We start from the raw sequence: 54,122 nt of genomic DNA, 5'->3' as shown, positions 1-54,122 counted from the left end.
TCGCGCGCGCCCTCCTGACCAAACGCTACGGCTCGGTCCCCATCGAGGAAGCCGACGTCATCGTGGCCCTGGGCGGGGACGGCTTCATGCTGGAGACCCTGCACAGCGACCTGACCCGGCGCACGCCCGTCTACGGCATGAATCGCGGCTCGGTCGGCTTCCTGATGAACGACTATGAGGAGGACGACCTTCCGGCCCGCATCGCCGCCGCCGGCCGCGCCGTCATCCACCCGCTGCAGATGGACGCCTGGAACGAGGCCGGAGAGGTCTCCAGCGGCCTGGCCATCAACGAGGTCTCCCTGCTGCGCCAGACGCGCCAGAGCGCCAAACTACGCATCACCATCGACGGCAAGGTGCGGCTGGACGAGCTGACCTGCGACGGCTGTATGGTCGCGACCCCGGCAGGCTCGACCGCCTACAACCTCTCGGCCCACGGCCCGATCATCCCCCTGGACGCCCGGATGCTGGCCCTGACCCCGATCAGCGCCTTTCGCCCCCGCCGATGGCGTGGCGCCCTGCTCTCGCACGAGGCCAGGGTCACCTTCGAGGTGCTGGAGCATGACAAACGCCCCGTCAGCGCCGTCGCCGACAATCTGGAGATCCGCCGCGTCGCCCGGGTCGAGGTCCGCGAGCGCCGCGACATCAGCCTGACCATGCTGTTCGAGGCCGGCCGCTCGTTCGAGGAGCGGGTCCTGCTGGAACAATTCACCGGATAGGCCGAAAGGTCACCGTTCCTTAAGGCAGATCGTTCAGTCTGGCGCTGCACGTCCCGAGGAGTCACCGTGAGCAACCCGGCCCAGGTCATTCGCCCGCCCAACACCCTGCGCCTCAAGGTCGGCGGCGGGTTCGGCGGAATCGACGCCAACGCCATCGCCAAGGCCGAAGAGGCCCTGAAGGCGATGTCGGCCCAATTCGGCCAGTGGCTGCAGGACGAAATCAACAAGCTGGACGCCGCCCAGGCCGCCATCCGCGCCGAGGGTCTGAACGCCCAGACCGCCGAGGGCCTGTATTTCCGCGCCCACGATCTCAAGGGTCTCGGCACCACCTATCAATATCCGCTGGTCACCCGCCTGGCCGGTTCGCTGTGCAAGCTGCTGGACGACCCGACCAAGCGCGCCAGCGCCCCGGTCCGCCTGCTGGACGCCCACATCGACGCCATCAAGGCCGTGGTTCGCGACCAGATCCAGACCGACGACCATCCGGTCGGCCGCGCCCTGGCCGAGACCCTCGAAGCCGAGGTCACCGCCTACCGGGCGTAAGCGTCACCGCACTCCACAATACAAAACGCCCGCTCGGATCGAGCGGGCGTTTTGCGTTTCAGAAGTAGCCTCAGGCCGCCGAGGCGTTGCGGCCCGTGGCGGGCACAGGCGGCTGGTCCAGCCGCTCCATCAGATAGGCCAGGTCGTCGCGCGGCGTGTTCGGGCGCTGGGTCAGGAACCGCTCCAGCATGCGCTGACGGAACTCCTCGCCCGAGGTGTCGGCGCCCTCGGCCTGAAGCGTGCGCCAGGTGTCGACACCGGCGCGGAAGGCCTGGAACAGCCGCGGCGGCAGGCCGGCCCGGTCATAGATGGCCTTGAGCCCCAGCGGACCCGCGTCATGCACCATCAGCCAGGCGCGCGAATGCGGCGTCGAGGCCAGTTCGGCGACGGCATGCTCGAACAGGATCATCTGGCCGCGCGCGAGGGCGCGCAGCAGCAGGGATGCGGTCAGGGCCTTGCGGGCGTTCAGCTGGGCCACGAAGCGCGGCAGGTCGGCGCTGGCGGCCGCCTGGTCGACCAGATCGATGGTCGAGCGCTCGCGGGCGAAGGTGGCCAGGCGGATGGCGGTCTCGGGGGCCACGGCGTGGCGGCTGATCAGGTGCTCGCGCACGGCGTCGCTGGCCAGGGCGATCAGCTTCTCGGTCACGCCCAGCGGCAGGACCTGGCGATAGGACAGGGCCGCGACGACTTCCGCGGTGTCGCCGAAGCGGTCGATGGAGCGCAGCATCGCCGTCTCGGACAGGTCGGCGTTGTCGTTGGAGGCCAGGGTGCGCACGGCCATCTCGCAGCCGTCGACGCTCAGGGCGTCGGCGACGTCGCGCGACACCTTCGGCCGCCCGGCGATGGCCACCTGACGCACGGCCGATCCGGCGCGGACGATCTCGATCAGGTCGTCATCGGTGAAGACGGGCGAGGACCCGATGATGGGCAGGGCCACGCTGTCGACGTCCGCCGCCAGCCGACGCGCCACGTCGTGCGGCAACAGGTCCGAGGATTTCAGCGTCACCGCCAGCGACCGGCGCACCAGTTCGGCGGCGTCATTGGCCAGGACGCGCAGGATCTTCTGGGCCGCCTCGCGGTCGGCGTCATCCAGCTCGGCCCGGTCGATGCTGCGGCACAGTTTGTGGGCCGCCGAGGCGCGCTCGTCCTCGTCGGACGCCTTGATCAGGCGGCGGATGTCGAACTCGGTCAGGCGGGCGCGAAAGGCGGTCATGCGGCGGCTCTTGGGAAGGGCGGACAGAGAATCGGCCCCCGGTTCATCCTCACCTTGCCATGCTTAACGTCTGGTTTACCAACACTGCGTTCCGGCGCCGCGAGCTCGCATTCCACTTGCCGCTTGGGCCTTGAAATCCCGCCGCCTTTCGCCCCGGACGGCCGTTCGGCTTAGCATGCCCCGGCCAGGGTGTAGGATGGCGTAGGGTCTTTGACATATCAGGCGACCGACGACGCCCGACGGCTCCGGCATTGCACCCGAGTGCAGGGGCGAGTGCAATCAGGTGTCTCAACAGCGCAGACGTCAAATCAATGACTTGCTTGCCGCCTCTTCATCCATTGCCTTCAGGATTGCACCTTTTGCACTCGCTTTTTTCGAGTGCAAACCCGGGCCTCAGCTCGCGTCGGGCTCCGGGCCGTAGGCGCCGCCGAAGCCGCTGCCGGAGCCCTGGCCGTCCTGCCCCAGCAGCAGGGCCAGCAGGCTCTCGTTCTGCTTCAGCCGGTCCAGGCGCGCGGCCATCATGATGTCCCGCTCCTGATCGGTCGGCGGCGTCGACAGCGACCGGCTGGAGCCGGCGGCCGGGGCCCCCTCGCCCGCGGTCTTCTGCAGATTGGCGTGAACCTCGGCCACCGTCGCCGAACGGCCGTCGCGGTAGAAGATCGAGCGGTTGGCCTGGGCCGCATCCGGGAACATCGAGGCCGCGCTGGCGCCGGGGTTGGACTTCATCGCCTCCATCAGCCGGGCCGCCCCGGCCGGGCCCAGGAAGTGGGCGGCGTACAGGTCTCCGGCGCCGGGCTCCTGCCCCGTCCGACCGCGCAGATAGGCGGCGTTCGACGCCGTCAGCTCCGCCGCCATGCTGGACGCCGCCTGCGGGTCGAACCTCAGGTCCATGACTACGTTCCGGGCCGAGCCCTCGACGCGCCAGCGCCCGTCGCGTCCCTGATGGATCAGGTCGGCGTACTGGCCGTATCCGTGCTTGGCCCCAGACTGTTTGACCGTGGACAGCCAGGTCTGTTCGATGAACTGGAACAGGCCCGCCGCAGACGAGGTCCGCGCCTGGGCCGAGGGGTTGAAGGCGCTCTCCCGACGGGCGGTCTTCATCAGGAAGTCGAAGTCCACGCCGGTCGCCGTCGAGGCGCGCCGGATGGCCGCCTCCACGCCGCCAGATGAGGGAATCGATCCAACCGTCATAATGTTTCGGACGCTCGTCGAACGTGGTTAACGAAAGATGAATCCGCCACCTTCGCGCGTGTCGCACCCAGGTGAGCATTGATAAGCTTGGCCTTGCCCAAAAGCCGACACAAGCTTGGCGCGAACTTCATCCGTGGGCGGCTGGGGAGCGGCCACAGGAGTGACTGCCATGATGATGAAGACAGCCGGCGGACCGGGTCTGGTCAGCCCTCTGGACTACGGCGAACGCAAGAAGCCTCTGCCGCGCGCCACCGTGATCGCGGTCGCGGTCGTGGTCCTGGCCCACGTCGGGGTGGGGGCGGCCCTCTACTATCAGAAGTTCGAACTGACGCCGACTGAGACGACGACAGAACCGCCCTCCATCACCATCTCGATGGAACGACCGATCATCCCGCCCGAGCCGCAGAAGCCTCAGCCACAGGAGCCACAGCCGGCGACCAACAACATCCATGAGACCCCGGCGCCGACCCTGCCGACGCCGACGATCTTCGCGGACACCTCGTCGCCCCCGTCGACGAACCCCGGCCCGGTCATCGCGTTCGAGGACCCGGCTCCGGTGGCGCCGGCGGTCGTCGCCGAGCCGCCGCGGACCCCGCCGGTCATCACCCGGCCGCAGTGGGCCAGCCAGCCCTCCGCGGCGCAGATGAGCCGGGCCTATCCGGAACGGGCGCTGACTGACGGGATCTCGGGCGCGGCCTCCCTGACATGCACCGTCAGCGCGGCCGGGACCCTGATCGGGGCGATCTGGCGCACTAGCCCCGCGACGCTCTCCGGCAGGCCCGTCAGGGGTTCCGCAGCGCCCGTGGCCAGCACCACCGTCGTCGCCACGATCCGACCCGCGTCGGTCTCGACGGCCCAGCCGGTCTCTATCCGCGAGATGCTCCGGGCCGCGCCCTCGACCACCGGCGCCTCCAACAGGGCGCGGAGTTGCGCCAGGGCGGCGACGGGATCGACCTGCACATCATCGGCCGCATGGACCTGCCCCTGCCCGTCCAGCGACGCCTCGAAGCCCAAGGCCCGCAGGGTCGCCACCGTCCGCTCGCCGTCCGCGCCGCGCCAGATGGCCGGCGCCGGCTTCAGCCTGATCCCGGCATAGTCCGCCCACAGGCGCCCCGCCTCGCGCAACAGCCGGGCGTGGTCAGGGCTCGCCCCATCGACGAAAGACTCGATCGCCGGCGCGATCATCCCCGCCGCCACGGACGAGGCGTTGCCGCCGCCGGGATCGAGCACGACCACCTGTCGCCCGCGCCGGGTCAGTTCTACAGCCGTGCACAGGCCCAGCACGCCGGCGCCGAGGACGAGAATGTCGGTACTCAGGGGAGAAGACGAAGAAGGCACGGACCGTCCTTCGACCGCCCGCGCCTTCATTTCAAGCCTTCTCCTCCCCGTCGCGCAGCGATGGGGAGGTGGCTCCGAGCCCTTCGCGAGGAGACGGCGGGGGCTCTTAAGCCGAGACGGCCAGCCCGCCCTCGGCGTTCAGACGCTCGACCAGCGCCTCGTGCTGGGCCCACAGGGCCTTGGGCAGTCGGTCGCCGAACTTGTCGTAGAAGGCCGGGATCAGCGAGGCCTCCTCGCTCCAGACCTGGGTGTCGACGTCCAGCAGCAGCTGCAGGTCGGCGTCCGACAGGTCGAGGCCTTCGAGGTCCAGCGCCGCGGCCGAGGGCACGCGGCCGACCGCGGTCTCGGTCGCCGTCGCCTTGCCGTCCAGCCGCTCGGAGATCCACTTCAGGACCCGGGCGTTCTCGCCAAAGCCCGGCCAGACGAACTGGCCGTCCTCGTTCTTGCGGAACCAGTTGACGAAGTAGATGCGCGGCAGCTTGGAGGCGTCGGCCGCCTTCTCGCCCAGGCCCAGCCAGTGCCTGAAGTAGTCGCCCATGTTGTAGCCGCAGAAGGGCAGCATGGCGAAGGGATCGCGGCGCAGCTCGCCGATGGCGTTCTCGGCGGCGGCGGTGCCTTCCGAGGCGACGGTCGAGCCCAGGAACACGCCATGCTCCCAGTCGAAGGCCTCGGTCACCAGCGGCACGGCCGAGGCGCGGCGGCCGCCGAACAGGATGGCCGAGATCGGCACGCCCTTCGGGTCTTCCCACTCGGGCGCGATGGTCGGGCACTGCGAGGCCGGCGAGGCGAAGCGGGCGTTCGGGTGGGCGGCGGGCTCGCCCGAGGCGGCGTCATAGGCTGCGCCCTTCCAGGTCGTCATCCCTTCCGGCGCGTCCTTGGACATCCCCTCCCACCAGACGTCGCCGTCGGCGGTCAGGGCGGTGTTGGTGAAGACGGTGTTGGTCGCCAGAGTGGCCATGGCGTTGGTGTTGGACGCATGGCTGGTGCCCGGCGCGACGCCGAAGAAGCCGGCCTCGGGGTTCACGGCGTACAGGCGGCCGTCGTCGCCGAAGCGCATCCAGGCGATGTCGTCGCCGATGGTCTCGGCCTTCCAGCCCGGCAGGGTCGGCTGCAGCATGGCCAGGTTGGTCTTGCCGCAGGCGCTCGGGAAGGCGGCGGCGACGTACTTGGCCTCACCCTCGGGATTGGTCAGCTTGAGGATCAGCATATGCTCGGCCAGCCAGCCCTCGTCGCGGGCCATGACCGAGGCGATGCGCAGGGCGTAGCACTTCTTGCCCAGCAGGGCGTTACCGCCGTAGCCCGAGCCGTAGGACCATATCTCGCGGGTCTCGGGGAAGTGGACGATCCACTTGTCGGCGTTGCAGGGCCACGGAACATCGCTCTGGCCGGGGGCCAGGGGCGCGCCCAGCGTATGGACCGCCGGCACGAAGATGCCGTCGTCGCCCAGCACGTCCAGCGCCGGCTTGCCCATCCGGGTCATGATGCCCATCGACACGGCGACATAGCCGCTGTCGGTGATCTCGACGCCCAGGGCCGAGATCTTCGAGCCCAGCGGCCCCATCGAGAACGGCACGACGTACATGGTCCGACCGACCATGCAGCCGTCGAACAGCCCGTCCAGCCGCTCGCGCATCTCGATCGGGTCGGACCAGTTGTTTGTCGGACCGGCGTCGGCCTCGTCTTCCGAGCAGATGAAGGTCCGGCTCTCCACCCGGGCCACGTCGCGCGGGTCCGAGGCGGCGTAGTAGCTGCCGGGCCGTTTGACCGGGTCCAGCGCCTTCAGCGTGCCCTTGTCGATCAGGTCGGCGACGATGGCGGCCTTCTCGGCCTCCGACCCGTCGCACCAGTGCACCCGATCCGGCCGCGTCAGCGCCGCGATCTGCTCAACCCAGGCGACCAGCCGGGCGTGACGTGTTGGCGCAGGGTGAAGGCCCGGTACGGATACCGGTTCGATCTCGAGGGCAGACATGGGATAGCTCCTGAACCACCGGCCGCAGCGCTCATTTCGAAGCGGCGCTGCTGAACCCTTGAAGTAACATGACGTGATGTTTCAGTTACAAAGACAGCCTGCGGACCCTGCGTCAACTGTGGCAAGTTTTCACCACGGCTGTCCGCTATGTCGTTCATCATAAAGTGATTTTTGACCTCGGAGATGACACCGGTATCATTCGAATGAAGACGATGGATACGCTTGAAAACCTCCCGTCGGGCGCAATTTCCTCGCCGGCGGCAAGACGCAATATCGAACCTGTCCGACAGGTCCTTGTTGCGCACTTTCCGACCCGTGGACGAGTGCTGGAGGTCGCCGCGGGGTCCGGAGAGCACGCCGTGGCCTTCGCCGAGTCGTTCCCGGGCCTCGACTGGACGCCCGCCGACCCAAGCGAGGAGGCGCGGATCAGCATCGGGGCCTGGACCGGCCTGCACGGCTCGCCGAACCTGCGCCCGCCGCTGGATCTGGACGCCGCCGACCCGGAGAGCTGGCCCGAGGGGCCGTTCGACGCCGTCCTCTGCATCAACATGGTCCACATCAGCCCCTGGGCCGCGACCGAGGGTCTGATGGCCGGCGCCGGGCGGGTTCTGGCCAACCCCGGCGGGCTGCTGGCCCTCTACGGGCCTTACCACGAGGCCGACACGCCGCTGGCCCCGTCCAACGCCGCCTTCGACGACAGCCTGAAGACCCGCAACCCCGACTGGGGCCTGCGCGACCGCGACGCCGTCGCCGCCGAGGCGAGGAAGCATGGCCTGCACCTGACGCTCAGGGTCGCCATGCCCGCCAACAACCTGATGCTCCTGTTCCGCCGCGCCTGACCCCTCCAACGACAACCAAGGAAACGACGCCCATGAAGACCGCCCTCGCCGCCCTCGCCTTCGCCGCCGCGACCTGTCCGCGCCCGCCTGGGCCCAGACGGCCGCGCCCGCCCCCGCCCCCTCCCCTCAGGCGCCTGCCTATGGCGCGCCGATCGGCATGGAGGCCGCACAGGCCCTGATCGCCCGCGCCGTGGCCGCCGCCGAGGCGCGTCACTTCCGCATGGCGGTGGCCATCGTCGAGCCCTCGGGCGAGCTGGTCGCCTTCGTGCGCATGGACGACACCCAGTACGGCTCGATCTATGTGGCCCAGAAGAAGGCCTCGACCGCCGCCCGCTACCGGCTGGCGACCTCGACGATGGAAGAGCGCACCCTGGCCGGCCGCACCGTCACCCTGGCCAACGAGGACACCCTGCCCATCGCCGGGGGCATCCCCATCGTCGTGGACGGCAAGATCGTCGGGGCCATCGGGGTCTCGGGCGCCGCCGCGTCGGAGGACAATGAGATCGCGAAGGCGGCGCTGGTTCAGTAAGCGCTTGCCCGAAGGGAGCCATGGCCTCTAGGACCGGCCATGGCTTTCACCCGCACCTATGACGGCGACGAACCGATCCGGCTGAACAAGTGGATGGGCCAGACCGGCGTCTGTTCCCGGCGCGAGGCCGACGCCCTGATCTCGCAAGGTCTGGTCTCCATCGACGGGACCGTGGTCACCGACGCGGGCCGCAAGATCGAGGCTGGCCAGACCCTGACCCTGGCGGATCAGGCGACCCAGGCCCTGGCCGCCGGCGTGACGATCCTGATCCACAAGCCCATCGGCTATGTCTCGGGCCAGCCCGAGCCCGACAAGATCCCCGCCGTACGCCTGCTGACCGAGGCCAACCGCGTCGGCGACGGCGAGGTCCCGGCGGCCGACGCCTCCCTGCCCCCGATCGGGAGGCTGGACGAGGACTCGCGCGGCCTGCTGCTGCTGTCCTCCGACGGGGTTGTGGCCAAGGCGGTGATCGGGCCCGACAGCGACCTCGACAAGGAGTACCTGGTCCGGGTCGTCGGCGACGTGACCGAGAAGAAGCTCAAGATCCTGCGGCACGGCCTGATGCTGGACGGGCGGCAGTTGCGGCCCGCCTATGTCAGCCGGATGGAGACCTTCCGGCTGAAGTTCATCCTGCGCGAAGGCCGCAATCGCCAGATCCGCCGGATGTGCGAGATGGTCGATCTGGAGGTCATCGACCTGATCCGGGTCCGCATCGGCCCGATCCGGCTGGACAACCTGCCCGAGGGCAAGTGGCGGATGGCCACCGCCGAGGAACGGGCCGCCCTGCTGGGTCAATCTGCCTAAGGCCGCCTGGGGCCGCCTAGCGCCTGAACACCCCAACCAGTTCGACGTGGGCCGACCAGAGGAACTGGTCGACGGGGGTCACCGTCTCCAGCCGGAAGCCGGCGTCGATCAGGACCCTGGCGTCGCGGGCGAAGGTGGTCGGGTTGCAGGACACGCCGACCACGACCGAAGCCTTGGTCCCGGCGATCTGCTGTGTCTGGTCGATGGCTCCGGCGCGAGGCGGGTCGAAGACGATGGCGTCGCAGCCCTTGAGGTCGAACGGCGACAGGGGGCGGCGGAACAGGTCGCGGGCCTCGGCCGTGATCTGGCGCAGGCCGGAGGTCGAGCTGACCCCCGCCTTCAGGGCCGCGATCCCGGCCGCCGAGGCGTCGGCCGCCAGCACCGGAGCGACGGTCGCCAGGGGGAAGGTGAAGCTGCCCGAGCCGCAGAACAGGTCGGCGACCTTCTTTGAGCCCTTCACGGCGGCGACGGCGCGGCTGGTCATGGCCAGTTCGGCCTCGGGCACGGCCTGAAGGAAGCCGCCCGGCGGCAGGGGCACGCTGGCCGGGCCGAACGTGATGCGGGGCTGGCGGGCCATGACCAACGTCTCGCCGGCCATGCTCAAGCGGGCCAGATCGGCCTCCCCGGCGGCGCGGATGGCCTGCATCTGGCGGTCGCGCGACAGGCCGCCCGACTTGCGCTCCACCCCGGTCACATCGACGTCGAGGCCGGCGTCGGTCCAGGTCACGTGGAGCGTCGGGGCCGACTTGGGATGTTCGAGGAAGGCCCCCGCGACCCTGGCCAGCGAGGGGAAGGCGCGGACCAGACGCGGGTCGGCGACCGGGCATTCGGCGATCTCGACCAGCCGCCAGCTCTTGCGGGCCTTGAAGCCGAGGATGACCTTGCCCTCGGGCGAGCGCCGGGCGTGCAGGGCCACCCGACGGCGCGAGGCCATGGGCACGGCGACCGTGGCCTCGATCTCGGTCTCGATGGCTTCGCGGGCCAGGGCCAGCCGAACCTGTTCGCGCTTCCACTCCAGATAGGGGCCGGTCGCCCAGTGCTGCAGGGAGCAGCCGCCGCAGTCGCCATACTGGGGCGAGACCGGCGCGATACGGTCGGGGCTCGGGGTCAGGATCTCCACGCCCTCGGCGCGGCCCTCCTTGATCGTCTCGGCGCGGATGATCTCGCCCGGCAGGGTCAGGGGCGCGAACACTAGCCCCTGCGGCGTCTGGGCGATCCCGTCGCCCTGTCCGCCGACGCGGGCGATCGTCAATGTTTCCATCAGCGGGCTTCTAGCCTCCAATACAGTCCGCGCTCAAGCACGGAGCCAAACCATGCCCTTGGCGCTCAAGCAGCGAGCCGCCGCGCGGCGAGCGATAGCGCCCCCAAAACATGAACGAAGATGAACGGCGCGCTCAAAGGCCGTTCAGCTTCGGAGTCGTAAACCTTGATGCAACAGACGCGGTGCTGATCCGTTCAGCGGCCACTTCTGCAACAGGGACCAGGGATTCACGATGTTCGCCTCCTTCTCAAAACCCGTTCTGGCCGCCGTAGCCGTCGCGACCGCCGCCGCCTCTCTGCCCGCCGCGGCCAGCGCCCAGACGTACGTCCAGGGCTATGGCGGCGCCACCTACGGTCAGCCGCAGTACGACTACGGCCAGCAACGCTACTACGACCCGTGCGACCGGGAGCGTCAGGGCCGCACCGGAGCCGGCGCCGTGATCGGCGCGGGCGCGGGCGCGGTCGTCGGCTCCCAGCTGGCCGCCCGTGGCCGCCGGACCGAGGGCTCGATCCTCGGCGGCGTCCTGGGCGCCGTCATCGGCGGCAGCGTCGGCCGCGGCTCGAGCGACCGCTGCTACGAAAACCAAGGCTATGGCCAGCCGGCGTATAGCTCGGGCTATGGCCAGCCCGTCTACCAGGGCTACGACCAGCGCGGTTATGACAACCGCAGCTACTCGCAGTCGTCGTCGGTCTATTACGACGAGAACGGCTATGGCCCCTACTCCACCGCCCCGTCTTACTCGGGCCCGTCCAGCAGCTATGGCTCCTACAACCAGGGCTATACGGACGGCCGTCAGGACGCCCGTCGGGACCGCCGGGACAGCTATGACCGTCGCGACGCCTACAGCGGCCGGGTCCAGTACAGCGCCGACGGCCTGTACTGGTACGACCCCCAATACGGCTGGCGCCCGCGCTAAGCCGAACAGAGATCGCGGCGTCGATTAGTTTCAGCCCCCCTGTCGGTCGACGACGTGACGGGAGCCCCCGGTGGAGCGATCCACCGGGGGTTTCTCATGTTTGAGGGTCGCTAACGCTCGCGACGCGGTCGCTCGCTGCTTGAGCGACGTTGCCCCTCCCCGCTCATCCCGGCGAATGCCGGGATCCAGATCCAGACACTTTGGCCGCCGCAGAGTCCGGGCCGCGCGAAACTCCGGACGCTCGACTTGAATCTGGATCCCGGCATTCGCCGGGATGAGCGGTAGGGGGGGTGAGCGCCTTCCCCCTACCGTTCCTTCTTCGCCCAGAGCAGGAACTCGACGTTGCCGTCACCGCCGGTGATGGGGCTTTTGGTGGTTTCGCGAACCGTCCAGCCTATGCCTTCCAGCCAGTCGCTGACGCCCGTGACGGCGGCGGCGTGGGCCTCGGGGTCCTTGACGACGCCCTTCTTGCCGGCGCTGGACGGCCCCGTGCCTTCGAACTGGGGTTTGACGAGGGCGATCAGGTCGGCGCCGGGCGCGGCCAGATCGAGGGCGGCGGGGAGGACCTTGGCCAGGCCGATGAAGCTGGCGTCGCAGACGACCAGTTGCGGCGCTTCGGGGATCAGGTCCGTGTCGAGGGTGCGGGCGTCGGTCTTCTCCAGATTGACCACGCGTGGGTCGTTGGCGATCCGCTCATGCATCTGACCCGAGCCGACATCGACGGCGAAGACCTTTACCGCGCCCCGCTCCAGACAGACCTCGGTGAAGCCGCCGGTCGAGGCGCCGACGTCCAGCGCCACCCTGCCCTCCACCGTGACGGGCCACAGGGTCAGGGCGTGATCCAGCTTGAGCGCGCCGCGCCCGACGAAACGGTGGGCATCCACGGCGGTGATCTCGACGTCACGATCGACCTTCTGGGAAGCGGACCTGGCAGGCTGGCCGTTGACGGTGACTCCGCCCGCTTCGATCGCCGCCCGCGCCCGCGACCGGCTCTCGGACAGGCCGCGATCGACGAGCAATTGGTCCAGTCGGTCTCTCATCATCGTCTCAACTCCAGGCCGGACGAGTCCGACGAAAAACACACTGACAGACTGCCAGAAACTGCCAAACCGGGCTCGGGAGTGGCCGGGTTCGAGGCCTGAAAAACACCGCCACACCGCCAAACACCGCCACTTCGGGCTGAGGCCGCGGACGGAATCCGCCGGGGATACATCCTAGCACGGGCGCGGGCGCGGCGGGTCGAAGGAAGTCGATGGGCAGTAGTTCAGCCGTGGCCGGATTTCCCTATGCTGATCCGAAATCCCAGTGCGCATTCGAGGGCGTGCCGGCGAGGGTGCGACAGCTTGTCCATTGCGGCGGTGCGTGGTCTTGTCCGGCGTCCAGCCCCCGAGGAGACCGTCCGCCATGTCCCGCAGCCGCCTGTCCGTCATCCTCGCCGCCCTGGCCGCGACCTTCGCCTCCGCCGCCGTGGCGCAAACGGTCCCGCCCGCGCAGGAAGACGCCCTGACCGCCTCGAAAAGCGAGATCCCGACCGCCTTCCAGCCGGGCGTCCCCGCCGACAACTATGTCCGGCGCGAGGTGATGATCCCGATGCGCGACGGAGTGAAGCTGCACACCGTCATCATCATCCCCAAGGGGCTGACCGATGCGCCGATGATCCTGGATCGCACCCCCTACAACGCCAACCGCCTGACCAACGGCACGGGCAGCACCCATGCCGAGATGCTGGTGCGTCAGGGGTATGGGACCCTGCTCCAGAACGGCTATATCCTCGTCGCCCAGGACGTACGCGGGAAATACGGCTCCGAGGGCGACTACGTCATGAACCGGCCGGTCGTCGGGCCGCTGAACGCGACCGGCGTCGACCATGCGACCGACGCCTATGACACCATCGACTGGCTGTCCAAGAATGTGCCCGAGTCCAACGGCCGGGTCGGGACCATGGGCAACTCCTACGACGGCTTCACGGTCACCCAGAGCCTGATCAACCCGCACCCGGCGCTCAAGGCCGCCGTGCCGATGATGGCCATGGTCGACGGCTGGATGGGCGACGACTGGTTCCACAACGGCGCCTTCCGCTGGCTCGGAGCCATCGACTACGCCCTGGGGCAGGAGGGCGCGCGCTCGGGCGGTCCGGCCTGGCCCGCCGCCTGTTTCGACGACTATGAGTGCGCCCTGGCGGCGGGCTCGGCGGCCCGGCTGGGCGAGGCCAAGGGCGTCCAGCAGACCGGCTTCTGGAACCAGCTGCTGCGGCACCCGTCGTACGACGCCTGGTGGCAGGCCCAGGCCGTGGACAAGATCCTGGCCGCCCAGCCGCTGAAGGTGCCGACCCTTTGGGTCAACGGCCTGTGGGATCAGGAGGATATCTACGGGACGATGGCCGCCTATCGCGCCGTCGAGCCCAAGGACGTCGGCAACGACATGAACTTCCTGGTCGCCGGCCCTTGGATGCACGGCGGCGCCTATCGCGACAGCGGCTCCAGCATCGGCCAGGTCCAGTTCGACAGCGCCACCGCCTTCTACTTCCAGCGCCATATCCTGCTGCCCTTCCTCGACGCCCATCTGAAGACCCATGGCGCCCCGGCGGACATCGCCCCCGTGACCCTGTTCGAGTCGGGCCGCAACGAATGGCGGCATCTGCAGTCCTGGCCGACCGACGTGCCGTCGCGACGCCTCTACCTGCAGGCCGGCAACGGGCTGGGCTTCAACGCCCCGGCGGAGAGCACTCAGGCCTTTGACGAATACATCTCCGACCCGGCCCATCCGGTGCCCTATATCCAGCGGCCGGTGCGCGGCGACGCCTGGCGGACCTGGCTGGCGACGGACCAGCGGCCCTACAGCGACCGCGCCGATGTGGTGACCTATGTCTCGGAGCCCCTGACCGAGCCGGTGCGCATCTCGGGCAATCCGCAGGTGCATCTGTTCGCGGCGACGAGCGGCACGGACTCCGACTGGGTGGTCAAGCTGATCGACGTCTATCCGTCGGAGTACTGGCTGCAGCCCGAGATGGGCGGCTATCAGCTCGCGGTGTCGATGGACATCTTCCGTGGCCGCTACCGCGAGAGCCTCAGCGATCCGAAGGCGATCGCGCCCAACCGGCCGCTGGAGTACAAATGGGCCCTGCCCGCGGCCAGCCACACCTTCCTGCCGGGTCACCGGATCATGGTGCAGGTCCAGTCCAGCTGGTTCCCGCTCTACGATCGAAACCCCCAGACCTTCGTGCCGAACATCATGTTCGCCAAGCCCGAGGATTATCGCCGCGCGACCCAGCGGGTCTATCACGCCGGGGCCAACGCCACCTTCATCGACCTGCCGATGGCGGTGGATCAGGCGGGCGAAGCGCACTGAGTCCCGGAGACCGGACGCCGACGGGCATCCGGTCTCCGGCCAAGACCCTCAGCCCATCGCGCCGATGCGGTCGAGGGCGGCGACCAGTTTGGCGTGGGCTTCCTCGGCCTCGGCCAGTTTGGCGCGCTGTTCGTCGATGACGGCGGGGGCCGCCTTGGCGACGAAGTTGGGGTTGCCGAGCTTCTTGTTGATGTGTTCGACGTCGGAGACCGCGGTCTTGATGGCCTTTTCCAGACGCGCCTGCTCGGCGGCCACGTCGATGGTCCCGGCCAGCGAGAGCGCCGCTGTGACGCCGCCGATGACGAAGCTGACGGCGCCCGCCGGAGCGGCCTCGGCCGTCGCGACCTCGGACACCCGGGCGAGCGTCAGGATCAACGGCTGGTGTAGCGCAATCCGGCCCGCGGTCACGCCGTCGGGGGCGACGAAGGCCAGCGGCGGCTTGGCGCCCGGCGGGACGTTCATCTCGGCGCGCAGCTGACGCACCTCGGTGACCAGATCGACCAGCCAGCCGATCTCGGCTTCGGCCTCGGCGTCAACGAAGGCGTCGGGCAGGACCGGCCATTGCGAGCCGATCAGCATCGGTTCGTCGCGGACGGGGCCTTCCTTGCCGAGTTCGTCCCACAGCTCTTCGGTGATGAAGGGCATGACGGGGTGGAGCAGCTTCAGGGTCTGGTCGAGGGTCCAGGCGGTCATGGCGCGGGTCTCGGCCTTCGCCGCCTCATCCGAGCCTTGCAGGACGGGCTTGGAAAGTTCGACGTACCAGTCGCAGAAGACGTTCCAGACGAAGCGGTACAGGGCCGAGGCGGCGTCGTCGAACCGGCCGCCCTCGATGGCCTCGGAGACCTGACGCTCGGCCTTGGTCAGCTCGCCCCGGATCCAGCGGTTGATGGTCTGGGTCACGGTCGCGGGGTCGAAGCCCTCGACACGGACGGCCTCGTTCATCTGGCTGAAGCGGGCGGCGTTCCACAGCTTGGTGCCGAAATTGCGATAGCCTTCAATGCGCTCCTTGGACAACTTGATGTCGCGCGTGCCCGACAGAATGGCCATGGTGAAGCGCAGCGGGTCGGCGCCGAGTTCGTCGATGATGACCAGGGGGTCGATGACGTTCCCCTTGGACTTCGACATCTTCTGCCCCTTCTCGTCGCGAACGAGGCCGTTGATGATGACGCGTTTGAACGGGACCTCGTCCATGAAATGCAGGCCCATCATCATCATCCGGGCGACCCAGAAGAAGATGATGTCGGCGGCCGTGACCAGGTCCGAGGTCGGGTAGAATTTCTCCAGATCCGCCGTCTTCTCCGGCCACCCCATGGTCGAGAAGGGCCACAGGGCCGAGGAGAACCAGGTGTCGAGAACGTCCTCGTCCTGGGTGATGGGCTTGTTGCCCGCCAGTTCGCGCGCCTCGGCCTCGGTCTCGGCGACATAGATCTGGCCGTCGGCGTCATACCAGGCCGGGATGCGGTGCCCCCACCAGAGCTGGCGCGAGATGCACCAGGGCTCGATGTTGCGCAGCCATTCGAAATAGATCTTGGAGTAGCTGGCGGGCTCGAAGACGGTGGCGCCGGTCTCGACGGCCTTGATGGCGGGTTGCGCGAGCGTGTGGGCGTCGACGTACCACTGGTCCGTCAGCCAGGGCTCGATGACCACGCCCGAACGGTCGCCGTGCGGGACCATGTGCTTCGTCTTCTCGATCTCCTTCAGCCAGCCCTCTTCCTCGGCGCGGGCGACGATGGCCTTGCGCGCGGCGAAGCGGTCCTGACCGGCGTATTCGGCCGGGACGTCGGGCGTGTCGACGTCGGTGATGCGGGCGAAGGCGTCGAGGATGTTGAGCGACGGCAGGCCCGCGCGCTTGCCGACCTGGAAATCGTTGAAGTCGTGGGCCGGGGTGATCTTGACCGCGCCCGAGCCCTTGGTCGGGTCGGCATACTCATCGGCGACGATGGGGATGCGGCGGCCGGTGATCGGCAGGATGACCGACTTGCCAACGATCGCGGCATAGCGTTCGTCGGTCGGGTGAACCGCGACGCCGGTGTCGCCCAGCATGGTCTCGGGCCGGGTCGTGGCGACGACGATATAGTCGCGCGTTTCGTATTCGGTCGCCTTGCCGTCCTCGTCGAAGGCGACCGGGTATTCGAAGGTCACGCCGTCAGCGAGCGGATAGGCGAAATGCCAGTAGGCGCCGTCGACCTCGCGCTGCTCGACCTCGAGGTCCGAGATGGCGGTCTGGAACTGCGGGTCCCAGTTGACCAGCCGCTTGTCGCGATAGATCAGGCCGTCCTTGTGCAGCTGGACGAAGACCTTGCGGACGGCGGCGTTCAGCCCCTCGTCCAGGGTGAAGCGTTCGCGCGACCAGTCGCAGGAGGCGCCGAGGCGGCGCAGCTGCTGGACGATGGCCCCGCCGCTCTCGGCCTTCCATTCCCAGACCTTTTCGACGAAGGCGTCGCGGCCCATGTCGCGGCGGCCGACATTGCCGGCGGCGGCGAGCTGGCGCTCGACGACCATCTGGGTGGCGATGCCGGCGTGGTCGGTGCCGGGCAGCCACAGGGCGGCCTTGCCCTTCATCCGGTGATAGCGAGTCAGGATGTCCTGCAGCGTATTGTTCAGCGCATGGCCGATGTGCAGCGACCCCGTCACGTTCGGCGGCGGGATGACGATCGAATAGGCTTCGGCGGCCCCCTCGGTGGGGGCGAAGGCGCCGGACTGTTCCCACTGGGCATAGAGGCGGGGTTCGGAGGCCTTGGGGTCGAAGGTCTTGTCGAGCATTGGTAATCCAAAAGGCGAAAGGGCGGCCCCTGCCGGAGCCGCCCCTGTGATCTAGTCGCGGGATGCGCGAAGGGCTAGCCGGCGGTGCGGGAGATTCGCTCTACCTCGGCCTTGACCGCGCGTTCGACAATGCCCGGCAGGTTGGCGTCGAGCCAGCCCTTGAGCATGGGCTTCAGCATCTCGGCGACCATGCCCTCGACGGTCGAGCCGCTGAGGAAGGTGAGGTCTCCGCTCGGGGCCGGAGCGGCGGCGCCCGGCTTCAGACTGGCGTGCAGGCCGGCGAAGGCCGAGGCGGCGCTGGCGGCAGCGCTTTCGCCGACCAGGCTGTCGTAGTCGGGCGTGGGCGCCGGGGCGGTCCAGGCGGTCGGGGCCTCGGGCTCGGGCGAGGAGACGTCCAGATCGCCGATGCTCTCGACGGCCGGGGCCTCATAGGTGTCGGTCAGTTCGAGGATGTCTTCCTCGACGGCCTCGGGCTCCTGCACCGACGGCGTCTCGTCCATCAGGGCGGCGCTCGGGAAGGGCTCGGGCTCGGGGGCCGGGGCGGGCTCGGGCGCGGCAGCCGCCGCCGTCTCGGCCGGAGCGTCGTCTTCGGAGATGATCCGGCGAATGGACGCCAGAATCTCTTCCATCGTCGGTTCCTGGGCGGTCGGGTCGGACATTCGTAAACCTCGGCGGCACTTGAAAGCGCACTTGACGGCGTGGATGGACGGCGCAGGACCTCAGGCGATCAGATCGCCCTGCCCCACGCTCCTGTCGTCGCATCAACGCCCGTTGGAATCAACGGGCGTTTTGCACCTGCACGGTAAACGCAGGCGGCCTCGCCGCCTCCGGTCACGATTGCGGCGCGGTCTTGACGATGTCGGACTGAAGCTGGGTGTCGATGGGAGCCTGGACGCCCTGCGGGGTCGGGGTGACCGGCGGGGCGGCGATGCGGTCGATCGTCTCCAGAACGCCGTCCCACGGCAGGGCGCCGCGACCGCGCACCGCGTCGGTGTTGGCGGCGGCGTCATAGGCTTCCAGCGACGGCACCAGGTTCGGGCCTTCGAGGCGGCCCATGGCGGCCAGCAGCGAGGACTGGGCGATGTAGGCGCTTGCCACGGCGCTGACCAGCTGGACCTGGGCCGAGCGCAGCTCCAGCTCCTGGTTCAGGACGTCCAGGGTGGTGCGCAGACCGACCTGGGCCTCCTGACGCACGCCCTCGGCGGCGACGGTGGCGGCTCGGACGGCTTCATTGCCGGCGGTGACGGTGGCCTTGGTCGAGACGACCCGGGCATAGGCGGAGGAGACGTCCTGCAGCACGCCGCGACGCTCGCCGTCGATGGCGATCTTGGCGGCGTTGGCGGTCTCGAGGGCCTGGGCGACGCGCGAGGCGTTCAGGCCGCCGGTGAACAGGGGCACCGAGATCTGGGCGCCGACGGTCAGGCTGGAGCGGTCGGCCAGATCGAAGTCGCTGAGGTCGCCGGAGCCGCCGTAGGAGGCGGTCAGGCCGGCCTGGGGCAGATAGGCCGAACGGGCGGCGGCGACGCGCGCCTCGGCGGCCTGCAGGGTGTAGTCGGCGGCGACGATGGACGGGTTCTCGACCAGACCGACGTCCAGCGCCTGTTCGAAGTCGGTCGGGACGCCCGGCAGCTCGGGCGGGGTCACCAGATTGGTCGGGGCCTGGCCGACGACGGCGGCATAGGCGGCGCGCGACACCGACAGCTGGGCCTGGGCGTTGGCCAGGTCGGCTTCCGAGGAGGCCAGACGCGACTCGGACTGGGCGACGTCGGTGCGGGTGATCTCGCCCACTTCGAAGCGGGCGTTGGATTCGTCGAGCTGGCGGCGCAGGACGGCCAGATTATCCTGACGGATCTGCAGGATCTGCATGTCGCGCTGGACGCCGACATAGGCCTCGATGACCGAGGCCAGGACCTGTTGCTCGACCGACCGCAGGTTCTCGCGGCCAGCCAGGACGTTGGCCTCGGCGGCGCTGACGGCGTGACCGATGCGGCCGCCGCTGTAGACGGTCTGCGACAGGCTGACTTCGAGGCTGGCGTTGTCGACGTCGGTGACGGGCGTGCCCTTGACGTCGGTGCGGGTGTAGCTGGCGCCGATGCCGACCTCGACGGTCGGGCGGTAGGAGGCGCGGGCCTGCGGAATGCTCTCGTCCAGGGCCCGCTGGTTGGCGCGCTGCGCCAGCAGGGTCGGGTTGGTCTGGTAGGCCAGGGCCAGCGCTTCCTGCAGCGTCTCGGCGGAGGCGGATCCGGCGGACACGGCCAGCCAGGACACAGAGGCGAGGGCGACCGCGATGACGGACGAACGTTTCAGCATGTCTAATTCCCGATAGGGCTCGCGGAGGAGCGCGTCCCTGGACACTTCTATTCACGCGTAGAGCGCATTCCGCCTACGCCACGCCAGTTAAGTTTTTTTCACGCGCCCGCCACCCCCGCCCGGCGGAAAAATGGACACTACAGTGCGAAAATCATCGGGGGCGACATTTCCGCCATAACCTGGGGGTTGGAATCGAACAGTTCGCGGCGCGACAGACCCTCGCGGCCACGGACATAGAGGACCGCCTTGCCGGCCGGGCCGGGGCGTTCGACGACGACCAGACGGCCGCCGACCTTGAGCGCCTTGATCCAGGCTTCCGGGCGAACCGGAGCGGCCATTTCCGAGACGATGATGTCGTATTCGCCGCCCGAGGGCTCGGTGACGGGCGCCACGACGGTGGTGACGCCGGCCTCGGCCAGGGCCTCGCCCGTGATCTCGAACACCGCCGCATCGGCTTCCTGGGCCGTGACCGTCAGGCCCAGATGGGCCAGCAGGGCCGCGGCATAGGGGCCGGCGATGGCCAGGGCCGTCTCGCCCGCGCGGGCGTCGGTCGCCTGCAGCAGCTTGGCCACGTCGCGGGCCATCATCAGCTTGCGGGTCGGGGTGATCTCGGTCTCGACCTCGGCATAGGCGGCGAAGGTCCGATCCGGGGCGCAGAAACGCTCGCGCGGCACGCTGTTCAGCGCGGCCTGCAGGCTGCGATCGGTGACGTCGTTCACCCGGACTTGCGAGTCCACCATGACCTTGCGCGCGGCGGCGTAATCCATCGGCGGCGAATCCTTGTGCGTTCAGAGAGGAAAAACTGGCGTGCTTATAGGTCCGTGCGTTGCAGCGGACAATCCGATCTGATAGCGAACGCCTCCCGATGACGACGGGGCCCCTTTTCGAGGGGCTCCCGACGGCCTGATGGCGGAGTGGTTACGCAGAGGACTGCAAATCCTTGCACCCCGGTTCGATTCCGGGTCAGGCCTCCATCGCGGGAATGAGGGGGGAGAGGCGCAAGCCCTCCCCCCTTTCTCTTTCTTACTTCAGAGCGCCGGAAGCGATCAGCGCAAACGGCGGACGAGTTTTCCGGCGAGGTGGAACACTACGGCCGCGCCGCCAAACACCAAGGCTCCGATCAGAAACGCGAACGGATTGCCGTCAAATTCCACGCCGGGAACAAAGCCCGCTGCAAAAGCGAGAAGGCAGATACAGGCCGCCAATCCGCCGACAACACTCCCCCACTTCGCCATCGCTCCAGAACCCGGCATCGGTTTGACGCGCAGTCTGAGCCTGGCGTCTGGGTCATTTGGGACAGGCGACGACATAGGTTTCCCGCTTCAAATAAGGGGGAGCGGCGCAAGCCCTCCCCCTTTCTCTTTCCTACTTCAGAGCGCTCGTATCCAGATTCAGGCTGGAGACCGGGATGACCTCGACGTTCGGGTGTTTGGCGCGCAGGGCGTCGATGAACTTTGAAGCGTCGCCGACGATGACCAGGCTGGCGTTCGAGACCGGCAGGGCGCGGGCGAAGGCGGCCTGGACCGAGGGACCGTCCACGGCGTCGACATTGCCGGTATAGGCGGCCAGATCGCTCATCGGCAGGTCGTAGAGAGCCAGATTGGCCACCAGCGAGCCCAGACCGTCCACCGTCTCCAGCTGGGAGCCGAAGGCGCCGGTCAGGATGGCGCGGCGGGTGGTCAGTTCGCTTTCGGTCGGCTGGGTCGCAGCCAGACGCTCGATCTCGGCCAGAATCAGATCCGACACCTCGACGGCCGTCTCGTTCTTGGTCTGGGCCGAGGCGGTGAACAGGCCGGGGCCCTCGCGCAGGCCCAGCGACGAGCGGGTGCCGTAGCTGAGGCCGCGCTTGATGCGGATTTCCTGATTGAGGCGCGAGGTGAAGCTGCCGCCCAGCAGGGTGTTGCCGAGCGTCAGGGGGAAGTAGTCGGCGTTGACGCGGGGCACGCCGCGCAGGGCCGCGACCACCGCCGCCTGACCGGCGCCGGGCTGGTCGATGACCACCACGCGCGGGGAAAGGGTCTGACCGGCCGGAGCGGCCGCCGCATTGACGGCCGAGGCGGTCGATGCGGCGCGCCAGTCGCCGAAGGCCGACTGGGCCAGGGCCCGCGCCGCTTCCGGGGTGATGTCGCCGCTGAACACCAGGGTGGCGTCCGACGGCTGGTAGCGGGCGGCGTGGAAGGCGACGACGTCGGCGCGGGTCAGGGCCGGAACGGTCGTGACCGTGCCGACGCCCGGCGCGCCATAGGGTGCGTCGCCATAGACTACCCGGCCCGAAACCATGGAGGCGACCTGACCCGGCGAGGCCAGCGACACCTTGAGACCATCGAGGGTCTGGGTCCGCTGCCGGTCCAGCTCCTCCTCGGCGAAGGTCGGGTTGCGGACCAGATCGGCCATCAGGGCCACGGCCTGCGGGAAGACGTCGGCCGGGGCGTTGGCGTAGACGCTGGTGAAATCGGCCCCGGCGCCGGCGCCGATCGAGGCGCCCAGCTGTTCGATCTGGGTAGCGATCTGGGGCGCGTCGCGGGTGGTGGTGCCCTGGGTCAGGAGGTTGGCGGTCATGGCCGCGACGCCCGACTTGCCGGCGCCGTCATCGGCCGAACCGGCGTCGAAGCTCAGACGAGCCGAGACCAGCGGCAGGCCCGGTTTGTTGACCACCAGAATGCGCATGCCGTTGTCCAGACGCGCCTCGGCGACCGCGGGGGTCGTGGGCGAGACGGCGGCGGTCGGCTCGGGCAGTTTCGCGCGCTCGGCCTCGGGCAGCAGGGTCAGGGCCTCACCGGCCGGGGCCAGATCGGCGATCTGGACCGGGGCGGTGACCTGGGTGTTCTGCTGCGTCACCGGATGCTGATCGTCGGCATTGAGGTAGCGGAGGGTGATGCTGCGCTCGGGCGTCAGATAGCGGCGGGCGACGCGCTGGATGTCGGCGGCGGTCACGGCCTGGATCGCCGCGATCTCCTTGTCCGCCACCGAGGCGTCATTGGTGTTGATCAGGGCGAAGCCGAGGACGTTGGCGCGGTCGTCGACCGTTTCGCGGTTCCTCAGGGCGTCGGCGACCAGTTCGTTCTTGGCCTCGGTCAGTTCGGCGGCGGTGACCGGGGCGTCGCGGAATTTCGCGACCTCGGCGTTCAGGGCGGCGATCCCCTCCTCCGGCGTATGGCCGCCGGCCATGATGGCATAGACCTGCAGATTGCCGGCCTGCTGCGAGGAATCCGGGCTGGAGCCGATCTGGGCGGCGATCTGCTGATCATAGACCAGCGAGCGGTAGAGCCTGGAGCTCTCGCCGGTCGACAGGATGCCGTCCAGCACGGTCAGGGGGATGCGGTCCTCGTCCCTGTAGGCCACGGTCGGATAAGCCACGACCACCGCCGGCAGGGGCACATTGGGGGCGTAGAAGGTGGCCTCGCGCGGGCCGGTCGGTTCGCGCTCCTTGACGTCATTGACCGGCAGGGGGCGGTCCGGATTGGTCAGGGGACCGAAATACTGGTCGATCCAGCCGTTCAGCTGGGCCTCATCGAAATTGCCCGCCACGATCAGGATGGCGTTGTCCGGACGGTAGTAGGTGGCGTGGAAGCGGCGCACATCGTCGATGGTCGCGGCGTCCAGATCCTCGATCGAGCCGATGGTCGAGCGGCGATAGGGGCTGTCCTGATAGATGGTCGCCGGGGCGAACAGGCCGAACAGGCGGCCATAGGGGCTCGAGAGGACGCTCTGGCGGTACTCTTCCTTGACGACGTCGCGCTCGGACTTGAACACATCCTCATTGACGACCAGCGAGCCCAGGCGGGTGGCCTCGGCGAAGATCAGCCGCTGCAGGTGATTGGCCGGGATGGTCTCGTGATAGGCGGTGACGTCATCGGAGGTGAAGGCGTTGTTGTTGCCGCCCACATCCTCGGTCAGGCGGTCGAAGGTCTCGTCCGGGAAGTCCTTGGTGGCCTTGAACATCAGGTGTTCGAACAGGTGGGCGAAGCCCGAGCGCTGCTGCGGATCGTCCTTCGACCCCACGCGGTACCAGACCTGGACCGTGACGTTCGACGTCGAGGTATCGCGCGCCGTATAGACGTCCAGGCCGTTGGCCAGGGTGCGTTTGGTGAAGCCCAGCGGCGGCACCTCGATCCCGGCGGTAGCGGCTGCCGGAGGCGCCGCGGGCGCGCCTTCGGCGAAGGCGGGGGCGGCGGCCAGCAGGGCGGCGGCGGACGCGGCGGCCAACAGACGGAACTTCATGCGATTTCACTTTCCGGACAGGTCTGGCTCCAGACCTAGGCCCGCGCGGGCGGCGGGGAAAGTGACCGATCTGTAATCTGGTGCGATCTCTAGCCGGGGCGTTTGCCGCCCGTGTCGCCGGGCCAGAGCGGTCCCGCGAAACGGCCGGCCAGATAGTCCATCAGGGCCGTGACCCGCGCCGGCCTCGGCCCGCCGCCGGGCGCCACCAGATGCAGGTCGATGCGCGGCAGCTCCCAGTCGGGCAGCAGGATCTCAAGCCTCCCATTCGCGATGTCGTCCCAGTGGAAGAAGTCGGGCTGTTCGGCGATGCCCAGCCCGGCCAGGAGCGAGGCGGTAAGAGCGTCGGCGTTGTTGGCGCGCAAGGGGCCGTGCGGCCGGACCATCACCTCGCGTCCGTCGGTTTTGTGGCGGAATTTCCAGGTGTTGGGCGTCGGCAGATAGGCATAGCCGAAGCACGAGTGGCGCGAGAGTTCCTCGGGATCCTGGGGTCGGCCGCGCTGCGCGATATATTCGGGCGAGGCGACCAGATGGCGCTTGATGGTGCGGAGCTTGCGCGCCGTCAGGGACGAGTCCGGCAGGGCCGCGATGCGCAGGGCGCAGTCGAAGCCGCCGCCGACCAGATCGACCACCTCGTCCGACAGATGCAGGTCGATGGAGACGTCGGGGTGGCGGGCCAGGAACTCCGGCAGGGCCGGCGCCACATAGGAGATGCCGAACGACATCGGCGCGGCCAGCCGCACCAGACCGCGCGGGTTCATCGACTGGTCCAGCGCCTGGGCCTCGGCGGCCTCGCCCTCGGCGACCATCTGGGCGGCGCGGGCGGCCAGCCCCCTGCCCTGTTCGGTCAGGGCGAAGCGACGCGAGGTCCGGTGCAGCAGGGTCGTGCCCAGACGCACCTCCAGCCGGCTGACGGCCTTGGACACCGTCGCCTTGGACAGGTTCAGCGCCTCGGCCGCGCCCGAGAAGGACTGGGTCTCGGCGACCTTGGCGAAGATGGCGAGAGCTTCGAGATCGGGCAGTTTCGACATGACGATCGGGCTTCTGGCGGAAACGATGTGTTTCAGTTGTTTCTATTTCTGATCGTTAGCGGATCGCTATCTTGCCCTCAAGCCAGAGCGGCGGCGCGCGCGGCGGGGATGTCCCCGCCCCCGCCGGACCGCGGAGACGAGACGATGATCGAGCGCAGACCTTTTGAATCCCTGGGCGGCGCCAACCACGGTTGGCTGAACGCCAAGCACCACTTCTCCTTCGCCAACTACTACGACCCCAAGCGGATGAGCTGGGGCAGCCTGCGGGTCTGGAACGACGACGAGATCGCCGCCGGCTCGGGCTTCCCGCCCCACCCGCACGCCGACATGGAGATCATCACCTATGTCCGCGACGGGGCCATCACCCATGAGGACAGCCTGGGCAACAAGGGCCGCACGGTCGCCGGCGACGTTCAGGTCATGAGCGCGGGCACCGGCATCCGCCACGCCGAATACAACGCCGAGCCGGAGCTGACCCGGATCTTCCAGATCTGGATCGAGCCGACCCGTCGTGGAGAAAAGCCCGCCTGGGGCGCGAAACCCTTCCCGAAGGGCGACCGCGCCGGTCAGTTCGTGGTCCTGGCCTCGGGCTTCGAGGATGACACGGATGCCCTGCCGATCCGCAGCGACGCCCGGGTCGTGGGCGCCACGCTGAAGGCGGGCGAGACGGCGACCTATCCGCTGGGCGCCGCCCGCCGCGGCTATCTCGTCCCCGCCATCGGCGAGGTCGAGGTCAATGGCGTCAAGCTGAACGCCCGTGACGGGGTGGCGATCACCGACGAGGACACCTTGACCGTGACAGCGCTCAAGGATGCTGAGATTGTCCTGGTTGACGCCGCCTGATAACTGGAACTAACACTGTTTCAATAAGACCCGGCGATCTCCGGCCGCCGGGCCTCTCTTCAGAGAAAGAAAGACAATGGCTTCCTTCAACACCGCACCCTGGGCGCCGCGCGCCCTCGCCGCCCTCCGCATCGTCGCGGGCCTGCTGTTCCTCGCCCACGGCGTGGTCAAGCTGTTCGGCTTCCCGGAAGGCGCCCAGCCTGGTCAGGTCGAACTGGCCAGCCTGTTCGGCGTCGGCGCCGTTCTGGAACTGGTCGGCGGCGCCCTGCTGATCCTGGGCCTGTTCACCCGCCCGGTCGCCTTCGTCCTGGCCGGCGAGATGGCCGTCGCCTACTGGATGTTCCACTTCCCCTCGAGCCCGTATCCGGCCGTGAACGGCGGCGACGCGGCCATCCTGTTCTGTTTCATCTTCCTGTACCTGGCCTGCGCCGGTGCGGGCGCCTGGAGCCTGGACGGCCGCCGCAAGTAAGCGCCTGAACGGCGTCAGACAGTCAAACGGCCCGGAGTTCGCTCCGGGCCGTTTTCGTGCGCGCTATTTCCGAGACGCCGCGCTGGCTTCGCGGACGCCCTCGAACTCATTGCCCGGCGTCCATTTCGGCCAGTCGGTCCCGATCGCCAGATCGCGGCCGACCTCATAGAGCAGCTGGACGTCGGCGGCGGCCCCGGTCATGTCCCAGCCCGGCTCCCAGGCGTCGGTCGGCTGGTGATAGCGGTCGCGGACATAGATGCGGCTGGCCTCGGACGCGCCGGTAAAGCCCGCCGCGGCGAACAGGGCCGGCACCCCCATCTTGGCCAGGGGGAAGTGGTCCGAGCGGTAGAAGGCCCCGACTTGCGGCGCCGGATCGGCGATCAGGGTCCGCCCCTCCTTCGCCGCGTCCCGCGCCAGCCGGTCCTGCAGATCGGTCTTGCCATAGCCGATGACCACGATCTCGGGCGACGGCCCGCCGGGCAGCAGCGAGTCCATATTGATGTTGGCGACCGTGGTCTCCAGCGGGACCAGCGGGTGGGCGGCATAGTAGTAGGCCCCCAGCAGACCCGCCTCCTCGGCCGCCCAGGAGACGAAGATCTGGGAGCGTTCGGTGCGCGGGGCGGCGGCGAACAGCCGGGCCAGCTCCAGCACGCCAGCGACGCCCGAGGCGTTGTCCACCGCGCCGTTATAGATGTCGTCGCCCTGGGCGTTGGGCGTGGCGTGACCGTAGGCGTCCCAGTGGGCGCCGAACATCACCGTCTCGTTGGGTCGGGTCGTGCCGGTCAGCTTGCCGGCGACGTTGCGGGTCGTCAGCCGCTCGTACTTGAGGCCGAAGTCCATCGACATCGTCACCCCGTTCAGGGCGACCGGATGGAAGTCCGCCGTCTGGGCCTGGGCCTTCAGCGTCGCATAGTCGAGACCGGCGGCGGCCATCAGCTTCGCGGCGATCGGCTGCTGGATCCAGCCCTGGGCCTGGACCCGCTCGGCCTCGACATTGTCGCGCACGATGTCGAAGCCGGCGGCGGTGGAGGAGTTCTGCAGGGTGGTCCAGGGATAGCCCGCGCCGGCGGTCTCATGGATGACCAGGACGCCCGCCGCCCCGCGCCGCGCCGCCTCCTCGAACTTGTAGACCCAGCGGCCGTAGTAGGTCATGCCCTTGCCGTCGAACTTGCCCGCCAAGGGGCTGTCGGCGGCGACCTCGAAGTCCGGGTCGTTGACCAGCATCAGCACGATCTTGCCGCGCACATCGACGCCCTTGAAGTCGTCCCAGCCGCGCTCGGGCGCCGTGACCCCATAGCCGACGAAGACCACCGGTACGTCCGTCAGGCTGATCCGCGAGACCGGGCGGTGGCTGCCGACGATGACGTCGGTCCCACGGTTGAAGGTCAGGGCCTCGCCGCCCGCGTTCGCCGAGAGGATCGCCGGGCCGTCCTGCAGGAAGCGGTTGATCGGCACGGTCTGGAACCAGGTCCCGTTGTCGCCCGCGGGCTCCAGCCCCATCGCCTTGAACTGGTCGGCGACATAGTTCACCGCAGCCTCTTCGCCGGGCGTCGTCGGGCCGCGCCCGCCCATGGCGTCGTCGGCGAGGGCCGCGATATGGGCGTTCAGCCGCGCCGGGTCGATGTGTTGGGCGTCTTGCGCGCTCGCCATGGAGGCGGCGGCCGCCAGCAGCAGGGCGAGGCCGGAAACGGCGGTCGATTTACGGAGGGGCATGGGGCGAACTCGCGACAGGTCGGGGACGGGCGAACCCTGCCCCCCGAGGGCCGTCGTGTCGACCTCTAACGCCCTGAAACGACTAGACCGGCGCCGTCATCCAGCCGATGGCGCCGGCGGTGCTGACCGCGAAGACCACCACGCCCAGAGCCGTCGCGATGCGGCCGTTGCGGGTGACGAAATCCAGAATGCTGCCCATGACAATCTCCCCGCGCGCATGGCGACACGGAAAGCGCGGTTCGGCAAGGTCAACAAAGCGTTAACGCCCTGATTTCGCGCGATTGTCACCGGATCGGCGCAATTGCTTCGCCCCCGATCCCGCGCGGGGAGAATTCGCCATCGGTTCGCAGTCCCGAGGCGCGTGTCAGCTGATGCAGGGCGATGGCCGAGGTCGCGGCCACGTTCAGGGAATCGAAGTCCCCGGCCATGGCGATCCCGACCGGGCGGCATCGGTCGATGATCCCCTGCGGCAGACCCGGCCCCTCCGACCCCAGCAGCAGGGCCCGCCGTCCGCCGGGTCGCAGCGCCGCCAGCGGCTCGGTCGCCGAGGGGGTTAGGGCGATGACCTCGAACCGCGCCGCCTTCAGGGTCTCGACCAGGTCCGCCAGCGGCAAGGGACGCGGGCAAGGCACGCGCAGCACCGCCCCGACCGAGACCCGGATCGACTTGCGATAGAAGGGATCGCCGCAGCGGTCGTCCAGCAGCACGGCCCCGGCCCCGAAGGCGGCGGCATTGCGGAAGATCCCGCCGATATTGTCGTGATTGCCGATCCCCTCGGCCGCGACCACCACCGCGTCCTCGCCCAGCCGGTCCAGCACGGCGGACGCCTCCTCCGGCTCGGGCTTCTCCCCGAGCGCCAGTATGCCCCGGTGCAGGGGAAAGCCCGCGACCGAATCGAGCACCGCCTGGCCGACCGAATAGACCGGCATGTCGGCGGGCGCGGCGGCGATAATGGGCTCCAGGGCCGCGATTCGCTTATCGGCGATCAGCATCGAGCGTGGCCGGCATAGGCCCGCGGACGAGACCAGATTCCTGAGCACCACCTCCCCTTCGGCGATGAACAGCCCTTCCCGCCCCGTCAGATCGCGCTCCCTGATGTCGCGATAGGCGGCGATCCGGGGATCGTCCGCGGCGTCGATGGAAATGATGCGCATGGCCCCACATTAGCCGTTGCAAGACGCGCGAAGCCACTGCTATACGCCCGCCTCCCGAGCAGATGTTCCGCAGTAGCTCAGTGGTAGAGCAGCCGACTGTTAATCGGCTGGTCGTAGGTTCGAATCCTACCTGCGGAGCCATCTCGGGCCTTCAGCGTCCCGCCCGGACGCCTTCCCTCGCAGAAGTATCCGATCTCAAGGTGCCCCTCCGACGCCCGCCCCTCCGACGTCAGGCCGGCTGGCGATTGCCGCCCGTGGCCGCGAAGATCTGGCCTGTCGAATAGCTGAGCGTCGGATCGGCGGCGGCGACATAAAGGCCGGCGATCTCTGCGGGCTGGCCGGGCCGTCCGAAGGGGCTCGACGCGCCGAAATTCCTGAGCTTCTCCGGCGTGGCGCCGCCGCTGACCTGCAGCGGTGTCCAGAACGGCCCGGGGGCCACGGCATTCACCCGGATGCCCCGCGGCGCCAACTGGGTCGCCAGCCCCTTGGTGAAGTTGAGCACCGCCGCCCGGGTCATGGCGTAGTCCATGATGTCCTCGGACGGGTCGCCCGCCTGTTCGGAAGCGGTGTTCACGATCACCGCCCCCTCCCCCATGATTTCCAGCGCGGCTTTCGACAGCCAGAAGGGCGCATAGACATTGGTCTTGAAGGTCGCGTCGAAATCCTCGGCGCTGATGTCGGCGATGGAGGGCCGCGTCTGCTGGCGCGCGGCGTTGTTGACCAGGATGTCGAGCCCGCCGAGCGCCCCGGCCGCTTCGGAGACCAGCCGGCGACAGAAGGCCTCGTCGCGCAGGTCGCCCGGGATCGACACGCCCTTGCGACCCTCGGCGGTGATCAGGTCGATGACCTCGCGCGCGTCTGGCTCTTCCTCGGGCAGATGGTTGATGACGACATCGGCGCCTTCGCGCGCGAAGGCGATGGCCGCGGCGCGTCCGATGCCGCTGTCGCCGCCGGTGATCAGGGCGCGCTTGCCCGCGAGACGGCCCGAGCCCCGGTAGCTGGTTTCGCCGTGGTCCGGCCGCGGCTCCATCTTCGAGGCCAGGCCGGGCCAGGGCTGTTTCTGGTCCGGGAACGGCGGGGTCGGATAACGGGGCGTGGGGTTGGACGCGTCGGCCATGGGATCACTCCGGTCTGGTCCGCTTCAACCGCCCCCCGCCGTGGGGGTTCCACCCATCGCCCAAACCGCCCCAGAACCGCCCCGGAGCCGCGCCTCAACCCGCCCCACGTCACTGCGCGAGACCAAGAAGTCAGGCCTTCAGCACCTTCCTCAGCGACGCCTCGATCTGGCCTCCGCTCCAGGTGTCGCCATAGTCCCGGCGCGCCTGTTCCGCGACCGCGACCAACGGCGGAAGGCCCGAAACCCGCTCGGCCAGGGCCGCCGTCCGGGGCGCGCTCTTTTTCAGAATCTCTCCGATCTGCGGAAAGCGATCGGCGATCGTGGTCCACAGGGTCGCGGTCACGATGTCGGCCAGGCCCGGCGCATCCCCGCCCAGAAGGAGACCGGACTCGGCCTTCAGGCCATGGCGACGGCCGATCTCCTCCCAGAACGACATCCACTTCGTCAGGCGCGGCTCGAACTCCGTCCAGCGATCGGGGGTCCACATCGATTTGCCGCCGTCGCGGGTGAGCTCGTCGATGACGTCGTTGGCGTCGCACACGACCTTCAGCGCCAGGGCGCGCCCGGCCGGATCTTCCGGCAGAAGAGCGAGGCTTTCGCCGAGGTAGAGCAGAATGGCCGGCATCTGGGAGACGGCGAAACCGCTCTGCTCATCGACGAGAACCGGCGGCCCCATGAAAGGGACCGGCATCGCCTTGACCGGGCCCTCCATCAACCTGCCGATCTGCTCGTCGCCCGCTTCCGCCCATGTCTTGCCGGCCCAGGCCAGGACGGCGCGAACAAACTGGCCCCGAAATGGCGCGGACCAGTAGTAGAGGGTGTAGTCGGTCATGGGCGCTCCTGAACACACCTCCCACCAACGTCGCCGCGGGTCCGGAGTTCAGGGTCGCGCCGCCTTGCCCCCTCGCCAGACGACGCCGCAGGCCAGGGCCGCGAAGACCCCCAGGTTCCAGACATAGTAGGCCGAGATATAGGCCCACTGTTCCAGGGTCCGGTCGCGCGCGAAGACGAAGTGGGTGCACAGGATCAGGAACTGGAAGCCCGCCGCCGCGCTGGTCCAGCCGCGCCGCGAATACAGGGCGGCGTAGAGCAGGAAGAGAAAGACCGCGACGTCGAGGCCGATGGCCATCCACGGCGGGTCGACCTTGTTGAAGGGCGTCAGGGCCGAGCCGATCCAGGCCGCGGCCAAGACGGCGACGGCAGTCCGCTCCCACCGTTCCCCACGCAGCAGCGCGGCCAGGCCGACCACGGCGAAGACGACGAGCGTGAACAGATAGATCGGCGACACGGCGATTCCCCCCGCCGTGTCCTACCTCCGATCAGGCGGTTTCCTCAACCAGCGATAGCCGAGGGAACATCCTCAGGCCGCGCGGCCCGGGGATGTCGTCCTTGTCCAGTCCGCCCAGCTTGATGCCCCGGAAGGCGGTGCGGTCCTGCACCTCGGCCAGGGCCTGATGCAGATCGACCATGGCGCGCTGGGACTCGATCTGGGCGGCCATGGCCCGGGACAGGGCGTCAAACACCGGCTGGCCGACGGTCGGCGACAGGCCGGCCTCGCGGCGCGACCGGGTCAGGGTCTCGGCCAGACGGCCCAGACGGGCGATGGACTGATCCTGACCGGTCTCGGCCTGGGTCAGGGCCATGTGCAGGCGAGCGGCGATGCTCGCGGCCTTTGCAGCGCGTTTCATTGGGACTTCCGGAGATGGGCCGGGGCCTTCAGCCGCCGTAGCGGAACTTCTGAAGAAGGAAGGCGAAGCTTTCCGCCCCTGCGAGGCTGAGAAGGATCAGCGCCGCCGCGGCGGCTACGCCGAAGACGACGAGGATGCGTCCGAGGAGTTCGTTTCCGTGAAGGACGGATTGAAGTCCTGATCGAGCAAGGCCGTCGCCAGATAGAAGAGCTCGGCCATCACCCCTTCGGGCGTCAGGAAGGGCGCCTGCTTGCGCGTGCCCTCCACCAGATGCCCGACCATCAAACGTTTGTCCGGCGTATTGGCCATTCCCATGAGAATGGCTTCCACCCCGTTCCAGCTGACGGCCGGCACCAGATCCTGTTTCGCGGTCATGATAATCCTCGTTCGCCCTCTCAAGGGACGCCGAAGACGGCCATTGGGCCATTGGGATCGGATCGGATTGGGAATCGGTCCCAACCGTCTCCCAGGCCGCCAGACGCAGGGCCGCGTCGATGCGGTTCCCGGCCTGAAGCTTGCGGACCGCGTTCTCGCAATGCCGATCCACCGTGCCCGGCTTGATGCCCAGTTCGCGCGCGATCTGTTTGGAGTTCAGGTGCGCATGAACGAGGCGCAGGCATTCGCGCTCGCGTTCCGTCAGCTTGTCCTGGGTTCCTGACATGGCCCTGCACTCGCGGCTTTTCCGCCCGATCATCGTTGAGGCCAGACGCCCGGCGACGCAAGGCGTCATACTGTCAGGCTTTGTTGCAATATCCGCCGATCTTAGGCCTCCAGACCGAACATCATCGGCCGGGCGTAGTCCGCCACCGCGCTGTCGGCGTCCAGATCCGGGGCCCAGCGCCACAGCTCGGCGGCGGCGTTGATCATGTCGTCCAGCATCCGGGCGGCCAGGGTCTGGTCCACCGCGCGGATTGAGCCGTCGATCATTCCGTTGGCGACCATCTGGCCGAAGCGGTCGCCGACCCGGCGGGTCGAGGTCGCGATGTCGGACCGCACTTCCTCCGGCGCGGCGCTGAGGGCGGTGTGGCGCAGCAACGGCCCCTGATCGGACAGCTGACGCCGGATCAGGGCCGCGACCGTCCGCGACAGCCTCTCCCAGCCCGTCACCTCCAGCGCGAAACCCGCGTCCTGGGCCCGGCGCACGATGCCGAAACTGCGTTCGAAACAGTCGCCGACCAGATCCGCCTTGGTGTCGAGGTGGTGGTAGAAGGAGCCCTTGGTCACCCCGAGCCGCGCCGAAATCTGGCTGACCGAGGCGCCCTGATAGCCCTTTTCGTTGAGCAGCCGGGTCGCGGCGCGCAAAAAGGCCTCGCGCGGTCCGTCATCTGATCCGGCGTCGAAGTCCAGCGGCTCGGGCGGCCAGGCGGCGTCCGCCGTCACGAGGCCGTTCAGCAGGATGTCCGCCGCCCGCGCCGCGATCCGGGGCAGGTCCTCCGGCTCGAACTCCCGCGCCCAGTGGGCTGCGCCAAAGACCACCGACAGCAGCAGATGCGCTCGCGCGTTGCGTCCCGACCGGGTGTCGCCCGCGCGCGGCGGCCCGATCAGCACCCGCCGCGCCCGCCGGAACAGGTTTTCGAAGGCGTCGAACACGGCCTCGGCCTGAGGCCCCGTCAGGGCGCTGAGGTCGCTGAAGCCGATCAGGTCCGGCGCCTGCCCCCGCGCCATCCGCGCCAGATGGTCGAAATGCAGATCCAGGAAGGCGCGGATCCGCCCCTCCCCCGCCTCCGTCGGCTCAACCGCATCCAGCAGACCGTCATAGGCCGCGATGGTCCGAAAGAAACAGGCCGCCGCCAGGTCGTCGCGGCGCGGGAAATAGTAGCTGACGCTGGTGTTGCTCAGGCCGATGCTGCGGGCGACGTCGATCAGGGTCGCCCCCTTCAGCCCCCGCGCCTTGAACAGCCGCGTGGCCTCGTCCAGGATCAGCCGGCGCTTGCTCTCGAAGCGCGTGGAGACGACGGCGTCGGTCATCGCCCCTAGGTGCCGGGTTGCCGATAGGGGATCAGTCCGACCAACCGCCGCTCCTCGCCGCGCGGATCGGGCGTGGCCCGGCTGACGGTGTCCCACTGCATGGTCACCCGCCCCGGCGAGTCATACTTCGGCCAGTCCGGAACCCCCGCCCCGTTCGGATTTCCCGTGCGGGCGAAGTTCAGCAGGGCGGTCGACATGGTCTCGGCCAGGGCCAGGGTATCCTCCCCGCCCCCCGTCATGGTCGGCATTTCACGGGTGTTGCGGAAGTAGAAGGGGATGTCGGCGCAGTGGGGCGCGCCCCATTTGCCGCCCATGGCCGGGCTCTTCCAGTCGAACTGATAGACCCAGGTCGAGGCGCCCGGCTGCACCGCCCGCCGGTCCGCCTGGATGATTTGGGCCCGCCACGAGCGCAGGGCCGTGGTCGCGGCGAAGAAGACCTCGGACGGCGAATAGGCCGGGTATTTGTCGCGATACCAGGCGGTCACCGCCTCCGGCGACATCTGGCCCATGTAGGACTGGATTGCCCGGGTCAGTTTCGCGGGTACATCCTCCCACTTCAGGTCGAACAGGGCCGGGTCGGAGGGGCCGATCAGCAGCCGGGTCTCATCATGGGTATTGCCCATGATCAGGGGCACATCGGCCGACAGGGGCGTGGCGTCGGGCTCGAACGGGTGGCGCGTCAGGCTGCGCCCGTCCAGCACCGGACCGTAGTAGACACCGCGGCTCGCCGCGATCAGCTGGTCCCTGGTCAGTCGCTTGAGCTCGGCGGGGGTCGAGACTCCGGCCTGGGTCAGGATCTTGCGCGCCGTCTCGGTCGCCATCTCGGGCGGGGTGACCGTGACCTGCTGGCCGCTCATGGTCATGACCCGGTGGAACAGGCCGCGCGCCGCCGGCATGGCCATCAGCACCGAGCATTTGGCCCCGCCGCCCGACTGGCCCCAGATGGTGACGCAGTCCGGATCGCCCCCGAACGCCGCGATATTGTCCCTGACCCACTGCAGCATCAGGACGAGGTCGAGCATGCCGGTGTTGCCGGAGTCCGCGAACTCCCCACGCTCGGATTCTGGGCCCAATTCCGCCAGATACAGATAGCCGAAGCTGTTCAGCCGGTGGTTCATCGACACCACCACCGCATCCCCAAACGCCGCCAGATGGGTCCCGTCGTAGAGGTCGCTGTTGGCCGAGAAGTTGATGAAGCCGCCGCCGTGGATCCAGACCAGAACCGGCCGCCTCTTCCCGTCCAGACCGGGGGTCCAGACGTTCAGCTTCAGCATGTCCTCCGAGGTATCGTCGGTGGTGAAGGCGCGGTCGGGCAGATAGCCGCTGTTGGCCCCGCTGGCCGGCTGGGGCGCCATGGGCCCGAAGGCGGTGCAGGCTTTCACGCCGCGCCAGGATCGGGGCGGCTTCGGCGCCGCGAACCGGGTCTCGGCCGTGTCCGCGCCATAGGGAATGCCCTTGAAGCCGAGGATGTCGCCATTGCGATAGCCGCTGACGCGTCCGTGGGCGGTGCGGGCGATTGGCGCGCTCTGGGCCAAGGCCAGACCCGGCGCGGTCAGGGCGGCCGTGGCTCCGGCGGCGGCCAGCAGGCTGCGGCGATCGAGATCAGCCATCGGTCTCTTCCTCACTGTTGGGGATGGGCCTGACGCCATTGGGCGTAAGCCGTCAGCACCTGCGCCCCGGCCGGGCTGTACCAGCCATAGCCGCCGCGCCGCTCCTGCTCGACCTCGGCGAGGTCATAGCGGATGATCCCGTCGCGCCCGGCGAAGATCGGCCGGTTGGTCCCGATCTCATAATAGCGCGCCCACAGCGGCGGGGCGTCGGGGTCGGACCGCACCAGGCCGTCGCCGTTCTCGCGCACGAAACGGATACCGCTGAGCCGGCTCCGGTCGAACCAGTCGGCGCCCTCGCGGACCGCGCGCCGGACCTCGGGCGACGGATGGTCGAGGCTCATCAGCAGCAGCAGGACGCCGACACTCTCCCCGCCCGAGATGGCGACGGGCTCGAAGCGGCGGGCCGCGCGCGGCTCCAGCGTGACCTCGTCATACTGCTGGGCCCAGGCGGTGCGTTTGCCGTCGACGACGATCTGGGTCTTGAGGATGAAGTCGAGCGCCTTGTCGAAGGCTCCCTTCGCCGCCTGCCTGTCGGCCTCGGGCAGGCTGGCGAAATCGCCGCCGTTCGCGACCTCGCCCAGCAAGGTCATCACGTCCACGATCATGTCGTCATTGAAGGTGGCGTAGCGTTCATAGCCCTCAGGCGGCGGCACGGAATGGGGCCAGCCGCCGGTCGGGTATTGATACATCAGGATAAAACCCAGCCCCCGACGCACGGCGGCCAGATCCCTGGCGTCGCCGGTGGCGCGATACGCCCGGGCCAGAAACCGCATCTCGTTGACCGTCGCCTTGATCAGGGCGCCGTCGCTCCCCCACGGCCCCGCCTGCGCCGGGTCGCCCCGGTTGAGCTCGCGCGTGGTGTTCATCAGGGGCCAGCCGCCGGTCGAGTCCTGCCAGGACAGGATGTTGGCCGTCATCGTCAGCCCCTCGGGCGTGCGGTACCAGGCGTCCGGCTGCTGGCTCACCGTCTCCGCCCACCAGCCGGTCGGGCGGTTGGGATTGGCGATCCGCGCCTGGGCCTGGGCCCGCAACTGCTCGGGCGTCATGGTCGCGAGCGTGGCCTGATCAGGCGAGGCCGTTTGGGCCTGCGGTACGGGCGCGGCGGCCTGAGCCAGCGCCCCGCCCGCCCCCGCCACACTGGCAATGAGCGAGGCGGCGGCGAGCCCCTTCAGAACAGCCATGGCGTTTCCCCGGGCCATTTGTGTTTGTGGTATGTTTTTCTTTAGGGGTGCGCCCGTTGCATGCGGACGTCAAGAGGCCGCGACGCCGCTGGAAGATCCAGTTCGGGAAGGCGGTATGCTAGCGCAGGTCGCGGATCACGGCCGCGCGGGTGATCGCGGCAGCCTCGGAATCGCTCAGGGTCCGGCCTCGCGCGAAGGCCGCCGCGCCCGGCCCATAAGAGCCATGGGTGGAGAAGCGCACGTCCTCGGGCTGAAGCATGGTGCGCGGATTGCCGTCGCGGCCCGTGAACCACATCTCGGTCCAGCCCTCCGGCGCGATATGGTCGTCCATCCAGCAGTCGAGATAGCTGGCCGCCGCCACGAAGCGTGGATCGCCGTAGCGCCCGTCCGGGAAGGCCGTCGTCGGCCGCCAGGGCCGCCCGAGGAAGACCGAAGCCCTCGCCGTCCCCGCCTCCTTCGTCAGCCGGCAGCGATGAAAGACGAAGCCGAACGGCTGGTCGATCGGGGTGCTGGGCGCGACGATATAGCCCTGATCCAGCTTGTCCGTCGTCTCGCCCGGGCGCGGCCGCGACCGGATTTCGCAGCCCTCGAACCAGACCCGCCCCGCGCCGAAGATGAAGTCATAGCTGCCGACGATCAGGCAGCGCTCGAACAGGGCCGTCCCGACATTGGCGAACAGGGTGTCCTGATAGCCGAGGATGTCGCAGTCGCGGATCACGCTGCGCTCCGAGCCCCGGTCCAGCATCAGGGCCACGCCTTGCGGCCCCGCCCCGTCGTGCGAGCGCAGGCCGCCCAACTTCGTCATCTCCGCCAGGCCTTCGAAGGCGTTGTTGAGGGTCAGGTTTTCGGCGCGAAAATCCGCCGCCCGCACGAACAGGGTCGCCGACCGCGTCGTGCCCCAGTTCCGCCCGTCCGGTCCCGCCAGTCCCGAGGCGGCCAGATGGTTGATCACGGAGCCGGTCCGACTGGCCCCGATGAGACGCACGAACGGCTTGTCGACCACGACCTGACCCTCATGGATCCCCGGCCCGATCCAGATCCGGAACGGCCGCGCCCCGTCGGCCGGCGCCGCCGCGATGGCCGAGGTCAGGTCGGGATAGACGGCCGCGCCGGCGGGCGCCCTCCCCTGACTGGGCTTCACGACCGCCGCGTCGAAGCCCGCAGGCGCGGCCCGGGCGGCTGACGCCAGGCCGCTCGCGGCGAGCGCTCCGAGGATCAGACGGCGGGAAACGACGGAGGTCATCCAACTCTTCTACCAGACCCTGTTCCAGCGTCACCTTGACCGTGGCCCGGCGCCGGTCCGGCGCGAACCTGCCTGATCGGGCAGAAAAAAGGCCGCGTCCGAGGACGCGGCCATAAAAAGTTTATTTGGGAGGAAACGCCCAGGAAAGGGCATGACGCCGAAGCGTCGAAAGACAATCTATGTTGCGACGCACAATTTCGCAAGTGCGAACTGCGTATTTGAAACACTCAGTGTCCTAAAGTTACAAAGCCTGTTCGGGAGGCTCCCGCCCGTGGCGCCCGACCGCGAACCGTCTTACATAGGGCGGAAACCTCGCAGCCGCTTACGACAAGGCCCTGTTTCCACGTGGAAATTACCGAAGATACAAAGGTCCTGATCATCGGCGCGGGCCACGCGGGCGGCTCTGCGGCGGCCCTCCTTCGCCAGTACGGGTTCGCGGGGAAAATCGTCCTCGCCGGGACGGAAAACGCCCCGCCCTATCAGCGCCCGCCCCTGTCCAAGGCCTGGTTGAAGGGCGAGGCCGACCTCGACGCCCTGTTGCTGCGCCCCGAAAGCTTCTACGCCGAACAGCAGATCGACCTGCGCACCGGCGTCACCGCCAACGCCATCGACCCGGCCGGCAAGACCGTGACCTTCGAGGACGGCGCGGTCGAACCCTGGGACATTCTCATCCTCGCCACCGGATCGGTGGCCCGCAAACTGCCCATCCCCGGTGCCGACCGGCCCGAACTGATCGAGCTGCGCACGCTTGAGGACGCAGAACGGCTGAAAGCCGCCCTCGGTCCCGGCAAGCGCATGGCCGTGGTCGGCGGCGGCTATGTCGGGCTGGAGGCCGCCGCCTCGGCCCGCAAACTGGGCGCCGAGGTCGTGGTGCTGGAGCGGATGGACCGGGTGCTCCAGCGGGTGGCCTCCGAGACCCTGTCGACCTTCTTCACCGATCACCACCGCGCGCACGGCGTCGAGATCCGCACCGGCGCCGAGGTCTCGGGCTTCGAAGAGGGCGGCGTCCGCCTCGCCGACGGCGAGCTGATCCCCGCCGATGTCATCCTGGTGGGCGTGGGGGCAATGGCCTGCGACGCCCTGGCCGGCGCCGCCGGCCTGAGCTGCGACAACGGAGTCGTGGTGGACGAAGCCGCCCGCACCTCCAATCCCTCCATCTTCGCCATCGGCGACATGACCCATCGGCCGATCCCGGCCATGGGCGGTCGGGTCATGCGGCTGGAAAGCGTGCCCAACGCCCTGGAACAGGCCAAACAAGCGGCGAGCGCCATCACCGGCCGCCCGGCCCCGGCGCCAGAGGTTCCGTGGTTCTGGTCCGACCAGTATGAGATCAAGCTCCAGATCGCCGGCCTGCCCTTCGACGCCGACCGCCAGATCGTGCGCGGTGATCTCCCTGAGGGCCGTTTCGCCGTCTTCCACCTTGCCGGCGACAGGGTCGTCTGCGTCGAGGCCGTCAACGCCCCGCCCGAGTTCATGGCCGGCCGCCTGCTGATCGGCCGCGGCACCCCGGTCGATCCCGCCAAACTGGCCGATCCCGCCGTCTCGATGAAGGAGGTCGCGGCTTGATCGCGCCCGACCGACGTCCCGCAATCCGGGCAAGAAAAAAGCCCGACGCGGGCGCCGGGCTGAAGAAGTTCGGTGATGGTGGTGTCCCCAAAAAGAAGACGATTCCTCCATCGGCCGTTTTGCTTAACGCGGGGTAAACGCCCTCAACCCGCCGGGAACCAGCTGCCCTGACGCGAGCGCGGCGGCACCGGCCAGGACACCGACCAGCCCTGCGGGTTGGAGACCATCGCCAGACCGTCTCCGCCACCGGCGCCCCCCCCGGCGCCGAGCGCCGGTCCGGGATAGGCATAGCGCCGCCCGGCCACCACGATCTCCGCCGCCCCGGCGCCCTCATTGGTCAGGACCAGACTCCAGCGCCCATCCGCCCCGACACGGACCTGCGTCGGCGCTCGCCCGGCGACCGAGACCGCGACACTCGAGCCCGCCGTCGCACGGCCCGAGGCCAGCAAGGCATGACCGTCGCTGTCGACCACGTCCAGCGGCCCGGCGGGGTCCAGCCGTTTCGTCGGGGCGCCGGGGCTCAGCAGGGCCGTCGGCCCGGCGGGGTCGTGCGACACCAGCATCCGATAGGGCGCGGGCGAGGCGTCCTGGCCGTCCTGGGTCTCGACCAGGAACAGGGTGTCATTGGCGGGCGAGCGCACCTGAAGATCGAACCGTCCGTTGGCGTCGGCGCCCACCGCATAGGCCGTGCCCCCCGCGGCGCGCAGCACCACCCGCCCCTGGGGCGCGGCCCGCCCCCGGACGGTCAGGCCCGCGGCGGTGCGTTCGACGGCTTCGATCTGCGGCGGCGTCACCCAGCCCGCGGCGGCTTGCGCCTCGGGCGCCCGGCCTTGCGGCGCGGGGGAGCAGGCGACGCCGCCGAGGCCAGCAAGAACTGTCATGCCGATGACGAAGATACGCCGTTTCATCCTGCTCGCCGTGTCTGTAGGACTGTCGGCCCAGATAGCCCGGCCCCGCATTGATTGTCTCGGCCTGTTATCCGCTTTCGTTCGAGGATTCATGTCCCTGCCCGCCACCGCCATCGCCCCCTTCGACGGCAAGTCCGTCTGCCTGTTCTGCGGCTCGGCCCCCGGCAACGATCCCGCCTACATCCAGGCCGCGACGGATTTCGGCGCGGCGACGGCCCGCGCCGGCTGGCGCCTGGTCTATGGCGGCGGCGGCGTCGGCCTGATGGGCGCCTCCGCACGCGCCGCGCATGAGGCCGGCGGCCGCGTCGTCGGCATCATGCCGGCCTTCCTGCGCAGCCGCGAACGGCTGTTCGACGACGTCGAGACCATCGTCGTCACCTCCATGCATGAGCGCAAGACGCTGATGTACGACCAGTCCGACGCCTTCGTCGTCGCCCCCGGCGGGGTCGGCACGCTCGAGGAGGTCATCGAGCTGTTGTCCTGGAAGCGGCTGGACCTGCACCACAAGCCGATCATCTTCCTGAACATCGACGGCTTCTGGCAGCCCCTGCTCGCCGTGCTGGAGGACAGCGTCGCCCGCGGCTTCAGCCCGCCCTCCTTCCTCCAGGCCTACAGCGTCGCCGACACGGTCGAGGACGCCATCGAGATGCTGGTCCGGGGCGATGCGCCTGTCGTGCAACATGATCAGAGATAACTGATCACCGATCATAAAAAAGTGCATCGCGCACGATTTCGCGCTTGACAGTTTTCTAATGAAACTGACATTGGCGTCTCAGGAGCGCATTTCCTGACGCTCCGACCCGTTCTTCGGAGACATCCCATGCGCGCTCTCGTGCTCGCGGCCGCCCTGTTCGCCGCCGCCCCTGCCCTGGCCGACACCCCGGCCACCAGCCTGACCCTCGCCGACGCCTCCAAGGCTCCGGCCGCCACCCTGATCATCGACGGCGCCTCGTGGCGCTGCGACGGCGCCTCGTGCACCGCCACGGGCGGCGCCAACCAGCCGGCCCCGCGCGCCTGCCGCCGCGTCGTGGCCCGCGTCGGTCAGGTCAGCGCCTTCTCCTACAAGGGCGTCGCCCTCAGCGCCGAACAACTGGCGACCTGCAACGCCGCTTAAGCCTCAAAGGCTTCAGCCCAACGATTTGAGAGCCGCCTGAAGCCTCGCTTCAGGCGGTTTTTCGCATTCAGGCCGTCTCGCCCTTCAGGCGCTGGATCATCCGCTCGCGGCCGATCAGCGGAACGATGGCCGCCATGTCCGGCCCATGCGGCTGGCCGGTCAGGATCAGCCGCAGCGGCATGAACAAGGCCTTGCCTTTGGCGCCGGTCTTGTCCTTGATCGCCGTCGTCCAGGCCGACCAGGCGGTCTCGTCGATGGTCTCGGGCAGCAGTTCCAGGGCGGCGGCTGCGAAGGCCGCGTCCTCGACCACCGGCGTCACCGGGCCCCGGACGATCTTGGCCAGCTCCACGACGTCGGCGAATTTCTGCAGGTTCGGGCGCACGACAGCCCAGAAGGCCTCGCCCAGATCGACGCCCAGGGCCTCGAGGCGCGGCTGGGCCGTCGCATAGTCCATGGCGTGCAGGGCCTGGGCGTTCAGACGGTCCAGATCGGCGGTGTCGTAGCGCGCCGGCGACCGGCCCATCTTGGTGAAGGCGAAGCTTTCGCCCAGAGCTTCGACCGAGGCGCCGACTTCCAGCGGATCAGAAGTGCCGATCCGGCCCAGATGGCTGGTGATGGCGATCGGCTCATAGCCCAGGTCGCGCATTTCGGAGATCGACAGCGAGCCCAGGCGCTTGGACAGGGCCGAGCCGTCCTCGCCGACCAGCAGCGGCATATGGGCGAAGCCGGGCGTGGGACCGCCCAGAGCTTCGAAGATCTCGATCTGGGCGCCCGTGTTGGTGACGTGGTCCTCGCCGCGGATCACGTGGGTGATGCCCATGTCGATGTCGTCGACCACCGACGGCAGGGTGTAGAGGAACAGGCCGTCCTCGCGGATCAGCACCGGGTCGGACATCGAGGCCGTGTCGACCTCGGCATGGCCGCGCGCCAGATCTTCCCAGGCGACGCGCTTGCCCTCCAGCTTGAAGCGCCAGTGCGGCTTGCGGCCCTCGGCCTCGAAGGCCGCCTTATCTTCATCGGTCAGGCTCAGGGCCGCGCGGTCGTAGATCGGCGGCAGGCCGCGAGCCAGTTGCACCTTGCGGCGGCGATCCAGCTCCTCGCCGGTCTCATAGGCGGGATACAGACGGCCCGAGGCCTTCAGCCGCGCGGCGGCCTCCTCATAGCGGTCGAAACGCTTGGACTGGTTGTAGCGCTCGTCCCAGAGCATCCCCAGCCAGGTCAGGTCGTCCTCGATCCCCTGTTCGAACTCGGCCGTCGAACGCGCCAGGTCGGTGTCGTCGATGCGCAGCACGAACGAACCGCCCTGCCCTTTCGCGAACATCCAGTTGACCAGAGCCGTGCGGACATTGCCGACGTGCAGCTTGCCGGTGGGCGACGGAGCGAAACGGACCTTGACGGACATGGGATGGGCGACCTTGAAAACGAGGCGCGTAGGTCGGTCACGGCGGTGGCGAAGTCAAGGCGTGGCTTGGGCGTGGCTTGGGATCAGACCCCCGTCATGATAGATTGCCCGCCGTCATGAACGCCCCCGTCCAGATCCGGAAGCCCGAAGTCGCGGAACGCCTGCGCGAACTCGCTCGCCTCGAAGGCAAGTCCATCACCGACCTGGTCGAGGAGATGGTGCGCGAGCGCGACGCGCGTCTGGTCGCTAGCCGGGAGGCGGACATCGCCGAACGTCGACGGGGGGTTGAGGAGGCGGTGAGGCGCTTCAACGCCCTGCCCGTCGTCGGGCCGTTGCTGACCGACGACGACTTCTACGACGACGACGGGATGCCGAAGTGATCGTGGTCGACGCTTCCGCTCTCGTCGCCATCCTGCTGAACGAGCCCGAAGCCGACGCCTTCAAGGAGTTTCTGCTGGCCGAGACCGACATCCGGCTTTCGCCCGTCGGATATTGGGAGGCGGCCACGCGACTGCGCGGCCTGCGGGGCGAACAAGGCGTCGCCGAGCTCGATATCGTCATCGAGCATCTGGCCGTCCGGATCACCGCGGCGACCGATCTGACGTCGCGCCTCGCCTGCGACGCGGAGAAGACGTTCGGCAAACGCACCCCGGCCAGGCTCAACATGGGCGACTGCTTCGCCTATGCCCTGGCACGGGAGCTGGACGCGCCCCTGCTCTACAAGGGCGCGGACTTCAACCAGACGGATATTCAGGCGGCTTTGATCGCTTGAAGCGGGCCGCCTGAACCCTCAGTCGTCGCGGTGGACGCGTTCGCGGCGCTCGTGGCGTTCCTGGGCCTCGACCGACAGGGTCGCCGTCGGGCGGGCTTCCAGTCGGCCCAGGCCGATCGGTTCGCCGGTGTCCTCGCAATAGCCGTACGAGCCGTCCTCGATCCGACGCAGGGCGTCCTCGATCTTGGAGATCAGCTTGCGCTGGCGGTCGCGGGTGCGAAGCTCCAGCGCCCGGTCGGATTCGGACGAGGCCCGATCGACAAGGTCCGGATGGTTCTCGGTCTCGGCCTTCAGATTGATGACCGTACCCTTGGACTCACGCAGGATATCATCCCGCCAGGCCATCAACTTGTGCTTGAAATAGGCCAGCTGCCGTTCGTTCATGAACGGCTCGTCGTCGGAAGGCCGGTACGCGACCGGCTCTTCGGCAGTTATGGACGCAACTGCGTTCATCGCACTCACGCTCTTCTACAAAACGCCCCCCTGTGGCGCAGACTGCCTTTAGGCGCACGCGAGAGTCGGGGCAACGCGGTTCGCGCGTCCGTGATCAGGGAAAACCCGCGCGACCGGGCCAGCGTGACATTTTGTCATCACAAGGCTCAGCCAGCAGGCGAAAACTTCAATGATTCGGAAGTTTTATGGTGCGTTGCGGCGAACTTCGGCCTTGGCCAGTTCAACCGCCGCGCGCAGATCGATCTGATCCAGCAGACCACTGAGACCCTCGTTTTGCGCTTCAGGTGTATCCTCGGGCCGCTCTTCGCGCAGCGACCGGCTCAGGCGCTCCAGGGCTTCGGCGTCATTGTCGCCGCCCAGCATCGCCAATTTGAGCTCGTCAAGCCGGTCCAGCAGGCCCCTTCCGCGCCGAATCGACCGACGCCGGCGCTCGGTCGCGCTCTCGACGCCCTGCAGGGCCATCAGGGCCGAGAGCCCTGCGACACCGCTTGCGCTGGAGGCCGAGGCCGCCGCCGTGGCGGGCGCCGAGCCCCCCGTCTGGGACAGGCTGAAGCCGCCCGCAGCCTTGGTGGAGCGGGCGCCGGACGACGACGTCGGGCCTGTGGGGCCGGTGACCTTCATGGGCAAACGCTCCGGAACATGGCTGATCCTCGCCGGATCACGGTGACTGTTTGGTTAACGGGCGGGCAGAATCTGCCGCCCTGAACGGCAAGCCTGACCATTCGATCATTGAAAACATTGAACTTTCAATTCGGCACGATCTTCGCATCGTGTTTCGGGTCACAGTCAGGATTACCCCCGATGTCGAAACGTCTTGCCGTCCTCTTCGCTCCCGTCCTGATCGGACTGGCCGCGCTGACGGGCGCGACCGCCGCCGACGCCCAGTCGCGGATCAAGGACATCGCCTCCATCGAGGGCGTTCGCTCCAACCAGCTGGTCGGCTACGGCCTGGTCGTCGGCCTGAACGGCACGGGCGACAGCCTTCGCAACTGCCCCTTCACCCGCCAGTCGCTGGAAGGGATGACCGAGCGCCTCGGCGTCAACATCCGCGGGGCAAACGCCAACTCCAAGAACATGGCGGCCATCATGGTGACGGCCGAGCTGCCGCCCTTCTCGACCCCCGGCTCGCGCATCGACGTCGCCGTCTCCAGCATGTGCGACGCCAAGAGCCTGCTGGGCGGCACCCTGCTGGTCACCAGCCTCCAGGGCGCGGACGGCGAAGTCTATGCGGTGGCGCAAGGCTCGGTTCAGACCGGCGCGGTCTCGGGCGGCGGCGCCTCGGGCTCCTCGGTGACGCGCGGCGTCCCCACCGCCGGCCGCATCGCCTCGGGCGCCACGGTCGAGCGTGAGACCGGCTTCAACCTCGATTCGATGCCCGAGGTTCGCCTGACCCTGCGCAATCCGGACTTCACCACGGCCCAGCGTATCGCCGCCGCCATCAACCAGTCCTTCCCCCAGTCGGCCCTGGCCGAGAACGGCTCGGTCGTCGCCCTGCGCGCCCCGGCCCAGTTGGGCATGGCGGGCTTCATCAGCCGCCTCGAGAACATCCCGGTCGCGGTCGACGCCCCGGCCAAGGTCATCATCGACGAGGTCAACGGCGTCATCGTCATGGGTGAGGCGGTCCGCATCTCCACCGTCGCGATCGCGCAGGGCAATCTGACCATCTCGGTGCAGGAGAACCCGCAGGTCAGCCAGCCGGCGCCCTTCAGCCAGGGCCAGACCGCCGTCGTCCCCTCCTCCACCGTCAATGTGGAAGAAGAGCTCGGCCGCGAGATGCGCATCGTCAACGGCTCGACCTCGCTCTCGACCCTGGTCAACGGCCTGAACGCCCTGGGCGTCTCGCCGCGCGACATGATCTCCATCCTCCAGGCCATCAAGTCGGCCGGCGCCCTCCAGGCTGAAATCGAGGTCATGTGAGCATGAGCGACCTCTCCGCCGTCTCCGCCCCCGCCGGCTTCCTGACCCCCGCCCCGACCGCCCCCACCGGCGCGGGCGCCGGCTCCACCATCAGCGACGCCCGCCGCGCCCAGATCAAGAAGACCGCCGAGGACTTCGAGGCCTCCTTCCTGTCGGAGATGCTCAAGCCGATGTTCCAGGGCCTGTCGACCGACGGCCCCTTCGGCGGCGGCGAAGCCGAGGGCACCTGGCGCAGCTTCATGATCGACGCCATGGCCAAACAGACGGTCAAGGCCGGCGGAATCGGCCTGAGCGGATCCATCATGTCTGAAATGCTCAAGATGCAGGAGGCCCGGCAATGACCGACGCCCACACCGCCACGTCCGCCGCCCGCCACCTGACCGAACTGACCGAGACCCTGACCGGCCGCCTCGAAGTCGAGACCCGCGCCTTCGCCGAACGTCGGCCCCAGGACGTCGTCGCCAGCCTGCCCGTCACCCAGGAACTGGCCAACCAGTACCGTCGCGAGTCGGCCCAAGTGAAGGCCAACCCGGCAATCCTGTCCGCCGCCCCGTCCAGCGAGCGCATCCGCCTGGTCAAGGCGACCGAGCGGTTCAACACCGTCCTGGCCAAGCACTCGGTCGCGGTCGAGGCCGCCCGGATCATCTCCGAAGGCCTGGTCCAGACCATCGCCGGAGAGGTCGCCGCCTCGCGCGCCATGGGCACGGGCTACGGCGCCTCGGGCCGGGCCACCGCCGGCGACGGCCGCGCCATCACCCTGAACCGCAGCGCCTGATAAAGCCGCTCAACGATCAGCGGTTTTCCTGCCGTTAACCCTGCCGATGCGGCGAAGCCTTAAGGCCTCGTCATCTAGGGTCGGGGTATGGAAATCCGCAAACGCCTCCTGGGATTCGCCTTCGCGTCGGCCGACCTGCTGGTCGAGCTGTCGCCGGATGGCCTCGTCGCCATGGCGCTCGGCATGGGCCCGGCTGTCGGCATGGGTCCGGAAGTCTTCCAGGGCCGGCCCTTCGCCGACCGTCTGGCGCCCGGCGGCGGCAAGATCCTGGCGCGCGCCATGGAGGTCCTCAAGCCCGGCGCCCGCACCAGCGCAGTGCCCCTGCTTCTGGCCTGCGGCGACGGCAAGGTCCGCCGCGCCACCTTCCGCGCCTTCATGCTGCCGGACCTGGCGCCGAACATCTCCTGCTCGATCAACTATGAGGGGCCGGTCTTCTCCAGCGTGCCGGACGAGGTCCCGCCGGTGCTCGATTCCGCCGGGTTCCTGGACACCGCCAAGGGGCTGCTCAGCGATCCGGACAGCGGGCCCTTCTCCGTCTCCTTCATCGACATCGGTGGCCTGTCAGCGCTCGGCTCCGACGCCCTGCGCGCCACGGCCCGCGTCGAGGCCACGCTGCAGTCCGCCTCCCTCGACGGCGCCACGGCCGCCCGTCTGACGCCCGAACGCTACGCCCTGCTGCGTGACCGCGACGACAAGCGCGATCTGGTCGGCGAGGTGCGCGAGGCCGTACGCAGCGAGGGGCTGGAGCTGTCTGTCACCGGCGCCACTTCGAACCTGCCGAACTGCCCGCCGGTCAACGCCCTGCGCGCCCTGCGCTTCACGGTCGAGGGCTGCCTGGCCGACGGCGGCCTCAACAATCCGGACGCCGCCTTCAACTCCGCCATGGCCCGCACCATGCAGGAGGCCGAGAGCTTCCGCGCCCTGGTCAAGGCCCGCGCCTTCCACCTGCATTACCAGCCGATCGTCGACCTCAAGACCGGCGCCGTGCACCATTTCGAGGCCCTGTCGCGCTTCAACGCCGACGCCAGCCCGGTCAACACCATCCGCATGGCCGAGGAGCTGGCCCTGATCGAGAGCTTCGATCTGGCCGTGGCCGAAAAGGCGCTGCAGCGGCTGCGCAAGCCGGGCTCGGGCCTGCTCAAGATCGCCATCAACGTCTCGGGCGCCTCCCTGGCCAGCGACGCCTATGTCGAGGCCCTGCTCAAGATGACGGCCGCCGCGCCGGACGAGCGCCGCCGCCTGATCGTCGAGATCACCGAGTCCGCCGCCCTGGCCGACATCGCCGCCGCCAACCGTCGCCTCGGCGCCCTGCGCGACGCCGGCATCAAACTGTGCATCGACGACTTCGGCGCCGGCGCCGCCTCGCTCGAATACATCCACGGCCTGTCGGTCGACACGGTCAAGATCGACGGCAAATTCATCCAGGGCCTGGACCGGGATCCCAAGGCGCGCACCGTCGTCAGCCATCTGGTCGAATTGTGCGGCTCGCTGAGCCTGACCACGATCGCCGAGTTCGTCGAGACAGAGTCCACCGCCGAAATCCTGCGCGGCCTCGGCGTCGACTACGCCCAGGGCTGGCTCTACGGCAAGGCCGAGGCCGAGCCCCGCACCATCCTGCAAACCTCCTCGGCGCCCGTCCGCCGCAAGGGCGCCGTCGCCAGCTGGGGTTGAGCCACCGTTCAGCTTGGCAGACGCCGGCCGGGGAAATCCCGGTCATTCAAGGCCCTGAGCGATCCCGGCGGCATTCGGCTAGGCATAGCCCGTGGCGGGCGTACAGTATTCGCCTCGGGTCTTTGACATCGCCGCCCGCCGGATGCACCCCGCTGCGCGCGAGTGCAAAGGCCATTCAGGGTTTTGTATTCAGAAACCGATTTTAGATCAAACGCGTATCGCCAATATCTAAGGAATGACTTCCGGCATTGCACTCGAGTGCAATGGTTTTTTCCACCTCCGCCCCGATCGCCGCAAGGAAGGCCGGGTCGTGGCTGACGACCAGCAGTGCGCCGTCCCAAGCCTGCAGCGCCGCCTCCACCCCCGTCACGGCGTCGAGGTCCAGATGGTTGGTCGGCTCGTCCAGAATCAACAGTTGACTAGGATTCTCGCCGCCCATCACACAGGCCAGCCCCGCCCTCAGCCGCTCGCCCCCGGACAGGGTCCCGACGACGCGGTCGCCCGCCGTGTTGCGGAACAGGAAGCGCGCCAGAGCCGCCCGCGCGGCGTTCGGCGTCGCCCCGGGGTTGAGCCTCAGGAAGGCCTCGACCACCGTCTCCTCCGGCCTCAGCAGGCTGGTCTCCTGATCCAGCAGCGCCGCCCGTACTGGCCGCTCGACCGTCCCCGCCGTCGGCTCCAGCAGGCCCGCCGCCAGCTTCAGCAGGGTCGTCTTCCCCGCCCCGTTCGGCCCGGTGATCGCCACCCGGCGCGGCCCGGTCAGGCTGAGATCGACCGGTCCGACGATGCGTCTTCCGTCGGGTGCATCCCAGGCCGCCCCGCTCATGGTCAGCACGGTCCGCCCCGCGGCCAGCCCGGTCGGCGGCAGCGGGATGGACAGCTCCCGCACCCGCTCGACCCGCGCCTGGGCCTCGCCCAGGGCCTGCTCCGCCGCCTCGGTCCGGCGTTCGGCCAGCCCGCTCTCGCGCGCGCCCGAGACCTCGGCCCGCTCGGCCATCATGCCCAGGACGATCTTCGGCGCCGAGCCGCTGGCGGCATAGGCCCGGCCCGCCCGGTCGCGCCGCGCCTTCTTCTCCGCCGCAACCCGGCCCTCGCGCGCGGCCCGGTCGACCTCGCGCTCGGCCGAAGCCAGATCCCGCCGGGCCGCCGCCCGCTCGGCCGCCTTCTGCTCGGCGTAGAGGTCGTAGTTCCCGCCATGGACGGCCGCGCCCAGGCTCGACAGCTCGACGATCCGGTCCATCCGGCGTAGCAGGTCGCGGTCGTGACTGACCACCACCGCCCCGCCCTTCCAGCGGCCCAGCACCTCGGCGACGATCTTGCGCGCATCCGCGTCCAGATGGTTGGTCGGCTCGTCCAGCAGCAGCAGGTCCGGCCGGGCGATCAGCAGCCCCGCCAGCCTCAGCCGCGTCAGCTCCCCGCCGCTGAGCCCCGAGGACAGCCGATCCAGCGCCAGTCCGGCCAAGCCGACCTGACCCAAGGCGTCCTCGATCCGCTCGCTCAACGTCCAATCGGCCTCGGCCAGATCCGCTTCGGTCCCCTCTCCGGCCAGCACCCGGTCCAGCACAGCCACGCCCGCCCCGACGCCGAGCGTCTCGGCCACGCGCTCGTGCGGTCCTGGTTCATGCCTCTGGTCCAGCATGCCCACAGTACCGGCGCGCGCGAGCGTCCCGCCGGACGGCGGATGCTCCCCCGCGAGGATGCGCAGAAGCGTGGACTTGCCCACGCCGTTGCGGCCCACCAGGCCGGTGCGCTCACGCCCGAAGGCGAGGCTCAGATTGTCGAAGAGACGGCGGCCGTCAGGCGTGTCAGCGCTGATGCGGTCCGCGATTGCGTACCCGGATGGGGACGCGCTTGGGCTTGGGGAGGTTCGAGACATAGACCGCGATCATGGCGACGAGGGAAAGGGCGGTGCCGATTTCCAGTGCGATGATCATGACGGTCGAGCCTCCTGAACAAACTCAGACAGGAAGGATGGCGCGTCCGGGACCGTTACGCAAGTGCGACGCCCCGCTGGCGGCGAACACGGCTCTGTGACAGGCTGAGCCATTGAGGAGGACTCCCCCATGCGCCTGACGCCCCTGATCACCTGTATCGCCGCCGGCCTGACCGTGTCGGGCTGCGTCACTCTCGGCGGCGGCGACGACGCGCCTTCAGGCCCGCCGACAGTCATCCGCACCCCGGGCGAACCGGCCCCGCCGCATGCAAGGCTCTATGCCGACTGCCTCGCCGCCTCGGTCGCCGCCGGGACCTATGAGAAGGAGCCGGGCGTCGAACTGCTGCGCCTGACCTGCGCCGGTGCCCCGGCCCGCGCCTTCTACGACGCCCTCGCCGCCTGGGCCTCGACCGGCGGCGGCTCCGAGGTCGTCGCCGAGGGCCGCACCTGGCGCTACACCCAGAAGATCGTCCGCAACCCCTACGGCCTCGACGACTGCTCCACCGACAACGCCGGCGACTACCGCTGCACCATCACCCTCAACGTCGGCGATTTCCTGTCGGCGCCGGCGATCTGATCAGGCGGCGTTCGGTTTGGGCTTCGGCTCCACCGGAATGACCAGCGGCTCGGGAGCCTTCTCCTCGCTGCTCTTCTCCTCACCGGGCGCGGGCAGCGCCGGCGGCGTCGCGCCTTCCTTAAGGGTCACATTGAGGTTGAAGCGGAACACCTTCCAGGCCTCGCCCTCCTTCTTGAACAGGACAGCCAGGGCCAGGGTGCGGTCCGGATATTCATAGATCCGGTTCAGCTCATAGGTCGAACCCGCCGTCCCGACGTTTGCGCGCCAGCCGCCGGTGGTTCCGGCCGGAACGGCCCCGGTGGGCACAAGCGTCTTGAGGACGGGCAACTGGGCACGTATCTGGCCCGGCGAGTTCTCCGAAGACATCCGGGCCAGGACCGCGTCCGCATTGCCGGCGCTGATGTCGGCCAGCAGGGCGTCAGCCTCAGCGTCCCGTTCAACATTGGGCTTCATCGCGGGCGCGACGCCGCACCCCGAAACCGCCATCGCGGCGCAAACGGCCACGGCCGCCGAACGATAGTTGAACATGTTGAGCTCCCCCTCGACCGCCACCTTGGCAGAAGCCTTGAAGCTCGCCAATCGGTTGCGGAAGCGGGTTCAGCGATCCTCGCGGGTATGGAAGATGCGCACGATTACCACCGCCTCCCCCTCGATCCGGAACCGCACGGCGTAGCCCGCTGCTACGAAGGGCGCGATCAGATCGCGGTAGTCGCCGCCGGGAACCCGGTTCACACGTTCCGGCATCTCAGCCAAGGAGTCGATCGCGGCGCGTAGAACACCCCGCCCTCTATCGGCGGTCTCGCTTGAGAACTCTTCAAGGAAGGCGGCCAATCTGATCAGGTCAAACTCGGCCGCACGGGTCAGCCTGACCCTGAACCTCATCCCGCCTTGCGGGCCGCCTTGCGGGCGCGGACGCGCGCGACCTCGGCGTCGAACGCCGCGAAGGCTTCCTCGACCGAGACCGTCTCACCCGTTCGAAGATACTCCGCCCAACGGCGATCATCCTCTTCGAAGTCCGGCATGCTTTGGGCGAGAAGGTCCCGGGTGAAGGCAACGACATCGACGCCGACGGCCTCGGCCGCCGACCGCAGACGCTCGGCCTGCTCACCCTCAATGCGTATGTCGAACCCGTCGGCCATGGCTGACGATACCTCCCCTTGTCATCAGCCGCAATGTTCCCACATTGTTCTTGCTGAAACCCCCGGATCAGTCCCCATATACTCCCGTTGCCCCGGACCCTGTCCGGCCCTCCCGCGTTTCCCCGGACACATGACCGAAAAGCACAACTTCATCCGCGTGCGTGGCGCGCGCGAGCACAATCTCAAGGGCGTGGATGTCGACATCCCGCGCGAGAAGCTGGTCGTGATGACCGGGCTGTCGGGCTCGGGTAAATCCTCGCTCGCCTTCGACACCATCTATGCCGAGGGCCAGCGCCGCTATGTGGAGAGCCTCTCGGCCTACGCCCGCCAGTTCCTGGAGCTGATGGGCAAGCCGGACGTGGATCTGATCGAGGGCCTGTCGCCGGCGATTTCGATCGAACAGAAGACGACGTCCAAAAACCCCCGTTCGACCGTCGGCACGGTGACCGAGATCCACGACTATATGCGCCTGCTCTGGGCGCGGGTCGGCGTGCCCTATTCGCCCGCCACCGGCCTGCCGATCGAGAGCCAGACGGTCTCCCAGATGGTCGACAAGCTGACGGCCCTGCCGGACGGCGAGCGCCTGCTGCTGCTGGCCCCGGTCGTTCGCGGCCGCAAGGGCGAGTACAAGAAGGAGATCGCCGAGTGGCAGCGCTCGGGCTACCAGCGGCTCAAGATCGACGGCCAGTTCTACGCCATCGAGGACGCCCCGACGCTCGACAAGAAGTTCAAGCACGACATCGACATCGTCGTGGACCGGATCGTCACCAAGGCGGGCCTCGAGCCGCGCTACGCCGACAGTATCCAGACCGCGCTCGGCCTCGCCGACGGCATCGCGGTCGCCGAATGGGCCAATGCAGAAGAGGGTCAGGAGCCCCGCCGCATCACCTTCTCCGAGAAGTTCGCCTGCCCGGTCTCGGGCTTCACGATCTCGGAGATCGAGCCCCGGCTGTTCTCGTTCAACAACCCCTTCGGCGCCTGTCCGGTCTGCGACGGCCTGGGCGTCAAGCTGGCCTTCGACGCCGATCTGGTCGTGCCTGACCGCGACAAGACCCTGCACAAGGGCGCCGTCGCCCCTTGGTCGCGCGGTCCCTCTCCGCTCTACACCCAGACGCTGCAGGCGCTGTCGACCCACTACGGCTTCTCGATGGACAAGCCATGGCGCGAGCTGCCGGCCAAGGCCCAGACCGTGATCCTGCAGGGCTCGGGCGGCGACAAGATCAAGTTCGTCTATGACGACAACGCCCGGAAGTACGAGACGGTGAAGACCTTCGAGGGGGTCCTGCCCAACCTCGAACGCCGCTGGCGCGAGACCGACAGCGCCTGGGTCCGCGAGGAGCTGGGCCGCTTCCAGTCCGAGACGCCCTGCGACGCCTGCCACGGCAAACGCCTCAAGCCCGAGGCTCTGGCGGTCAAGATCGACGGCTCGGATATCGCCGACATATCCACCCTGTCGATCAAGAAGGCCTATGACTGGGTCCAGGCCCTGCCCGAGGCCATGACCGACAAGCAGATGGAGATCGGCCGCCGCATCCTGAAGGAGATCGGCGACCGGCTGCGCTTCCTGAACAACGTCGGCCTCGACTACCTCTCGCTGGCCCGGTCCTCGGGCACCCTGTCCGGCGGCGAGAGCCAGCGCATCCGCCTGGCCAGCCAGATCGGCTCGGGCCTGACCGGCGTGCTCTACGTCCTCGACGAACCGTCCATCGGCCTGCACCAACGCGACAACACCCGGCTGCTGGAAAGCCTCATGGGCCTGCGCGACCTCGGCAATTCGGTCTTGGTGGTCGAGCATGACGAGGAAGCCATCCTGACCGCCGACTATGTCATCGACATGGGCCCGGCCGCCGGCGTCCACGGCGGCGAGATCTGCGCGGAGGGCACCCCCGCCGAGGTCATGGCCAATCCGAAGTCGCTGACCGG

At 68.7% G+C, this 54,122-nt stretch carries 54 protein-coding genes, 2 tRNA genes and 1 pseudogene (2 of these 57 cut by a window edge); 22 read left to right on the top strand and 35 right to left on the bottom strand.

The genetic code is table 11. The features are described 5' to 3' along the window. Together IFJ75_RS03850 and IFJ75_RS03845 are read left to right on the top strand one after the other, a co-directional pair. A protein-coding gene (locus IFJ75_RS03850; protein ID WP_207932454.1) for an NAD kinase crosses the window boundary here: on the top strand, positions 1-716 show its 3' portion. Its footprint begins 43 nt before the window's first position; only the last 716 of its 759 coding nucleotides appear in the window; its start codon lies off the left edge, out of view; its stop codon occupies positions 714-716. A gap of 66 nt (positions 717-782) precedes the next feature. Continuing rightward, complete coding sequence (locus IFJ75_RS03845) at positions 783-1,259, top strand: Hpt domain-containing protein (RefSeq protein WP_207871414.1); 477 nt, start codon at positions 783-785, stop codon at positions 1,257-1,259. Between the two features lie 70 nt (positions 1,260-1,329). Here the strand turns inward: IFJ75_RS03845 and IFJ75_RS03840 are convergent, their stop codons facing one another. The 5 genes from IFJ75_RS03840 to IFJ75_RS03820 form a co-directional block, all read right to left on the bottom strand. Then, positions 1,330-2,472: a DUF2336 domain-containing protein gene (locus IFJ75_RS03840; RefSeq protein ID WP_207871412.1), complete on the bottom strand. Its 1,143-nt coding sequence runs from the start codon at positions 2,470-2,472 to the stop codon at positions 1,330-1,332. 393 nt (positions 2,473-2,865) lie between these two features. Further along, on the bottom strand, positions 2,866-3,663 hold the full coding sequence (locus IFJ75_RS03835; RefSeq protein WP_207871410.1) for a transglycosylase SLT domain-containing protein: 798 nt from the start codon (positions 3,661-3,663) through the stop codon (positions 2,866-2,868). Between the two features lie 411 nt (positions 3,664-4,074). Next, the gene (locus tag IFJ75_RS20170; RefSeq protein ID WP_207871409.1) at positions 4,075-4,266 is read right to left on the bottom strand and encodes a hypothetical protein; all 192 of its coding nucleotides are present in this window, start codon (positions 4,264-4,266) and stop codon (positions 4,075-4,077) included. 51 nt (positions 4,267-4,317) lie between these two features. Then, positions 4,318-5,031: an NAD(P)/FAD-dependent oxidoreductase gene (locus IFJ75_RS20165; RefSeq protein WP_225896976.1), complete on the bottom strand. Its 714-nt coding sequence runs from the start codon at positions 5,029-5,031 to the stop codon at positions 4,318-4,320. Between the two features lie 76 nt (positions 5,032-5,107). Next, positions 5,108-6,970 carry a phosphoenolpyruvate carboxykinase (GTP) gene (locus IFJ75_RS03820; RefSeq protein ID WP_207871405.1) on the bottom strand — a complete coding sequence of 621 codons (1,863 nt, stop codon included), beginning with the start codon at positions 6,968-6,970 and terminating at the stop codon, positions 5,108-5,110. A gap of 203 nt (positions 6,971-7,173) precedes the next feature. On the opposite strand from IFJ75_RS03820, the gene IFJ75_RS03815 reads away from it, so the two are divergent. The 3 genes from IFJ75_RS03815 to IFJ75_RS03805 all read left to right on the top strand — a co-directional run bounded on the left by IFJ75_RS03815 (position 7,174) and on the right by IFJ75_RS03805 (position 9,142). Then, the gene (locus IFJ75_RS03815) at positions 7,174-7,809 is read left to right on the top strand and encodes a DUF938 domain-containing protein (RefSeq protein ID WP_207871404.1); all 636 of its coding nucleotides are present in this window, start codon (positions 7,174-7,176) and stop codon (positions 7,807-7,809) included. Positions 7,810-7,966: 157 nt separating this feature from the next. Then, complete coding sequence (locus IFJ75_RS03810) at positions 7,967-8,338, top strand: GlcG/HbpS family heme-binding protein (protein WP_207871403.1); 372 nt, start codon at positions 7,967-7,969, stop codon at positions 8,336-8,338. Between the two features lie 39 nt (positions 8,339-8,377). Beyond that, positions 8,378-9,142: a pseudouridine synthase gene (locus tag IFJ75_RS03805; RefSeq protein WP_207871402.1), complete on the top strand. Its 765-nt coding sequence runs from the start codon at positions 8,378-8,380 to the stop codon at positions 9,140-9,142. A 16-nt stretch (positions 9,143-9,158) separates the two neighbouring features. Here the strand turns inward: IFJ75_RS03805 and IFJ75_RS03800 are convergent, their stop codons facing one another. Continuing rightward, positions 9,159-10,403, bottom strand: a complete 1,245-nt coding sequence (locus IFJ75_RS03800; RefSeq protein WP_207871401.1) for a class I SAM-dependent RNA methyltransferase — start codon at positions 10,401-10,403, stop codon at positions 9,159-9,161. A gap of 232 nt (positions 10,404-10,635) precedes the next feature. Between IFJ75_RS03800 and IFJ75_RS03795 the strand changes: the two genes are divergently transcribed. Further along, positions 10,636-11,319 (top strand): glycine zipper 2TM domain-containing protein, encoded by a 684-nt coding sequence (locus IFJ75_RS03795; protein ID WP_207871399.1) that lies wholly within the window; start codon positions 10,636-10,638, stop codon positions 11,317-11,319. A 305-nt stretch (positions 11,320-11,624) separates the two neighbouring features. Here IFJ75_RS03795 and IFJ75_RS03790 read toward each other — a convergent pair whose 3' ends face one another. Continuing rightward, positions 11,625-12,362: a TlyA family RNA methyltransferase gene (locus IFJ75_RS03790; protein ID WP_207871397.1), complete on the bottom strand. Its 738-nt coding sequence runs from the start codon at positions 12,360-12,362 to the stop codon at positions 11,625-11,627. 361 nt (positions 12,363-12,723) lie between these two features. On the opposite strand from IFJ75_RS03790, the gene IFJ75_RS03785 reads away from it, so the two are divergent. Continuing rightward, on the top strand, positions 12,724-14,667 hold the full coding sequence (locus IFJ75_RS03785; protein WP_207871395.1) for a CocE/NonD family hydrolase: 1,944 nt from the start codon (positions 12,724-12,726) through the stop codon (positions 14,665-14,667). A 48-nt stretch (positions 14,668-14,715) separates the two neighbouring features. Here the strand turns inward: IFJ75_RS03785 and IFJ75_RS03780 are convergent, their stop codons facing one another. The 4 genes from IFJ75_RS03780 to IFJ75_RS03765 all read right to left on the bottom strand — a co-directional run bounded on the left by IFJ75_RS03780 (position 14,716) and on the right by IFJ75_RS03765 (position 20,507). Continuing rightward, positions 14,716-17,430, bottom strand: coding sequence for a valine--tRNA ligase (locus IFJ75_RS03780; RefSeq protein ID WP_207871393.1), 2,715 nt, complete (start codon positions 17,428-17,430; stop codon positions 14,716-14,718). A 74-nt stretch (positions 17,431-17,504) separates the two neighbouring features. Next, complete coding sequence (locus IFJ75_RS03775) at positions 17,505-18,089, bottom strand: DUF2497 domain-containing protein (protein WP_207871391.1); 585 nt, start codon at positions 18,087-18,089, stop codon at positions 17,505-17,507. 172 nt (positions 18,090-18,261) lie between these two features. Beyond that, a complete protein-coding gene (locus IFJ75_RS03770) occupies positions 18,262-19,740 on the bottom strand; it encodes a TolC family outer membrane protein (protein ID WP_207871389.1) in 1,479 nt (492 codons plus the stop codon). Positions 19,741-19,877: 137 nt separating this feature from the next. Then, a complete protein-coding gene (locus IFJ75_RS03765) occupies positions 19,878-20,507 on the bottom strand; it encodes a protein-L-isoaspartate O-methyltransferase family protein (RefSeq protein WP_207871387.1) in 630 nt (209 codons plus the stop codon). Between the two features lie 133 nt (positions 20,508-20,640). Between IFJ75_RS03765 and IFJ75_RS03760 the strand changes: the two genes are divergently transcribed. Then, positions 20,641-20,714 (top strand) — tRNA-Cys (locus IFJ75_RS03760). 72 nt (positions 20,715-20,786) lie between these two features. Here IFJ75_RS03760 and IFJ75_RS03755 read toward each other — a convergent pair. The 3 genes from IFJ75_RS03755 to IFJ75_RS03745 all read right to left on the bottom strand — a co-directional run bounded on the left by IFJ75_RS03755 (position 20,787) and on the right by IFJ75_RS03745 (position 24,989). After that, positions 20,787-20,975: a hypothetical protein gene (locus tag IFJ75_RS03755; RefSeq protein ID WP_207871385.1), complete on the bottom strand. Its 189-nt coding sequence runs from the start codon at positions 20,973-20,975 to the stop codon at positions 20,787-20,789. A gap of 130 nt (positions 20,976-21,105) precedes the next feature. After that, on the bottom strand, positions 21,106-23,961 hold the full coding sequence (locus tag IFJ75_RS03750) for a M16 family metallopeptidase (RefSeq protein WP_207871383.1): 2,856 nt from the start codon (positions 23,959-23,961) through the stop codon (positions 21,106-21,108). 89 nt (positions 23,962-24,050) lie between these two features. Then, entirely contained in the window at positions 24,051-24,989 is a 939-nt protein-coding gene (locus IFJ75_RS03745) for a LysR family transcriptional regulator (protein WP_207871382.1), read from the bottom strand. Positions 24,990-25,133: 144 nt separating this feature from the next. Here IFJ75_RS03745 and IFJ75_RS03740 point away from each other — a divergent pair, with 144 nt between their 5' ends. Both IFJ75_RS03740 and IFJ75_RS03735 read left to right on the top strand, forming a co-directional pair. Continuing rightward, positions 25,134-25,832 (top strand): pirin family protein, encoded by a 699-nt coding sequence (locus IFJ75_RS03740; RefSeq protein WP_207871380.1) that lies wholly within the window; start codon positions 25,134-25,136, stop codon positions 25,830-25,832. Between the two features lie 76 nt (positions 25,833-25,908). Then, positions 25,909-26,301 (top strand): DoxX family protein, encoded by a 393-nt coding sequence (locus IFJ75_RS03735; RefSeq protein ID WP_207871378.1) that lies wholly within the window; start codon positions 25,909-25,911, stop codon positions 26,299-26,301. Between the two features lie 63 nt (positions 26,302-26,364). Here IFJ75_RS03735 and IFJ75_RS03730 read toward each other — a convergent pair whose 3' ends face one another. Both IFJ75_RS03730 and IFJ75_RS03725 read right to left on the bottom strand, forming a co-directional pair. Next, the gene (locus IFJ75_RS03730) at positions 26,365-28,014 is read right to left on the bottom strand and encodes a M28 family metallopeptidase (protein WP_207871376.1); all 1,650 of its coding nucleotides are present in this window, start codon (positions 28,012-28,014) and stop codon (positions 26,365-26,367) included. Positions 28,015-28,298: 284 nt separating this feature from the next. Beyond that, entirely contained in the window at positions 28,299-29,168 is an 870-nt protein-coding gene (locus tag IFJ75_RS03725) for a TrmH family RNA methyltransferase (RefSeq protein WP_207871374.1), read from the bottom strand. Positions 29,169-29,234: 66 nt separating this feature from the next. On the opposite strand from IFJ75_RS03725, the gene IFJ75_RS03720 reads away from it, so the two are divergent. Beyond that, positions 29,235-29,309 (top strand) — tRNA-Asn (locus IFJ75_RS03720). A gap of 88 nt (positions 29,310-29,397) precedes the next feature. On the opposite strand, the gene IFJ75_RS03715 is transcribed toward IFJ75_RS03720, so the two are convergent. From IFJ75_RS03715 to IFJ75_RS03675, 10 genes and pseudogenes are all read right to left on the bottom strand, one after another. Next, positions 29,398-30,285, bottom strand: a complete 888-nt coding sequence (locus tag IFJ75_RS03715) for an SDR family oxidoreductase (RefSeq protein ID WP_207871372.1) — start codon at positions 30,283-30,285, stop codon at positions 29,398-29,400. A gap of 130 nt (positions 30,286-30,415) precedes the next feature. Beyond that, complete coding sequence (locus IFJ75_RS03710; RefSeq protein WP_207871370.1) at positions 30,416-31,117, bottom strand: glutathione S-transferase; 702 nt, start codon at positions 31,115-31,117, stop codon at positions 30,416-30,418. A 48-nt stretch (positions 31,118-31,165) separates the two neighbouring features. Then, a complete protein-coding gene (locus tag IFJ75_RS03705) occupies positions 31,166-31,573 on the bottom strand; it encodes a hypothetical protein (protein ID WP_207871368.1) in 408 nt (135 codons plus the stop codon). A gap of 31 nt (positions 31,574-31,604) precedes the next feature. Continuing rightward, complete coding sequence (locus IFJ75_RS03700; RefSeq protein WP_207871366.1) at positions 31,605-31,973, bottom strand: hypothetical protein; 369 nt, start codon at positions 31,971-31,973, stop codon at positions 31,605-31,607. 114 nt (positions 31,974-32,087) lie between these two features. Beyond that, positions 32,088-32,348: a hypothetical protein gene (locus tag IFJ75_RS19650; protein ID WP_225897134.1), complete on the bottom strand. Its 261-nt coding sequence runs from the start codon at positions 32,346-32,348 to the stop codon at positions 32,088-32,090. Positions 32,349-32,514: 166 nt separating this feature from the next. Then, positions 32,515-32,634: pseudogene (locus IFJ75_RS19645) on the bottom strand (LuxR C-terminal-related transcriptional regulator); the annotation flags it as partial. A 101-nt stretch (positions 32,635-32,735) separates the two neighbouring features. After that, positions 32,736-33,941 (bottom strand): TetR/AcrR family transcriptional regulator, encoded by a 1,206-nt coding sequence (locus IFJ75_RS03690; RefSeq protein ID WP_207871362.1) that lies wholly within the window; start codon positions 33,939-33,941, stop codon positions 32,736-32,738. 5 nt (positions 33,942-33,946) lie between these two features. After that, positions 33,947-35,551, bottom strand: a complete 1,605-nt coding sequence (locus IFJ75_RS03685) for a carboxylesterase/lipase family protein (protein ID WP_207871360.1) — start codon at positions 35,549-35,551, stop codon at positions 33,947-33,949. 11 nt (positions 35,552-35,562) lie between these two features. Continuing rightward, positions 35,563-36,732, bottom strand: a complete 1,170-nt coding sequence (pelA, locus tag IFJ75_RS03680) for a pectate lyase (RefSeq protein WP_207871358.1) — start codon at positions 36,730-36,732, stop codon at positions 35,563-35,565. A 118-nt stretch (positions 36,733-36,850) separates the two neighbouring features. Beyond that, on the bottom strand, positions 36,851-37,975 hold the full coding sequence (locus IFJ75_RS03675) for a pectinesterase family protein (protein WP_207871355.1): 1,125 nt from the start codon (positions 37,973-37,975) through the stop codon (positions 36,851-36,853). 345 nt (positions 37,976-38,320) lie between these two features. On the opposite strand from IFJ75_RS03675, the gene IFJ75_RS03670 reads away from it, so the two are divergent. After that, positions 38,321-39,541 (top strand): NAD(P)/FAD-dependent oxidoreductase, encoded by a 1,221-nt coding sequence (locus IFJ75_RS03670; RefSeq protein WP_207871353.1) that lies wholly within the window; start codon positions 38,321-38,323, stop codon positions 39,539-39,541. A 143-nt stretch (positions 39,542-39,684) separates the two neighbouring features. On the opposite strand, the gene IFJ75_RS03665 is transcribed toward IFJ75_RS03670, so the two are convergent. Continuing rightward, on the bottom strand, positions 39,685-40,449 hold the full coding sequence (locus IFJ75_RS03665; RefSeq protein WP_207871351.1) for a hypothetical protein: 765 nt from the start codon (positions 40,447-40,449) through the stop codon (positions 39,685-39,687). A 91-nt stretch (positions 40,450-40,540) separates the two neighbouring features. On the opposite strand from IFJ75_RS03665, the gene IFJ75_RS03660 reads away from it, so the two are divergent. Next, positions 40,541-41,143 carry an LOG family protein gene (locus IFJ75_RS03660; RefSeq protein ID WP_207871349.1) on the top strand — a complete coding sequence of 201 codons (603 nt, stop codon included), beginning with the start codon at positions 40,541-40,543 and terminating at the stop codon, positions 41,141-41,143. A 126-nt stretch (positions 41,144-41,269) separates the two neighbouring features. Then, positions 41,270-41,563 carry a CC_3452 family protein gene (locus IFJ75_RS03655; RefSeq protein ID WP_207871347.1) on the top strand — a complete coding sequence of 98 codons (294 nt, stop codon included), beginning with the start codon at positions 41,270-41,272 and terminating at the stop codon, positions 41,561-41,563. 67 nt (positions 41,564-41,630) lie between these two features. Here the strand turns inward: IFJ75_RS03655 and gltX are convergent, their stop codons facing one another. After that, positions 41,631-42,965, bottom strand: a complete 1,335-nt coding sequence (gene gltX / locus IFJ75_RS03650) for a glutamate--tRNA ligase (protein ID WP_207871346.1) — start codon at positions 42,963-42,965, stop codon at positions 41,631-41,633. 116 nt (positions 42,966-43,081) lie between these two features. Between gltX and IFJ75_RS03645 the strand changes: the two genes are divergently transcribed. Next, complete coding sequence (locus tag IFJ75_RS03645; RefSeq protein ID WP_207871344.1) at positions 43,082-43,345, top strand: type II toxin-antitoxin system VapB family antitoxin; 264 nt, start codon at positions 43,082-43,084, stop codon at positions 43,343-43,345. A 2-nt stretch (positions 43,346-43,347) separates the two neighbouring features. Next, on the top strand, positions 43,348-43,737 hold the full coding sequence (locus IFJ75_RS03640) for a type II toxin-antitoxin system VapC family toxin (protein ID WP_207871342.1): 390 nt from the start codon (positions 43,348-43,350) through the stop codon (positions 43,735-43,737). Positions 43,738-43,755: 18 nt separating this feature from the next. Here IFJ75_RS03640 and dksA read toward each other — a convergent pair whose 3' ends face one another. Next, positions 43,756-44,190, bottom strand: coding sequence for an RNA polymerase-binding protein DksA (dksA, locus tag IFJ75_RS03635; protein ID WP_207871340.1), 435 nt, complete (start codon positions 44,188-44,190; stop codon positions 43,756-43,758). Positions 44,191-44,373: 183 nt separating this feature from the next. Further along, entirely contained in the window at positions 44,374-44,811 is a 438-nt protein-coding gene (locus tag IFJ75_RS03630; RefSeq protein ID WP_207871338.1) for a flagellar assembly protein FliX, read from the bottom strand. 180 nt (positions 44,812-44,991) lie between these two features. On the opposite strand from IFJ75_RS03630, the gene IFJ75_RS03625 reads away from it, so the two are divergent. From IFJ75_RS03625 to IFJ75_RS03610, 4 genes are all read left to right on the top strand, one after another. Continuing rightward, entirely contained in the window at positions 44,992-46,107 is a 1,116-nt protein-coding gene (locus IFJ75_RS03625; RefSeq protein ID WP_207871335.1) for a flagellar basal body P-ring protein FlgI, read from the top strand. Positions 46,108-46,109: 2 nt separating this feature from the next. After that, positions 46,110-46,448 (top strand): rod-binding protein, encoded by a 339-nt coding sequence (locus tag IFJ75_RS03620; RefSeq protein WP_207871334.1) that lies wholly within the window; start codon positions 46,110-46,112, stop codon positions 46,446-46,448. Continuing rightward, positions 46,445-46,882 carry a flagellar basal-body protein FlbY gene (locus tag IFJ75_RS03615; RefSeq protein ID WP_207871332.1) on the top strand — a complete coding sequence of 146 codons (438 nt, stop codon included), beginning with the start codon at positions 46,445-46,447 and terminating at the stop codon, positions 46,880-46,882. Before IFJ75_RS03620 ends, IFJ75_RS03615 begins: the two co-directional genes overlap by 4 nt. Before the next feature lie 87 nt (positions 46,883-46,969). Then, positions 46,970-48,553, top strand: coding sequence for an EAL domain-containing protein (locus tag IFJ75_RS03610; protein WP_207871331.1), 1,584 nt, complete (start codon positions 46,970-46,972; stop codon positions 48,551-48,553). A 202-nt stretch (positions 48,554-48,755) separates the two neighbouring features. Here IFJ75_RS03610 and IFJ75_RS03605 read toward each other — a convergent pair whose 3' ends face one another. Beyond that, entirely contained in the window at positions 48,756-50,288 is a 1,533-nt protein-coding gene (locus IFJ75_RS03605) for an ABC-F family ATP-binding cassette domain-containing protein (RefSeq protein WP_263973014.1), read from the bottom strand. 67 nt (positions 50,289-50,355) lie between these two features. Next, the gene (locus tag IFJ75_RS19895) at positions 50,356-50,484 is read right to left on the bottom strand and encodes a hypothetical protein (protein WP_263973013.1); all 129 of its coding nucleotides are present in this window, start codon (positions 50,482-50,484) and stop codon (positions 50,356-50,358) included. A 129-nt stretch (positions 50,485-50,613) separates the two neighbouring features. Here IFJ75_RS19895 and IFJ75_RS03600 point away from each other — a divergent pair, with 129 nt between their 5' ends. Then, a complete protein-coding gene (locus IFJ75_RS03600; RefSeq protein ID WP_207871329.1) occupies positions 50,614-51,060 on the top strand; it encodes a hypothetical protein in 447 nt (148 codons plus the stop codon). Here IFJ75_RS03600 and IFJ75_RS03595 read toward each other — a convergent pair whose 3' ends face one another. The 3 genes from IFJ75_RS03595 to IFJ75_RS03585 all read right to left on the bottom strand — a co-directional run bounded on the left by IFJ75_RS03595 (position 51,061) and on the right by IFJ75_RS03585 (position 52,199). Then, positions 51,061-51,588 (bottom strand): hypothetical protein, encoded by a 528-nt coding sequence (locus IFJ75_RS03595; RefSeq protein ID WP_207871327.1) that lies wholly within the window; start codon positions 51,586-51,588, stop codon positions 51,061-51,063. A 69-nt stretch (positions 51,589-51,657) separates the two neighbouring features. Beyond that, complete coding sequence (locus IFJ75_RS03590; RefSeq protein WP_225896973.1) at positions 51,658-51,942, bottom strand: type II toxin-antitoxin system RelE/ParE family toxin; 285 nt, start codon at positions 51,940-51,942, stop codon at positions 51,658-51,660. Continuing rightward, positions 51,939-52,199 (bottom strand): hypothetical protein, encoded by a 261-nt coding sequence (locus IFJ75_RS03585; protein WP_207871323.1) that lies wholly within the window; start codon positions 52,197-52,199, stop codon positions 51,939-51,941. Before IFJ75_RS03585 ends, IFJ75_RS03590 begins: the two co-directional genes overlap by 4 nt. Before the next feature lie 130 nt (positions 52,200-52,329). Between IFJ75_RS03585 and uvrA the strand changes: the two genes are divergently transcribed. Then, positions 52,330-54,122, top strand: partial view of an excinuclease ABC subunit UvrA gene (gene uvrA / locus IFJ75_RS03580; RefSeq protein WP_207871322.1) — the 5' portion only. Its footprint extends 1,144 nt past the window's final position; 1,793 of the gene's 2,937 nt are visible here — the first part of the coding sequence; the start codon lies at positions 52,330-52,332; the stop codon falls past the right edge of the window.

The sequence above is a fragment of the Brevundimonas goettingensis genome, from assembly GCF_017487405.1.
GTDB lineage: Bacteria > Pseudomonadota > Alphaproteobacteria > Caulobacterales > Caulobacteraceae > Brevundimonas > Brevundimonas goettingensis.
Note: the sequence above shows the minus strand (reverse complement) of the source record. Positions and strands in the feature narration are given on the sequence as shown.

Excerpts from the sequence above, each read along its gene's own strand:
- IFJ75_RS03840 (WP_207871412.1), bottom strand. The coding sequence starts at position 2,472 with ATGACCGCCTTTCGCGCCCGCCTGACCGAGTTCGACATCCGCCGCCTG.
- IFJ75_RS03835 (WP_207871410.1), bottom strand. The coding sequence starts at position 3,663 with ATGACGGTTGGATCGATTCCCTCATCTGGCGGCGTGGAGGCGGCCATC.
- IFJ75_RS20170 (WP_207871409.1), bottom strand. The coding sequence starts at position 4,266 with ATGACCGGCGGGGTCCGCGGCGGCTCGGCGACGACCGCCGGCGCCACC.
- IFJ75_RS20165 (WP_225896976.1), bottom strand. The coding sequence starts at position 5,031 with ATGAAGGCGCGGGCGGTCGAAGGACGGTCCGTGCCTTCTTCGTCTTCT.
- IFJ75_RS03820 (WP_207871405.1), bottom strand. The coding sequence starts at position 6,970 with ATGTCTGCCCTCGAGATCGAACCGGTATCCGTACCGGGCCTTCACCCT.
- IFJ75_RS03815 (WP_207871404.1), top strand. The coding sequence starts at position 7,174 with ATGAAGACGATGGATACGCTTGAAAACCTCCCGTCGGGCGCAATTTCC.
- IFJ75_RS03810 (WP_207871403.1), top strand. The coding sequence starts at position 7,967 with ATGGAGGCCGCACAGGCCCTGATCGCCCGCGCCGTGGCCGCCGCCGAG.
- IFJ75_RS03805 (WP_207871402.1), top strand. The coding sequence starts at position 8,378 with ATGGCTTTCACCCGCACCTATGACGGCGACGAACCGATCCGGCTGAAC.
- IFJ75_RS03800 (WP_207871401.1), bottom strand. The coding sequence starts at position 10,403 with ATGGAAACATTGACGATCGCCCGCGTCGGCGGACAGGGCGACGGGATC.
- IFJ75_RS03795 (WP_207871399.1), top strand. The coding sequence starts at position 10,636 with ATGTTCGCCTCCTTCTCAAAACCCGTTCTGGCCGCCGTAGCCGTCGCG.
- IFJ75_RS03790 (WP_207871397.1), bottom strand. The coding sequence starts at position 12,362 with ATGATGAGAGACCGACTGGACCAATTGCTCGTCGATCGCGGCCTGTCC.
- IFJ75_RS03785 (WP_207871395.1), top strand. The coding sequence starts at position 12,724 with ATGTCCCGCAGCCGCCTGTCCGTCATCCTCGCCGCCCTGGCCGCGACC.
- IFJ75_RS03780 (WP_207871393.1), bottom strand. The coding sequence starts at position 17,430 with ATGCTCGACAAGACCTTCGACCCCAAGGCCTCCGAACCCCGCCTCTAT.
- IFJ75_RS03775 (WP_207871391.1), bottom strand. The coding sequence starts at position 18,089 with ATGTCCGACCCGACCGCCCAGGAACCGACGATGGAAGAGATTCTGGCG.
- IFJ75_RS03770 (WP_207871389.1), bottom strand. The coding sequence starts at position 19,740 with ATGCTGAAACGTTCGTCCGTCATCGCGGTCGCCCTCGCCTCTGTGTCC.
- IFJ75_RS03765 (WP_207871387.1), bottom strand. The coding sequence starts at position 20,507 with ATGGATTACGCCGCCGCGCGCAAGGTCATGGTGGACTCGCAAGTCCGG.
- IFJ75_RS03755 (WP_207871385.1), bottom strand. The coding sequence starts at position 20,975 with ATGGCGAAGTGGGGGAGTGTTGTCGGCGGATTGGCGGCCTGTATCTGC.
- IFJ75_RS03750 (WP_207871383.1), bottom strand. The coding sequence starts at position 23,961 with ATGAAGTTCCGTCTGTTGGCCGCCGCGTCCGCCGCCGCCCTGCTGGCC.
- IFJ75_RS03745 (WP_207871382.1), bottom strand. The coding sequence starts at position 24,989 with ATGTCGAAACTGCCCGATCTCGAAGCTCTCGCCATCTTCGCCAAGGTC.
- IFJ75_RS03740 (WP_207871380.1), top strand. The coding sequence starts at position 25,134 with ATGATCGAGCGCAGACCTTTTGAATCCCTGGGCGGCGCCAACCACGGT.
- IFJ75_RS03735 (WP_207871378.1), top strand. The coding sequence starts at position 25,909 with ATGGCTTCCTTCAACACCGCACCCTGGGCGCCGCGCGCCCTCGCCGCC.
- IFJ75_RS03730 (WP_207871376.1), bottom strand. The coding sequence starts at position 28,014 with ATGCCCCTCCGTAAATCGACCGCCGTTTCCGGCCTCGCCCTGCTGCTG.
- IFJ75_RS03725 (WP_207871374.1), bottom strand. The coding sequence starts at position 29,168 with ATGCGCATCATTTCCATCGACGCCGCGGACGATCCCCGGATCGCCGCC.
- IFJ75_RS03715 (WP_207871372.1), bottom strand. The coding sequence starts at position 30,285 with ATGGCCGACGCGTCCAACCCCACGCCCCGTTATCCGACCCCGCCGTTC.
- IFJ75_RS03710 (WP_207871370.1), bottom strand. The coding sequence starts at position 31,117 with ATGACCGACTACACCCTCTACTACTGGTCCGCGCCATTTCGGGGCCAG.
- IFJ75_RS03700 (WP_207871366.1), bottom strand. The coding sequence starts at position 31,973 with ATGAAACGCGCTGCAAAGGCCGCGAGCATCGCCGCTCGCCTGCACATG.
- IFJ75_RS19650 (WP_225897134.1), bottom strand. The coding sequence starts at position 32,348 with ATGACCGCGAAACAGGATCTGGTGCCGGCCGTCAGCTGGAACGGGGTG.
- IFJ75_RS03690 (WP_207871362.1), bottom strand. The coding sequence starts at position 33,941 with ATGACCGACGCCGTCGTCTCCACGCGCTTCGAGAGCAAGCGCCGGCTG.
- IFJ75_RS03685 (WP_207871360.1), bottom strand. The coding sequence starts at position 35,551 with ATGGCTGATCTCGATCGCCGCAGCCTGCTGGCCGCCGCCGGAGCCACG.
- pelA (WP_207871358.1), bottom strand. The coding sequence starts at position 36,732 with ATGGCTGTTCTGAAGGGGCTCGCCGCCGCCTCGCTCATTGCCAGTGTG.
- IFJ75_RS03675 (WP_207871355.1), bottom strand. The coding sequence starts at position 37,975 with ATGACCTCCGTCGTTTCCCGCCGTCTGATCCTCGGAGCGCTCGCCGCG.
- IFJ75_RS03665 (WP_207871351.1), bottom strand. The coding sequence starts at position 40,449 with ATGAAACGGCGTATCTTCGTCATCGGCATGACAGTTCTTGCTGGCCTC.
- IFJ75_RS03660 (WP_207871349.1), top strand. The coding sequence starts at position 40,541 with ATGTCCCTGCCCGCCACCGCCATCGCCCCCTTCGACGGCAAGTCCGTC.
- IFJ75_RS03655 (WP_207871347.1), top strand. The coding sequence starts at position 41,270 with ATGCGCGCTCTCGTGCTCGCGGCCGCCCTGTTCGCCGCCGCCCCTGCC.
- gltX (WP_207871346.1), bottom strand. The coding sequence starts at position 42,965 with ATGTCCGTCAAGGTCCGTTTCGCTCCGTCGCCCACCGGCAAGCTGCAC.
- IFJ75_RS03645 (WP_207871344.1), top strand. The coding sequence starts at position 43,082 with ATGAACGCCCCCGTCCAGATCCGGAAGCCCGAAGTCGCGGAACGCCTG.
- dksA (WP_207871340.1), bottom strand. The coding sequence starts at position 44,190 with ATGAACGCAGTTGCGTCCATAACTGCCGAAGAGCCGGTCGCGTACCGG.
- IFJ75_RS03630 (WP_207871338.1), bottom strand. The coding sequence starts at position 44,811 with ATGAAGGTCACCGGCCCCACAGGCCCGACGTCGTCGTCCGGCGCCCGC.
- IFJ75_RS03625 (WP_207871335.1), top strand. The coding sequence starts at position 44,992 with ATGTCGAAACGTCTTGCCGTCCTCTTCGCTCCCGTCCTGATCGGACTG.
- IFJ75_RS03620 (WP_207871334.1), top strand. The coding sequence starts at position 46,110 with ATGAGCGACCTCTCCGCCGTCTCCGCCCCCGCCGGCTTCCTGACCCCC.
- IFJ75_RS03615 (WP_207871332.1), top strand. The coding sequence starts at position 46,445 with ATGACCGACGCCCACACCGCCACGTCCGCCGCCCGCCACCTGACCGAA.
- IFJ75_RS03610 (WP_207871331.1), top strand. The coding sequence starts at position 46,970 with ATGGAAATCCGCAAACGCCTCCTGGGATTCGCCTTCGCGTCGGCCGAC.
- IFJ75_RS19895 (WP_263973013.1), bottom strand. The coding sequence starts at position 50,484 with ATGATCATCGCACTGGAAATCGGCACCGCCCTTTCCCTCGTCGCCATG.
- IFJ75_RS03600 (WP_207871329.1), top strand. The coding sequence starts at position 50,614 with ATGCGCCTGACGCCCCTGATCACCTGTATCGCCGCCGGCCTGACCGTG.
- IFJ75_RS03595 (WP_207871327.1), bottom strand. The coding sequence starts at position 51,588 with ATGTTCAACTATCGTTCGGCGGCCGTGGCCGTTTGCGCCGCGATGGCG.
- IFJ75_RS03590 (WP_225896973.1), bottom strand. The coding sequence starts at position 51,942 with ATGAGGTTCAGGGTCAGGCTGACCCGTGCGGCCGAGTTTGACCTGATC.
- IFJ75_RS03585 (WP_207871323.1), bottom strand. The coding sequence starts at position 52,199 with ATGGCCGACGGGTTCGACATACGCATTGAGGGTGAGCAGGCCGAGCGT.